General features: G+C 72.7%; 56 protein-coding genes (2 of these 56 only partly in view). 29 read left to right on the plus strand and 27 right to left on the minus strand.

Annotated elements, in window-relative coordinates; translation table 11 throughout:
• The 9 genes from ACZ7LK_RS07535 to ACZ7LK_RS07575 all read left to right on the plus strand — a co-directional run.
• Nucleotides 1-704: the 3' portion of a MerR family transcriptional regulator gene (locus ACZ7LK_RS07535; protein WP_392272391.1), read on the plus strand. The gene continues 127 nt to the left of window position 1, outside the view; only the last 704 of its 831 coding nucleotides appear in the window; the start codon falls outside the window, past its left edge; the stop codon is at nt 702-704.
• Between the two features lie 230 nt (nt 705-934).
• Nucleotides 935-2,155, plus strand: coding sequence for a M20 family metallopeptidase (locus ACZ7LK_RS07540; RefSeq protein WP_392272685.1), 1,221 nt, complete (start codon nt 935-937; stop codon nt 2,153-2,155).
• Nucleotides 2,156-2,411: 256 nt separating this feature from the next.
• Nucleotides 2,412-3,458 (plus strand): BMP family lipoprotein, encoded by a 1,047-nt coding sequence (locus ACZ7LK_RS07545; RefSeq protein ID WP_392272390.1) that lies wholly within the window; start codon nt 2,412-2,414, stop codon nt 3,456-3,458.
• A gap of 197 nt (nt 3,459-3,655) precedes the next feature.
• Entirely contained in the window at nt 3,656-5,248 is a 1,593-nt protein-coding gene (locus tag ACZ7LK_RS07550) for an ABC transporter ATP-binding protein (RefSeq protein WP_392272684.1), read from the plus strand.
• Nucleotides 5,245-6,354 carry an ABC transporter permease gene (locus tag ACZ7LK_RS07555; protein WP_392272389.1) on the plus strand — a complete coding sequence of 370 codons (1,110 nt, stop codon included), beginning with the start codon at nt 5,245-5,247 and terminating at the stop codon, nt 6,352-6,354. The genes ACZ7LK_RS07550 and ACZ7LK_RS07555 overlap by 4 nt, the downstream gene beginning before the upstream one ends.
• Nucleotides 6,351-7,622, plus strand: a complete 1,272-nt coding sequence (locus tag ACZ7LK_RS07560) for an ABC transporter permease (RefSeq protein ID WP_392272388.1) — start codon at nt 6,351-6,353, stop codon at nt 7,620-7,622. The genes ACZ7LK_RS07555 and ACZ7LK_RS07560 overlap by 4 nt, the downstream gene beginning before the upstream one ends.
• Nucleotides 7,619-8,011: a cytidine deaminase gene (locus ACZ7LK_RS07565; protein WP_392272387.1), complete on the plus strand. Its 393-nt coding sequence runs from the start codon at nt 7,619-7,621 to the stop codon at nt 8,009-8,011. The genes ACZ7LK_RS07560 and ACZ7LK_RS07565 overlap by 4 nt, the downstream gene beginning before the upstream one ends.
• Nucleotides 8,012-8,132: 121 nt before the next feature.
• Nucleotides 8,133-9,410, plus strand: coding sequence for a thymidine phosphorylase (locus ACZ7LK_RS07570; RefSeq protein ID WP_392272386.1), 1,278 nt, complete (start codon nt 8,133-8,135; stop codon nt 9,408-9,410).
• Between the two features lie 105 nt (nt 9,411-9,515).
• Complete coding sequence (locus tag ACZ7LK_RS07575; RefSeq protein WP_471139560.1) at nt 9,516-9,923, plus strand: STAS domain-containing protein; 408 nt, start codon at nt 9,516-9,518, stop codon at nt 9,921-9,923.
• Here the strand turns inward: ACZ7LK_RS07575 and ACZ7LK_RS07580 are convergent.
• From ACZ7LK_RS07580 to ACZ7LK_RS07590, 3 genes are all read right to left on the minus strand, one after another.
• Complete coding sequence (locus tag ACZ7LK_RS07580; protein WP_392272384.1) at nt 9,817-10,788, minus strand: sigma-70 family RNA polymerase sigma factor; 972 nt, start codon at nt 10,786-10,788, stop codon at nt 9,817-9,819. The two genes, ACZ7LK_RS07575 and ACZ7LK_RS07580, sit on opposite strands and share 107 nt — an antisense overlap.
• A 68-nt stretch (nt 10,789-10,856) precedes the next feature.
• Nucleotides 10,857-11,552, minus strand: coding sequence for a L,D-transpeptidase family protein (locus ACZ7LK_RS07585; protein WP_392272383.1), 696 nt, complete (start codon nt 11,550-11,552; stop codon nt 10,857-10,859).
• Between the two features lie 33 nt (nt 11,553-11,585).
• Nucleotides 11,586-12,875: an MFS transporter gene (locus tag ACZ7LK_RS07590; protein ID WP_469465285.1), complete on the minus strand. Its 1,290-nt coding sequence runs from the start codon at nt 12,873-12,875 to the stop codon at nt 11,586-11,588.
• A 62-nt stretch (nt 12,876-12,937) separates the two neighbouring features.
• Between ACZ7LK_RS07590 and ACZ7LK_RS07595 the strand changes: the two genes are divergently transcribed.
• Nucleotides 12,938-13,897, plus strand: coding sequence for a LysR family transcriptional regulator (locus ACZ7LK_RS07595; RefSeq protein WP_392272381.1), 960 nt, complete (start codon nt 12,938-12,940; stop codon nt 13,895-13,897).
• Between the two features lie 38 nt (nt 13,898-13,935).
• Here ACZ7LK_RS07595 and ACZ7LK_RS07600 read toward each other — a convergent pair whose 3' ends face one another.
• Nucleotides 13,936-14,706: an alpha/beta hydrolase gene (locus ACZ7LK_RS07600; RefSeq protein WP_392272380.1), complete on the minus strand. Its 771-nt coding sequence runs from the start codon at nt 14,704-14,706 to the stop codon at nt 13,936-13,938.
• Nucleotides 14,707-14,806: 100 nt separating this feature from the next.
• Here ACZ7LK_RS07600 and ACZ7LK_RS07605 point away from each other — a divergent pair, with 100 nt between their 5' ends.
• Nucleotides 14,807-15,961, plus strand: a complete 1,155-nt coding sequence (locus ACZ7LK_RS07605; protein ID WP_392272379.1) for an adenosine deaminase — start codon at nt 14,807-14,809, stop codon at nt 15,959-15,961.
• A 129-nt stretch (nt 15,962-16,090) separates the two neighbouring features.
• On the plus strand, nt 16,091-16,423 hold the full coding sequence (locus tag ACZ7LK_RS07610; protein WP_392272378.1) for a hypothetical protein: 333 nt from the start codon (nt 16,091-16,093) through the stop codon (nt 16,421-16,423).
• A 77-nt stretch (nt 16,424-16,500) separates the two neighbouring features.
• Here ACZ7LK_RS07610 and ACZ7LK_RS07615 read toward each other — a convergent pair whose 3' ends face one another.
• The 5 genes from ACZ7LK_RS07615 to afsQ1 form a co-directional block, all read right to left on the minus strand.
• Entirely contained in the window at nt 16,501-16,701 is a 201-nt protein-coding gene (locus ACZ7LK_RS07615) for a PspC domain-containing protein (protein ID WP_392272377.1), read from the minus strand.
• Between the two features lie 79 nt (nt 16,702-16,780).
• Entirely contained in the window at nt 16,781-17,392 is a 612-nt protein-coding gene (locus ACZ7LK_RS07620; protein ID WP_392272376.1) for a VanZ family protein, read from the minus strand.
• 126 nt (nt 17,393-17,518) lie between these two features.
• Nucleotides 17,519-18,136: a hypothetical protein gene (locus tag ACZ7LK_RS07625; protein ID WP_392272683.1), complete on the minus strand. Its 618-nt coding sequence runs from the start codon at nt 18,134-18,136 to the stop codon at nt 17,519-17,521.
• Nucleotides 18,123-19,616: an ATP-binding protein gene (locus ACZ7LK_RS07630; RefSeq protein ID WP_392272375.1), complete on the minus strand. Its 1,494-nt coding sequence runs from the start codon at nt 19,614-19,616 to the stop codon at nt 18,123-18,125. Before ACZ7LK_RS07630 ends, ACZ7LK_RS07625 begins: the two co-directional genes overlap by 14 nt.
• Nucleotides 19,613-20,290, minus strand: a complete 678-nt coding sequence (afsQ1, locus tag ACZ7LK_RS07635; RefSeq protein ID WP_179166385.1) for a two-component system response regulator AfsQ1 — start codon at nt 20,288-20,290, stop codon at nt 19,613-19,615. The genes ACZ7LK_RS07630 and afsQ1 overlap by 4 nt, the downstream gene beginning before the upstream one ends.
• Before the next feature lie 149 nt (nt 20,291-20,439).
• On the opposite strand from afsQ1, the gene ACZ7LK_RS07640 reads away from it, so the two are divergent.
• Nucleotides 20,440-21,177 (plus strand): SigE family RNA polymerase sigma factor, encoded by a 738-nt coding sequence (locus ACZ7LK_RS07640; protein WP_392272374.1) that lies wholly within the window; start codon nt 20,440-20,442, stop codon nt 21,175-21,177.
• 193 nt (nt 21,178-21,370) lie between these two features.
• On the opposite strand, the gene ACZ7LK_RS07645 is transcribed toward ACZ7LK_RS07640, so the two are convergent.
• Complete coding sequence (locus ACZ7LK_RS07645; RefSeq protein WP_471138937.1) at nt 21,371-22,087, minus strand: uridine kinase family protein; 717 nt, start codon at nt 22,085-22,087, stop codon at nt 21,371-21,373.
• A gap of 54 nt (nt 22,088-22,141) precedes the next feature.
• On the opposite strand from ACZ7LK_RS07645, the gene ACZ7LK_RS07650 reads away from it, so the two are divergent.
• On the plus strand, nt 22,142-22,504 hold the full coding sequence (locus ACZ7LK_RS07650; protein ID WP_392272372.1) for a hypothetical protein: 363 nt from the start codon (nt 22,142-22,144) through the stop codon (nt 22,502-22,504).
• A gap of 74 nt (nt 22,505-22,578) precedes the next feature.
• On the opposite strand, the gene ACZ7LK_RS07655 is transcribed toward ACZ7LK_RS07650, so the two are convergent.
• From ACZ7LK_RS07655 to deoC, 3 genes are read right to left on the minus strand one after another with little or no spacing between them, the layout of a single operon-like run.
• Nucleotides 22,579-23,478, minus strand: coding sequence for an aldehyde dehydrogenase family protein (locus tag ACZ7LK_RS07655; RefSeq protein ID WP_392272371.1), 900 nt, complete (start codon nt 23,476-23,478; stop codon nt 22,579-22,581).
• Entirely contained in the window at nt 23,471-24,904 is a 1,434-nt protein-coding gene (locus ACZ7LK_RS07660) for an aldehyde dehydrogenase family protein (protein ID WP_392272370.1), read from the minus strand. The genes ACZ7LK_RS07655 and ACZ7LK_RS07660 overlap by 8 nt, the downstream gene beginning before the upstream one ends.
• A gap of 5 nt (nt 24,905-24,909) precedes the next feature.
• The gene (deoC, locus tag ACZ7LK_RS07665; protein ID WP_392272369.1) at nt 24,910-25,854 is read right to left on the minus strand and encodes a deoxyribose-phosphate aldolase; all 945 of its coding nucleotides are present in this window, start codon (nt 25,852-25,854) and stop codon (nt 24,910-24,912) included.
• Nucleotides 25,855-26,106: 252 nt separating this feature from the next.
• On the opposite strand from deoC, the gene ACZ7LK_RS07670 reads away from it, so the two are divergent.
• From ACZ7LK_RS07670 to ACZ7LK_RS07680, 3 genes are all read left to right on the plus strand, one after another.
• Complete coding sequence (locus ACZ7LK_RS07670) at nt 26,107-27,372, plus strand: hypothetical protein (protein WP_471138942.1); 1,266 nt, start codon at nt 26,107-26,109, stop codon at nt 27,370-27,372.
• A gap of 161 nt (nt 27,373-27,533) precedes the next feature.
• A complete protein-coding gene (locus tag ACZ7LK_RS07675; protein ID WP_471138945.1) occupies nt 27,534-28,151 on the plus strand; it encodes a class F sortase in 618 nt (205 codons plus the stop codon).
• A gap of 30 nt (nt 28,152-28,181) precedes the next feature.
• Nucleotides 28,182-28,847, plus strand: a complete 666-nt coding sequence (locus ACZ7LK_RS07680) for a PH domain-containing protein (RefSeq protein ID WP_392272366.1) — start codon at nt 28,182-28,184, stop codon at nt 28,845-28,847.
• Between the two features lie 27 nt (nt 28,848-28,874).
• On the opposite strand, the gene ACZ7LK_RS07685 is transcribed toward ACZ7LK_RS07680, so the two are convergent.
• The 4 genes from ACZ7LK_RS07685 to ACZ7LK_RS07700 all read right to left on the minus strand — a co-directional run bounded on the left by ACZ7LK_RS07685 (nt 28,875) and on the right by ACZ7LK_RS07700 (nt 33,583).
• Nucleotides 28,875-30,068 (minus strand): hypothetical protein, encoded by a 1,194-nt coding sequence (locus ACZ7LK_RS07685; RefSeq protein WP_471138948.1) that lies wholly within the window; start codon nt 30,066-30,068, stop codon nt 28,875-28,877.
• A 133-nt stretch (nt 30,069-30,201) separates the two neighbouring features.
• The gene (locus ACZ7LK_RS07690; protein ID WP_392272364.1) at nt 30,202-31,842 is read right to left on the minus strand and encodes a phospho-sugar mutase; all 1,641 of its coding nucleotides are present in this window, start codon (nt 31,840-31,842) and stop codon (nt 30,202-30,204) included.
• 301 nt (nt 31,843-32,143) lie between these two features.
• Complete coding sequence (locus ACZ7LK_RS07695; RefSeq protein ID WP_392272363.1) at nt 32,144-32,968, minus strand: purine-nucleoside phosphorylase; 825 nt, start codon at nt 32,966-32,968, stop codon at nt 32,144-32,146.
• A gap of 177 nt (nt 32,969-33,145) precedes the next feature.
• Nucleotides 33,146-33,583, minus strand: a complete 438-nt coding sequence (locus ACZ7LK_RS07700; RefSeq protein WP_071965776.1) for a gamma-glutamylcyclotransferase family protein — start codon at nt 33,581-33,583, stop codon at nt 33,146-33,148.
• 139 nt (nt 33,584-33,722) lie between these two features.
• Between ACZ7LK_RS07700 and ACZ7LK_RS07705 the strand changes: the two genes are divergently transcribed.
• The gene (locus ACZ7LK_RS07705) at nt 33,723-35,162 is read left to right on the plus strand and encodes an NAD(P)H-quinone dehydrogenase (RefSeq protein WP_392272682.1); all 1,440 of its coding nucleotides are present in this window, start codon (nt 33,723-33,725) and stop codon (nt 35,160-35,162) included.
• A 177-nt stretch (nt 35,163-35,339) separates the two neighbouring features.
• Entirely contained in the window at nt 35,340-36,302 is a 963-nt protein-coding gene (locus ACZ7LK_RS07710; RefSeq protein ID WP_471138951.1) for a DeoR/GlpR family DNA-binding transcription regulator, read from the plus strand.
• Nucleotides 36,303-36,504: 202 nt separating this feature from the next.
• On the opposite strand, the gene ACZ7LK_RS07715 is transcribed toward ACZ7LK_RS07710, so the two are convergent.
• Nucleotides 36,505-37,050: a TetR/AcrR family transcriptional regulator gene (locus ACZ7LK_RS07715; RefSeq protein ID WP_469464963.1), complete on the minus strand. Its 546-nt coding sequence runs from the start codon at nt 37,048-37,050 to the stop codon at nt 36,505-36,507.
• Between the two features lie 189 nt (nt 37,051-37,239).
• On the minus strand, nt 37,240-38,994 hold the full coding sequence (locus ACZ7LK_RS07720) for an acetyl/propionyl/methylcrotonyl-CoA carboxylase subunit alpha (protein ID WP_471138954.1): 1,755 nt from the start codon (nt 38,992-38,994) through the stop codon (nt 37,240-37,242).
• A 357-nt stretch (nt 38,995-39,351) separates the two neighbouring features.
• Here ACZ7LK_RS07720 and ACZ7LK_RS07725 point away from each other — a divergent pair, with 357 nt between their 5' ends.
• Nucleotides 39,352-39,813, plus strand: coding sequence for a hypothetical protein (locus ACZ7LK_RS07725; protein ID WP_392272359.1), 462 nt, complete (start codon nt 39,352-39,354; stop codon nt 39,811-39,813).
• Nucleotides 39,814-39,823: 10 nt separating this feature from the next.
• On the opposite strand, the gene ACZ7LK_RS07730 is transcribed toward ACZ7LK_RS07725, so the two are convergent.
• From ACZ7LK_RS07730 to ACZ7LK_RS07740, 3 genes are read right to left on the minus strand one after another with little or no spacing between them, the layout of a single operon-like run.
• Nucleotides 39,824-40,432: a Maf family protein gene (locus ACZ7LK_RS07730; protein ID WP_392272358.1), complete on the minus strand. Its 609-nt coding sequence runs from the start codon at nt 40,430-40,432 to the stop codon at nt 39,824-39,826.
• 58 nt (nt 40,433-40,490) lie between these two features.
• Nucleotides 40,491-40,619: a morphogenic membrane protein MmpB gene (gene mmpB, locus ACZ7LK_RS07735; protein WP_471138957.1), complete on the minus strand. Its 129-nt coding sequence runs from the start codon at nt 40,617-40,619 to the stop codon at nt 40,491-40,493.
• A gap of 48 nt (nt 40,620-40,667) precedes the next feature.
• The gene (locus ACZ7LK_RS07740; RefSeq protein WP_471138959.1) at nt 40,668-41,330 is read right to left on the minus strand and encodes a TetR/AcrR family transcriptional regulator; all 663 of its coding nucleotides are present in this window, start codon (nt 41,328-41,330) and stop codon (nt 40,668-40,670) included.
• Nucleotides 41,331-41,398: 68 nt separating this feature from the next.
• Here ACZ7LK_RS07740 and ACZ7LK_RS07745 point away from each other — a divergent pair, with 68 nt between their 5' ends.
• Nucleotides 41,399-42,538 carry an SGNH/GDSL hydrolase family protein gene (locus tag ACZ7LK_RS07745; RefSeq protein ID WP_471138961.1) on the plus strand — a complete coding sequence of 380 codons (1,140 nt, stop codon included), beginning with the start codon at nt 41,399-41,401 and terminating at the stop codon, nt 42,536-42,538.
• A 3-nt stretch (nt 42,539-42,541) separates the two neighbouring features.
• Here ACZ7LK_RS07745 and ACZ7LK_RS07750 read toward each other — a convergent pair whose 3' ends face one another.
• Entirely contained in the window at nt 42,542-42,751 is a 210-nt protein-coding gene (locus ACZ7LK_RS07750; protein ID WP_392272354.1) for an acyl-CoA carboxylase epsilon subunit, read from the minus strand.
• Nucleotides 42,752-42,760: 9 nt separating this feature from the next.
• Nucleotides 42,761-44,368: an acyl-CoA carboxylase subunit beta gene (locus tag ACZ7LK_RS07755; protein ID WP_392272353.1), complete on the minus strand. Its 1,608-nt coding sequence runs from the start codon at nt 44,366-44,368 to the stop codon at nt 42,761-42,763.
• Between the two features lie 109 nt (nt 44,369-44,477).
• Between ACZ7LK_RS07755 and ACZ7LK_RS07760 the strand changes: the two genes are divergently transcribed.
• The 5 genes from ACZ7LK_RS07760 to hutH all read left to right on the plus strand — a co-directional run bounded on the left by ACZ7LK_RS07760 (nt 44,478) and on the right by hutH (nt 50,352).
• On the plus strand, nt 44,478-45,341 hold the full coding sequence (locus ACZ7LK_RS07760; protein WP_471138964.1) for a biotin--[acetyl-CoA-carboxylase] ligase: 864 nt from the start codon (nt 44,478-44,480) through the stop codon (nt 45,339-45,341).
• A gap of 128 nt (nt 45,342-45,469) precedes the next feature.
• Nucleotides 45,470-46,639 carry an adenylate/guanylate cyclase domain-containing protein gene (locus ACZ7LK_RS07765; protein ID WP_392272351.1) on the plus strand — a complete coding sequence of 390 codons (1,170 nt, stop codon included), beginning with the start codon at nt 45,470-45,472 and terminating at the stop codon, nt 46,637-46,639.
• 39 nt (nt 46,640-46,678) lie between these two features.
• Nucleotides 46,679-47,467, plus strand: a complete 789-nt coding sequence (locus ACZ7LK_RS07770; protein WP_392272350.1) for an enoyl-CoA hydratase/isomerase family protein — start codon at nt 46,679-46,681, stop codon at nt 47,465-47,467.
• 30 nt (nt 47,468-47,497) lie between these two features.
• Nucleotides 47,498-48,736, plus strand: coding sequence for a GGDEF domain-containing protein (locus ACZ7LK_RS07775; RefSeq protein WP_392272349.1), 1,239 nt, complete (start codon nt 47,498-47,500; stop codon nt 48,734-48,736).
• A 74-nt stretch (nt 48,737-48,810) separates the two neighbouring features.
• The gene (hutH, locus tag ACZ7LK_RS07780; RefSeq protein ID WP_392272681.1) at nt 48,811-50,352 is read left to right on the plus strand and encodes a histidine ammonia-lyase; all 1,542 of its coding nucleotides are present in this window, start codon (nt 48,811-48,813) and stop codon (nt 50,350-50,352) included.
• A gap of 47 nt (nt 50,353-50,399) precedes the next feature.
• On the opposite strand, the gene ACZ7LK_RS07785 is transcribed toward hutH, so the two are convergent.
• Nucleotides 50,400-50,684, minus strand: a complete 285-nt coding sequence (locus ACZ7LK_RS07785; RefSeq protein WP_392272348.1) for a hypothetical protein — start codon at nt 50,682-50,684, stop codon at nt 50,400-50,402.
• A 106-nt stretch (nt 50,685-50,790) separates the two neighbouring features.
• Here ACZ7LK_RS07785 and ACZ7LK_RS07790 point away from each other — a divergent pair, with 106 nt between their 5' ends.
• The 3 genes from ACZ7LK_RS07790 to ACZ7LK_RS07800 all read left to right on the plus strand — a co-directional run bounded on the left by ACZ7LK_RS07790 (nt 50,791) and on the right by ACZ7LK_RS07800 (nt 53,170).
• The gene (locus tag ACZ7LK_RS07790) at nt 50,791-51,135 is read left to right on the plus strand and encodes a hypothetical protein (protein WP_471138968.1); all 345 of its coding nucleotides are present in this window, start codon (nt 50,791-50,793) and stop codon (nt 51,133-51,135) included.
• Nucleotides 51,136-51,349: 214 nt separating this feature from the next.
• Nucleotides 51,350-52,615, plus strand: a complete 1,266-nt coding sequence (locus ACZ7LK_RS07795) for a L,D-transpeptidase (RefSeq protein WP_392272346.1) — start codon at nt 51,350-51,352, stop codon at nt 52,613-52,615.
• A gap of 189 nt (nt 52,616-52,804) precedes the next feature.
• A complete protein-coding gene (locus ACZ7LK_RS07800) occupies nt 52,805-53,170 on the plus strand; it encodes a DUF1330 domain-containing protein (protein WP_392272345.1) in 366 nt (121 codons plus the stop codon).
• Nucleotides 53,171-53,187: 17 nt separating this feature from the next.
• Here ACZ7LK_RS07800 and msrA read toward each other — a convergent pair whose 3' ends face one another.
• Nucleotides 53,188-53,859 carry a peptide-methionine (S)-S-oxide reductase MsrA gene (gene msrA / locus ACZ7LK_RS07805; protein ID WP_392272344.1) on the minus strand — a complete coding sequence of 224 codons (672 nt, stop codon included), beginning with the start codon at nt 53,857-53,859 and terminating at the stop codon, nt 53,188-53,190.
• A gap of 127 nt (nt 53,860-53,986) precedes the next feature.
• On the minus strand, nt 53,987-54,763 hold the 3' portion of the coding sequence (locus ACZ7LK_RS07810; RefSeq protein ID WP_392272343.1) for a hypothetical protein. Its footprint extends 333 nt past the window's final position; the window shows 777 of its 1,110 coding nt (coding positions 334-1,110); the start codon falls outside the window, past its right edge — the gene reads right to left on this strand; it ends in the stop codon at nt 53,987-53,989.

Consider the following 54,763-nt stretch of genomic DNA (forward strand, 5'->3'; position numbering starts at 1 on the left):
CCGCCCAGCTCGCCCGGCTGAACCGGGTCATCGCGCTCAAGGACCTCGGCTTCACGCTCGACCAGGTGCGGTCCGTCCTCGACGAGGAGGTCGGGGCCGAGGAACTGCGCGGGATGCTGCGGCTGCGGCAGGCCGAGCTGGAGTCGGCCGTGAGCGAGGCGGCCGCGCGGCTGGCGCGGGTCGGCGCGAGGCTCCGAGCCATCGAGAGCGAGGGACACATGTCCGCACAGGACGTCGTCGTCAAGAGCGTTCCGGGTGCCCGGATCGCCGAGCTGACCGGTACCGCCGCGGGCTTCGGCCCCGGGGAGATCGGCCCCGTCGTGGCGCCGCTGTACGAGGAGCTGTGCGCCCGGCTGGAGGCCGCCGGGGTCAGCGGCTTCGGACCGGGCGTCGCGTACTACGAGGACGCTCCGGCGGGCGGCGGGGCGGTCCTCGTCCACGCGGGGATGACGCTCCCGGCCGGCGTCGGCCCCGGGGACGTTCCCGGGGTGGAGATCGTCGACCTGCCGGGCCTCGACGAGGCGGCCACGGTCGTCCACCGGGGCCCGATGGACGCCGTACTGCCCACCGTCCAGACGCTGGCCACCTGGATCGACGCCAACGGGTACCGCTCGACGGGTCACCCCCGCGAGCTGTACCTCGAGTGCCCGGACGACACCGCGCGGTGGGTCACCGAGATCCAGGAGCCGGTCACCCGGGCCTGACCCCCCGGGCCTGACCCCCCGGGCCCGGGGGCTCCGATCACGAACGCGAACACCTGACCGAAGCCGATCGAGAAAGATCGACACAAGTCCAAAAACGCGTGAGCTTACCCACTTGACCTGGCCTTCAAGCCCGCTGTCCAGGGTTTCTTTCCCCTATCGGGCTGAAGTTTTGTAGATCACACGTTAGTTGAGGGCGAAACGCGCCTACCCTTTCATGGGTGAACAAGGTGATGTCCCGCGACCCCGAAACAGACGTTCCCGGCGATACGCCCCTCCTCGGCGCGCTGCCAGAGAGCCTGCGCGCCGAGCTGATCGCGTTCCGCCGGGATGTGCACATGCACCCCGAACTGGGCTTTCAGGAGTTCCGCACCACCGCGGCGATCAAGACGCGCCTCGAAGCGGCCGGACTCAGCCCACGGGTCCTCCCCGGGGGGACGGGGCTGATGTGCGACATCGGTACGTGGGACGGCGTCCGCCCCATGCTGGCGCTCCGCGCCGACATCGACGCGCTGCCCATCCCCGACACCAAGACGGACGTCCCCTACCGCTCCACCGTGCCGGACCGGGCCCACGCCTGCGGCCACGACGTCCACACCACCGTCGTCCTCGGGGCCGGCCTGGTGCTGGCCGGCCTGGCCCGGGAGGGCCTGCTGCCCCGCCCCGTGCGCCTGATCTTCCAGCCCGCCGAGGAGGTCATGCCCGGCGGCGCGATCACCGCCATCGACGCCGGGGTACTGGACGGCGTGGGCCGGATCATCGCCGTGCACTGCGACCCGCGCGTCGACGTGGGCCGCATCGGGCTGCGCACCGGGCCGATCACCTCCGCGTGCGACCGTCTGGAGGTCACTCTCGACGGGCCCGGCGGCCACACCGCCCGCCCGCACCTGACCACCGACATGGTCACCGCGGCCGCCCGGGTCGCCGTCGACGCGCCCGCGCTGCTCTCCCGCCGGATCGACACCCGGGCCGGGCTGGTCCTGACCTGGGGCCGCATCGAGGCGGGACACGCGCCCAACGTCATCCCCCAGCGCGCCGAACTGGGCGGCACGGTCCGGTGCCTGGACCTGGACGCCTGGCGCCAGGCCCCGGACCAGGTGTACGCGGCGATCGACGAGGTCGCCACGCTGCACGGCGCCAAGTGCCAGATCGAGTACGTGCGCGGGGTTCCGCCGGTCGTCAACGACGCGTCCGTCGCCCAGCTCCTCCACGACGCCATGGCGGCGCGGCGCGGGGCGTACGCGATCGAGGACACCGAGCAGAGCCTCGGCGGCGAGGACTTCTCCTGGTACATGGAGCACGTCCCCGGCGCGATGGCCCGCCTGGGTGTCCGCCGGCCGGGTGATACGGCCCGGCTCGACCTCCACCGGGGCAACTTCGACGTCGACGAGCGGGCCATCGAGGTAGGCGTCGAACTCTTCACCGCCGCCGCCCTGCTCGACGGCGCCACCTGAGCCCGCCGGACACCGGCCCACCGGCGCGACGGAGCGGCCCGCCCCGCCCGTCGACCGGCGGGCCGGCCCGTTCATTTCCGGTCACCACCCGGGAGGGCACCACTACGCCCGGTGGCGGTACCGTCAAGGTCATCCGCTGTTCGCGTCGATCTGATAACAGCTACCGAACGGGCCTTTACCTGACATCTACGCGCGTTACGATCGCCGCGAAACCAGCGCCGGAAGAGGCGCTTAGGTCAGGTTGAAGGAGCCTCCCTTGCGCCGGATCACCAGGATCGCAACTGTGGGTGTCGCGTCCGCGGCACTCGCGCTCAGTGTCACCGCCTGTGGCGGAAAGTCGTCGTCGGACGCCGGCGACAACCAGGAGCCGAAGGCGGCACTCGCCTACGACATCGGCGGCCGTGGCGACCAGTCGTTCAACGACGCCGCGTTCGCCGGCCTGGAGAAGGCCGAGAAGGACCTCGGCATCAAGGGCACCGAGGCCGAGCCCACCGAGGGTGAGGGCGACCCGGACAAGGTCCAGCGCCTGACCGAGCTGGCCCGCTCCGGCAACAACCCCGTCATCGGCGTCGGTTTCGCGTACGCGCCGGCCATCGCCGAGGTCGCGCCGAAGTTCCCGAAGACCACCTTCGGCCTCATCGACGACACCTCGAAGACCGGCAAGAACATCGCCAACCTGGTCTTCAACGAGGAGCAGGGCTCCTACCTGGCCGGCGTCGCCGCCGCCAAGGTGACCAAGTCCAACACCGTCGGCTTCATCGGCGGCGTCGAGACGCCCCTGATCAAGAAGTTCGAGGCGGGCTTCGTCCAGGGCGTCAAGGACACCAACAAGAACGTCAACGTCAAGGTCCAGTACCTGACGCAGCCGCCGGACTTCGGTGGCTTCTCGAAGCCGGACCTCGGCAAGGCCGCCGCGCAGGGCCAGATCGACGCGGGCGCCGACGTGATCTACGCCGCCGCCGGTCTCGCCGGCTCGGGCTCCATCGAGGCCGCCGCCAAGGCCAAGAAGTGGGCCATCGGCGTCGACTCCGACCAGTACAACCAGAAGGGCCTGGCGGCCTACAAGGAGTACATCCTCACCTCGGTGACCAAGGACGTCTCCGACTCCGTCTACAACCTGATCAAGTCGGTCAAGGACGGCAAGCCGCAGTCCGGTGAGGTCCGTTACGGCCTCGCCAAGGACGGCGTGGGCCTGGCCACCTCGAACCCGGCCTACACCAAGATGACCGACGTCACCGCCGCGGTGGAGAAGGCCAAGGCCGACATCGTCGCCGGCAAGGTCACGGTCAAGACCGCCCCGTAACCGCGCGGCCGGGATCAGGGTCCGCGGGTCCGGAGAGTGCGGCGAAAGCCGCCTCTCCGGACCCCGGCCGTGTTCCCCCCGGTTTTTCCCCTTCGTTGTCGCTACGCGCGTAGAGCCCCGCGCGGCGCGGTAACTTCGGCACCTGCCCACCAGCCCCCCGCTCCTCAAAGCTCCTTTCCCGCCAAGGAGAGTGCGTCATCAACGCGTCCAGCCCGTCAACGCCGCCGGCTGCCACTGCCGCCGCCGCCGTAGAACTGCGCGGCATCACCAAGCGCTTCCCCGGCGTCGTGGCCAACCACGACATCGACATCACCATCCGCAAGGGGACGGTCCACGCCCTCATCGGCGAGAACGGGGCCGGCAAGTCGACCCTGATGAAGATCCTCTACGGCATGCAGAAGCCGGACGAGGGCACCATCACCGTCGACGGCAAGCAGGTCTCCTTCTCCAGCCCCGCCGACGCCATCGCCATCGGCATCGGCATGGTCCACCAGCACTTCATGCTGGCCGACAACCTCACGGTGCTGGAGAACGTCGTCCTCGGCAGCGAGAAGCTGTACGGCATCGGGGCCAAGGCCCGTAAGAAGATCATGGAGATCTCGGACGCGTACGGGCTGAACATCCGCCCCGACGTCCTCGTCGAGCAGCTCGGTGTCGCCGACCGGCAGCGCGTGGAGATCCTCAAGGTCCTCTACCGGGGCGCCCGCACCCTCATCCTGGACGAGCCGACCGCCGTGCTCGTCCCGCAGGAGGTCGACGCGCTCTTCGCCAACCTGCGTGAGCTCAAGGCCGAGGGCCTGACCGTCATCTTCATCTCGCACAAGCTGGGCGAGGTGCTGTCCGTCGCCGACGACATCACCGTCATCCGGCGCGGCACCACCGTCGGCACCGCCGACCCGCGCACCGCCACCACCAAGCAGCTCGCCGAGCTGATGGTCGGTGCCGAGCTGCCGTCGCCCGAGACCCGCGAGTCGACGGTCACCGACGTGCCGATGCTGCGGGTCGAGGACCTCCGTCTGTCCGAGACCGACCCCGACGGCATCGTCCGCGAGGTCCTGGCGGGCATCGGCTTCACCATCCACAAGGGTGAGGTCATGGGCATCGCGGGCGTCGAGGGCAACGGCCAGACCGAGCTCATCGAGGCCCTGATCGGCCTCCGCGCGCTCGACGGCGGCGTCATCACCCTCGACGGCGCCGACATCTCCCACGCGCCGACCCGCAAGCGGCGCGAGGGCGGCATCGGGTACATCCCCGAGGACCGCCACCGCCACGGCCTGCTGCTGGAGTCCCCGCTCTGGGAGAACCGCATCCTCGGCCACGTCACCGAGCCGCCCAACAGCAAGCGCGGCCTGCTGGATCTGAAGGCCGCCCGCAAGGACACCGAGCGGATCGTGCGCGAGTACGACGTGCGCACCCCGGGCATCGAGGTCACCGCGGCCTCCCTGTCCGGCGGCAACCAGCAGAAGCTGATCGTCGGCCGCGAGATGAGCCACGACCCCAAGCTGCTGATCGCCGCCCACCCCACCCGTGGTGTGGACGTCGGCGCGCAGGCGCAGATCTGGGACCAGATCCGCGCGGCGCGGCGCGAGGGCCTGGCGGTGCTGCTGATCTCCGCCGACCTGGACGAGCTGATCGGGCTCTCCGACACCCTGCGGGTGATGTACCGCGGCCGGCTGGTCGCGGACGCGGACCCCGCCACCATCACCCCCGAGGAGCTGGGCTCGGCCATGACGGGCGCCGCGACCGGCCACCTCGAGCACGACGAGAACGCGAACGGTGAGGGCCGATGAAGAAGTTCGACAAGGACCGGCTGATCCTGGGCCTCGCCGGCCCGGCGCTCGCGCTGGTCGTGGCCTTCCTGCTCACCTCCGTGGTGCTGCTGGTCTCGGACCGCGACCCGTTCGAGCCGTACCGGATCATGTTCCAGAGCCTGGAGTTCACCGACATCCAGGTCCTGATCCTCAACCAGACCGGCACGTACTACCTCGCCGCGCTGGCGGTCGCCATCGGCTTCCGCATGAACCTGTTCAACATCGGTGTGGACGGCCAGTACCGCCTCGCGGTCATGCTCGCCGCGGTCGTCGGTGCCGCCGTCGAGCTGCCCGGCCCGCTGCACATCCTGCTGATCGTCGTGGTCGCGATGCTCGTCGGCGCCCTGTGGGCCGGCATCGCGGGTGTCCTGAAGACCACCCGCGGCGTCAGCGAGGTCGTCTCCACGATCATGCTGAACGCCATCGCCACCAGCCTGATCGCCTGGATGATCCTGCCCGCCAACCTGGGCGAGCAGCCGGCCGGCTCCAACGACCTCACCACCGGCGCCATCGCCGAGTCCGGCTGGATGCCCGGCCTGGACGTGGACGGCGGCACCGTCTACGGCTTCACCTTCGTCGCCTTCGCGCTCGGTGTCGTCTACTGGTTCGTCCTCAACCGCACCCGCTTCGGCTTCGACCTGCGCGCCACCGGCGCCAGCGGCTCCGCCGCCCAGGCGAGCGGTGTGGACGCCAAGAAGATGGTCCTCACCGCGATGCTGATCTCGGGCGCCGTCGCCGGTCTCGCCGGCATGCCGATGCTGCTCGGCCAGACCCACACGTACAGCCTGAGCTTCCCCGTGGGCGTCGGCTTCACGGGCATCACCATCGCCCTGCTCGGCCGCAACAGCCCGGTGGGCATCTTCTTCGCCGCGCTGCTGATCGCCTTCCTGGACAAGGCGTCCGCGTCCCTGGACCAGTACGGCTTCGAGAAGGAGATCGCCACGATCATGCAGGGCCTGATCGTGATCTCCGTCGTCGTGGCGTACGAACTCGTCCGGCAGTACGGGCTGCGCCGTCAGCAGCAGAAGGTCGGCGAAGAGCTTGCCGCCCAGGCCCGCAAGAACAAGGAGGAAGTGGCGGCATGAGCGAGTCCACGAGCACTGTCACGGCCGCGGCCGCGGCACCCAAGAAGGGCGGCGGACGCCGCCGGCTGTCCCTGCCCGTCGTGCTGCTGATGATCGCCGGCGGCCTGGCCCTGTTCTCGCTGGTCCGCGTGATCAGCGGCGCCAACGACCTCACCTCCGTGGGCCAGGTCTCCGGCGCCCTCCAGCTCGCCGTGCCCATCGGCCTGGCCGGTCTCGGCGGTCTGTGGTCGGAGCGGGCCGGCGTGGTCAACATCGGCCTCGAGGGCATGATGATCGTCGGCACCTGGTTCGGCGCCTGGGCGGGCTACCAGTGGGGGCCGTGGAGCGGCGTCCTGCTGGGCATCGCCGGCGGCGCGCTCGGCGGTCTGCTGCACGCGGTCATGACGGTCACCTTCAACGTCAACCACATCGTCTCCGGTGTCGCCATCACCATCCTGGCCACCGGCGTCACCCGCTACCTGTCGAACTTCACGTTCGCCGAGGCCCCCGGCGGCTCCTCCAAGCAGTCCCCGCGCATCGACCGGGTCACGGACATCACGATCCCCGGGCTGTCGGACGGACTGGCGGACCTCCAGGCCAAGCACTGGTTCTTCGTCTCCGACCTGGCCGGCGTCCTGGGCGGCCTGGTCACCAACCTGTCGCTGCTGACCGTCGTCGCGCTGCTGCTGATCCCCGCCACCTGGTGGATCCTGTGGCGCACCGGCTTCGGCCTGCGGCTGCGCTCCTGCGGTGAGAACCCGGTGGCCGCCGAGTCCCTGGGCGTCAACGTCTACAAGTACAAGTACATCGCCGTGATCGTCTCCGGTGCCCTCGCGGGCCTGGGCGGCGCCTTCCTCGCCATCGTCTCCACCGGTATCTACCAGGAGGGCCAGACCGGCGGCCGCGGCTACATCGGTCTCGCCGCGATGATCTTCGGCAACTGGATGCCGGGCGGCATGGCCCTCGGCGCCGGGCTCTTCGGCTTCACCGACAGCCTCAAGCTGCGCGGCGGTGCGGAGAACGTCCACGCGATGCTGCTGCTGCTGGCGATCCTGCTCGTGGCGATGACGATCTGGCAGCTCTACAAGAAGAAGTACGTGAGCGCGACCGTCGCCACGGTCGTCGCGGCGGGCCTCTTCGTCTGGTACGCCTTCACCGAGGCGCTGCCCAGCCAGTTCGTGGACGCCGCGCCGTACGTCACCACGCTGCTGGTGCTGGCCCTGTCCGCGCAGCGGCTCAGGATGCCCAAGGCGGACGGCATGCCGTACAAGAAGGGCCAGGGCAAGTGACGGACGCCGCCGCCTGGGAGGCCCTGCGTGACGCCGCCCGGAAGGCCATGTCCCACGCGTACGCGCCGTACTCCGGCTACCCGGTGGGCGCGGCGGCCCTCGTCGACGACGGCCGCACCGTCACCGGGTGCAACGTGGAGAACGCCTCGTACGGCATCGGCCTGTGCGCCGAGTGCGGGCTGGTCTCCCAGCTCCAGGCGACGGGCGGCGGCCGGCTGACGCACTTCGTGTGCGTGGACGGCGACGGCCGCGTGCTGGTGCCGTGCGGCCGCTGCCGGCAGCTGCTGTACGAGTTCGGCGGCGACGAGCTGCTGGTGGACACGCCCGAGGGCGTGCTGCCGCTCTCCGGGATGCTGCCGCAGGCGTTCGGGCCGCAACACCTCCGCTGAGGACGGGACGACCCTTCCGCGCTGTCCGCGGAGGGGTCGTCCTTCCTCCCCACCTCTTCTCTATGCGCGTAGAGTCCGCGTGTAGGACAGTCCCATCCCGCTGGAAGGAACCCTTCAGACCATGGACGCGATTTCCGTCATCCGCACCAAGCGGGACAAGGGCGAGCTGACCCCCGAGCAGATCGACTGGGTCATCGACGCCTACACGCGCGGCGAGGTCGCCGACGAGCAGATGTCGGCACTGGCGATGGCGATCCTGCTGAACGGCATGAACCGTACGGAGATCGCCCGCTGGACCGCCGCGATGATCGCGAGCGGCGAGCGGATGGACTTCTCGTCCCTCTCCCGCCCCACCGCCGACAAGCACTCCACCGGCGGCGTCGGCGACAAGATCACCCTGCCGCTCGCCCCGCTGGTCGCCGCGTGCGGCGCCGCCGTACCGCAGCTCTCCGGCCGCGGCCTCGGCCACACCGGTGGCACGCTCGACAAGCTGGAGTCCATCCCCGGCTGGCGGGCCCTGCTCTCCAACGAGGAGATGCTGGACGTCCTCGACTCCACGGGCGCGGTGATCTGCGCGGCCGGTGACGGTCTCGCCCCCGCCGACAAGAAGCTCTACGCGCTGCGCGACGTCACCGGCACGGTCGAGGCGATCCCGCTGATCGCCAGCTCCATCATGTCCAAGAAGATCGCCGAGGGCACCGGCTCGCTGGTGCTGGACGTCAAGGTCGGCTCCGGCGCCTTCATGAAGAACCTCGCCGACGCCCGTGAGCTGGCCTCCACCATGGTGGGCCTCGGCACCGACCACGGCGTGAAGACGGTCGCCCTCCTCACCGACATGTCGACCCCGCTGGGCCTCACCGCGGGCAACGCCCTGGAGGTCCGCGAGTCCGTCGAGGTCCTCGCCGGCGGCGGCCCCGCCGACGTCGTGGAGCTCACCGTCGCGCTCGCCCGCGAGATGCTCGACGCGGCCGGCATCAAGGACGCCGACCCGGCGAAGGCCCTCGCGGACGGCTCCGCGATGGACGTCTGGCGCCGCATGATCGCCGCCCAGGGCGGTGACCCGGACGCCACCCTCCCGGTCGCGCGCGAGCAGCACGTCGTCACCGCCCCCGCCTCGGGCGTCCTCACCCGCCTGGACGCGTACGGCGTCGGCGTCGCCGCCTGGCGCCTCGGCGCCGGCCGGGCCCGCAAGGAGGACCCGGTGCAGGCCGGCGCGGGCGTCGAACTGCACGCCAAGCCGGGCGACACGGTCACGGCCGGCCAGCCGCTGCTCACCCTCCACACCGACACCCCGGAGAAGTTCGACTACGCCCTGAAGTCCCTGGACGGCGCCTACGACATCGCCGCCGAGGGCTCCGCGTACGAGCCGACCCCGGTCGTCATCGAGCGCATCGCCTGACCCGCGCACACCCGGACGCGGACGGGGCCCGGTGGACCTCCACCGGGCCCCGTCCGGCACGTGGGCCGGCGATGAGTTCCGGCGGTGGCGGTGGTCTGCTTCCCCGTGGACACATCGGATCCGAAAGTCTTCCGCGTCACCGGCCGGATCGGGCCCGCCGACGTCCCCCGTCTGTGCGGGGAACTGGCGGCGCTGCTCGCGGAGGGGGAGGCGGAGGGGGAGGAGCCGGGCGGCCGGGACGTCGTCTGCGACGCCGGCGGGATCGTCCGGCCCGACCTCACCACCCTGGACGCCCTCGCCCGGCTGTCCCTTACCGCCCGGCGGCTCGGCCACCGGATGACCGTCAGCGGGGCCCGGCCCGATCTGCGGGCGCTGTGCCGGCTGGCCGGCCTGGACGCCCTGCTCCTCACGCCTCCAGCCGGTCCGGAAGACCGAACAGGGGGAACCAGCGCCCGGTGTCCAGGAAGAAGTCCATCCCCCCGACCTTCCCGTCCGAGACCTCCAGGACGATGAGCGCCCACGGGGTGTACCCCGCGCCGTCCTCCGCCGGGTGGTAGTGGGCGAAGGCCGGGGAGCCGTTCGCCACGGTGGGCACCAGCCGGGACCCGCGGCAGACGTCACCGACGCCGAGCATCCAGCCCACGATGTCCTCGTGCCCGCGCAGCCACAGGTCGTACGGCGGCATGGACATCGTCGCGTCCTCGTGGAGCAGCGCCGTCAGCGCCTCCATGTCGTACCCCTCGAAGGCGGCGACGTAGCGGTCCAGCAGCCGCCGCTGCTCCTCGTCGAGCGGGTCGGCGGTGTCCGTGTCGGCCGGGGCGTGTTCGGCGAGCGTCGCCCGCGCGCGCTGCAAGGCGCTGTTGACCGAGGCGACCGTCGTCCCGAGCAGTTCGGCGACCTCGCTCGCCCGCCACGCCAGCACCTCGCGCAGGATCAGCACCGCCCGCTGCTTGGGCGGCAGATGCTGGAGCGCGGCGACGAACGCCAGCCGGATCGTCTCCCGCGCGACCGCCGTCTCCGCCGGATCGGTGACGGACGGCAGGACCCGCCCGTCCGGCACCGGCTCCAGCCAGGTGATCTCCGGGCGGGCGTCGAGCCGTGCCCGGGCCACCGGTGTCGGCGCGGACAGGTCCATCGGCCGCGCCCGCCGGTTGCCCGCGCTCAGCGCGTCCAGGCACACGTTGGTGGCGATCCGGTACAGCCAGGACCGCACCGAGGACCGGCCCTCGAACTTAGCGAGGCTCCGCCACGCCCGGACCATGGTGTCCTGGACGGCGTCCTCCGCCTCGAAGGCCGATCCCAGCATGCGGTAGCAGTAGCCGGTCAGCTCCGTCCGGTACCGCTCCAGGTCCGCCTGGTCGTCCGCCACATCCGTCATCGCGTCCACCCCGCTCACGCTTCCCTCGACACACGACGGAAGCTACCGGAGGGGACTGACAACGGGGCTCACGTACCGGGCTTGCGCCCGTACACGAACACGTCGTCGCCGTTCCTCAGCATGCTCCAGTACGCCTTCGCGTCGGCCTCGCGCATGTTGACGCAGCCGCGCGAGCCGGGCGGGTTGTACATGGACTTGCCGACCGAGTGGAAGGCCTGCCCGCCGTCGAAGAACTGCGCGTAGGGCATCCGCACCTTGTAGAGCGTCGACCAGTGGTCGATGTTGCGGTGGTAGATCTTCCGCGCGCCCGTACGGGTCTCGTCGCCGTCCCGGCCGGTCCGCACCGGCACCGGCCCGTACGCCAGCCCGGCGCCGTCCTGGATCCAGGAAAGCTGCCTGGTCAGGTCCACGCACGCGATGCGCCCCTTGTTCGTCGGGCACTTCCCCGCCGCGTTGGGGTTCTTCCCCGCCGCCCGCTGCTGGAGGATCGTGTTCATCGTGCGCCAGGTGACCTCACCCGCGTACCCGACGGACGGGGTGATCCCGTGCCAGCGCTGGAACGTCTGCGTCGCCTTGCAGTCGGCCGGCGACTGCTTCCCGTCCACCGGCCTGCCCATGAACTTCTCGACCTGCTTCTGGTACGGCCCGGTCGCCGTCGTACAGGACGCCGCCTGCGCCGGCGCGGCACCGAGCGCGACGGTCAGCGGCACGACCAGTCCCGTGAGGCCGAGCGCGACCCCGGCACGTCTGCGAATCCCACCCACGTACACCACTCCCCCTGGAGCCCCTTGTGGTTGTTATGCCCTTAGGACGCTCGGGGAAGCGGAGCGGTTGTACCGCTCGCGGGATTTCCGGTCCTCCACTCGCGCGGCATGCGTTCCGTACAGGGTGAGGGAGACGACCCCGAGGACGGCCACCAGCCCCAGCAGGACCGTGCCCGCCCAGCCCCCGGCGTGGAACGCGACCGCGCCCAGGGTGCCGCCCGCGCTGCTGCCCAGGTAGTACGCCGACTGGTACAGCGCCGACGCCTGGGCCCGCCCCGTCCGCGCGGTACGGCTCACCGACGACGAGGCGACCGCGTGGCCCGCGAAGAACCCGGCCGTGATCAGCACCAGGCCGGCCAGCACCGAGACCAGGGCGTCCGACAGGGACAGCAGCAGCCCCGCCGCCGTCGTGGTCACCGCCAGGTACAGTGCCCCGCGCCGCCCCATCCGGCCCACGAGCCGGCCGGCCGCGGCCGACGACACCGTGCCGACCAGGTAGACCAGGAAGACCGAGCCGATCACGCCCTGCGGGAGCGAGAACGGCGCCTCGACGAGCCGGTACCCGATGACCGTGTACACGGCGCCGAACACCGTCATGAACAGCGCGCCGATCGCGTACAGCCGCATCAGCAGCGGGTCCGACAGATGCCGGCGCACCGTCCTCACCAGCGCGCGCGGGGCCGGCGAGCCGGGGGAGAAGTGCCGTGCCTCAGGGAGCAGCAGCCGGAACAGCACGGCGCACACCACGGCCAGCAGCCCCACCGCGGCGAGCGCGGCCCGCCAGCCCCAGACCTGGGCGACCCAGCCGGTGACGATCCGGCCGCTCATGCCGCCGATGCTGTTGCCCGCCACGAACAGGCCGATCGCGCCGACCAGCGCCTTGGGCCGCACTTCCTCCGCCAGGTACGCCATCGCCGACGCGGGCACCCCCGCGAGCGCGGCGCCCTGCACGGCGCGCAGCGCCACCAGCCACTCCAGGCTCGGCGCCAGCGGCACGAGCAGACCCAGGACGACGGCGACCGCGAGCGAGGCGGTCATCAGGGTGCGGCGGCCGAACCGCTCGGACAGGGCGCTCAGCGGCAGGACGCACAGGGCCAGCGCGCCGGTCGCGGCGGACACCGACCAGGAGGCGGCCGACGCGCTCACGCCGAAGCCGGCGGAGACGGCCGGGAGCAGGGCCTGCGTCGAGTAGAGGAGGGCGAAGGTGGCGACTCCGGCGGCGAAGAGCGCGAAGCTCATCCGGCGGTGGCCGGGCCGGCCGGGGGAAAGGCGGAGGTCGGCGACCGCGTCGGTGGCGGCCGCCTTGGTACTGGCGGAAGGCATGTCTCGACCGTAGGCACCCCGGTTTGATGCGTCCAATGCACGGAACGGCTTTAATCGTTCCCATGGCGCATAACCGCAGTTCACCGGAGTGGCTGTCACCGAACAGTAACGAAGAAGACATGGGCCTGCTGCTCGCGCCACGGCTCGCGTACTTCGCCGCGGTCGCCCGCCACGAGCACGTGACGCGCGCCGCCCAGGAGATCGGCGTCCCGCAGTCGACGCTGTCGCGGGCCATGGTGCGCCTGGAACAGGACCTCGGGGTCGCGCTGTTCGCCCGCAAGGGCCGCACCGTCTCGCTCACCCCGGCCGGGCGCACCTTCCTGGCCTCCGCCGAGCGGGCGCTGGCGGAGGTGGAGCGCTCGGCCGACGCGGTACGGGCGGACGCCGACCCCTCCGCGGGGCGGGTCGCCTTCGGGTTCCTGCACACCCTGGGCTCGGAGACCGTCCCCGGGCTGATCCGGGCCTTCCGGGTGGACCACCCCCGGGTCCGGTTCACGCTCGTCCAGAACTACGGGGAGGCCATGATCGAGCGCCTCCGCGCCGGCGACCTGGACCTGTGCCTGACGTCCCCGGTGCCGGACGCCCCCGACCTCGTGGCCCGCCGCCTGGACGAGCAGCGGCTGCGGCTCGTCGTCCCGGACGACCACCGGCTGGCGGGGCGCAGGCGGGTCCGCCTGGCGGAGGCGGCCGAGGAAACGTTCGTCACCCTGGAGCCCGGGTACGGGCTGCGCCGCATCACCGACGCCCTGTGCGCCGAGGCGGGCTTCACGCCCCGGATCGCCTTCGAGGGCGAGGAGGCCGAGACGCTGCGCGGCCTGGTCGCGGCGGGCCTGGGCGTCGCGCTGCTCCCGCCCCCGGCCGTCCCGCGCCCCGGCGTCGTCGAGCTCACGGTCACGGCACCCCGGGCCGCCCGCGAGATCGGTGTCGCCTGGCTGGACGGGCACCCGGACACCCCGCCGGTGGCCGCCTTCAAACGGTTCCTGCTGTCCCGCCGGGGCCGCCTCCTCAGCGAACCGGAGTAGACCGCCCCGCCGCCCCCGTACCGCCGGGCCCGCCGCGCCTACCGCCCGCGGGCTCCGCCGAAGCCGGAGGCCAGCGGCATCCGCAGGCCCAGCGGCGGCGGGGCGGCCAGGGCGTCGGCGACCGGGCGGGAGAAGGGGTGGCCGAACAGGGCGCCCAGGACGAAGTCCGCGGCCAGGGCGGTCACTTCCGCGTGGTGCTCCCGCAGCCCGTGCCCGTCCGAGTGGACCTCGAACCGGCAGGTGTCGCGGTTGGCCTTCTTGGCCCGCTCGGCCAGCCGGAAGGACAGCTCCGGGTCCGTACGCGCGTCGTTCGTGCCGTGCGCGATCAGCACGTGACGCCCGGCGAGCTGTTTCACCGGTTCGGGTGTCGCCGCCACGTCGTCCTCGGGCAGCCAAGGGGCGAGCGCCAGCACCGCGTTGACTGCCGTGTGGCCCGCCGCGCGCAGCGCCGCCCGGCCGCCCATCCCCCGCCCGGCCAGACAGACCGGGACGTCCCCGTAGCGGCGCACCGCCTCGGAGGCCGCCCACCGCGCGTCCTCCGCGAGCCGGGCGTCCGCCCCGTTCCAGCCCCGCCCCCGGTAGCGGACCACGTGCGCCACCAGGCCCTCCGCCCGGCCCGCGGCGGCCAGGCGGCGCGCCAGCGGGACGGCCGCCGCGTGGGCGAGCGCCGACGGGCCGCGCCCCGAGACCGGTTCCCCGTCCGGCAGGAGCAGCACCACGCCGCCCACCGCCGTGCCGGATGTTCCCACGGGCCTGCCCAGCCTGGGCGCCCGCGCCCCTCCCGTACCTACGAGTGCGTGGTGTGCCATGGCAGAACAGTCTCAGAAGCCGAGATGTACGCGCCCCGTACACGCGGTCACCGTTACGTATCGACGCGCCTTCTACGCGCGTAGGGGCTAGAGTTCGAAAATGACGAGCCAGACACCGCACATCCCGACCGCGGACCAGATCCGCCGCGCCCCCAAGGTGCTGCTCCACGACCACCTCGACGGCGGTCTGCGCCCCGGCACCGTCCTCGACCTGGCCGACGCGACCGGCTACACGGCGCTCCCCGAGCACGAGCCGGACAAGCTCGGTCTCTGGTTCCGGGAGGCCGCCGACTCCGGTTCGCTGGAGCGCTACCTGGAGACCTTCGCCCACACCTGCGCCGTCATGCAGACCCGCGAGGCCCTCGTCCGCGTCGCCGCCGAGTGCGCCGAGGACCTCGCCGAGGACGGTGTGGTGTACGCGGAGGTGCGGTACGCCCCCGAGCAGCACCTCGACAAGGGGCTCACCCTCGAAGAGGTCGTCGAGGCCGTCAACGAGGGCTTCCGCCTCGGTGAGCGGCGCGCCCGCGAGAGCGGCCGCCGCATCCGCGTCGGCGCCCTGCTGACCGCCATGCGGCACGCCGCCCGTGCCCTGGAGATCGCCGAACTGGCCAACCGTTACCGCGACAAGGGCGTCGCCGGCTTCGACATCGCGGGTGCCGAGGCCGGTTACCCGCCCACCCGCCACCTCGACGCCTTCGAGTACCTCAAGCGCGAGAACAACCACTTCACCATCCACGCGGGCGAGGCCTTCGGCCTGCCGTCCATCTGGCAGGCGCTCCAGTGGTGCGGCGCCGACCGGCTGGGCCACGGCGTGCGGATCATCGACGACATCCAGGTCGCCGAGGACGGCACCGTCACCCTCGGCCGGCTCGCCGCGTACGTACGCGACAAGCGCATCCCGCTGGAACTGTGCCCGACCTCCAACCTCCAGACCGGCGCCGCCCCGTCGTACGCCGAGCACCCCATCGGGCTGCTGCGCACCCTGCACTTCCGGGCCACGGTCAACACCGACAACCGGTTGATGTCGGGCACCAGCATGAGCCGCGAATTCGAGCTGCTGACCGGTACGTTCGGCTACACGCTCGACGACATGCAGTGGTTCACCGTCAATGCGATGAAATCAGCATTCATTCCTTTCGATGAACGACTGGCGATGATCAATGACGTCATCAAGCCGGGGTACGCCGAGTTGAAGTCCGAATGGCTGTTCCGGCAGACCGCTGCGACCAGCGATGTCTCGCCGAAAACCCCCTGAACACGCCCTTGTCCGGACGGCCGGGAATCCCATGACCCGGCCGCTCGGGGTGTTTGCGGGCGTCACGGGACGATGACTAAGTTGCAGAGCCGCTCATCTTTCCCCGAGTTCCCGCAAGGACGACATTCGATGAAGCAGTCCGCCGCCAAGACCCTCGGTGTCGCCGCTCTCGGCGCCGCGTTCGCCGCCACCGCCGCCGGCACCGCCTCCGCGGCCACCACGACGCCCACCAGCGCCGCGCTGGGCGCCGCCACCGCCACCGCGGTGCCGGTCCTCCAGTCCGCCGTCGAGCAGGCTCCGAACAACGCCACCGAACTGCTCGGCACCGGCCAGGAGCTGGCGGGCGCCGCCACCAAGAACGCCTCCGTCCAGGGCCTGCCCATCGACCCGGCCGCCGCCACCGGCCTCCTCGGCGGCCTGCCCATCGGCGGCTCCCTCCCGGTCGCCGGTCTCGGCGCCTGAGCCACCGGCAGCCGCGTACGCGCCTGGGGCGCCCGCCTTCACACAAGGCGGGCGCCCCAGGCGCGTACGCGTGACGATCACCAGGCCGGCTTGGCGGCCTTTTCCGACGGCAGCAGCATCCACAGCGCCAGGTACAGCAGGAACTGCGGTCCGGGCAGCAGGCACGACGCCACGAAGAGCACGCGCATCGTCGTCGCGGAGGTGCCGAAGCGCCGTGCCAGCGCTGCGCACACTCCGCCGATCACGCGTCCGTCACGGGGGCGGGCAAGTGCGGCCATGGTGGGCTCCTTCGCGGGAGGAAGTCGAATCTCATCGATGACTCCATCCTCGCCCCGAAGGCCCGGACAAAACGTCGGACTACGGGGCGACACCGACCCTGGGAATCCTCGGGGTCGCACCCTGAGAGACGTCCTCCCGCAGCAGCCCCATCCCGCGCCGGCCCCGGCCCCGGCCGCCACCGCCGGCCGCCCGCGGGCCCCCGTCCCGGCCCGGCCCCCGGTCCCGGCGCCGCAGCCGCCCCCGCCACGCGGGCACCACCGCGAGGTGCGCCAGCGCCACGCCCGTGGTGTTCAGCAGCAGGGCGTCCACGTCCACGACCCGGCCCGGCACCGCCGTCTGAAGCAGCTCGATGCCCAGCGACACCAGCGCGCCCGCCACGACCGTCCGGGCCAGCGACGCCCACGGGGAGACCGCCAGCCGGCCGCCCGCCATGGGCAGCAGCACACCCAGCGGGGCCAGCAGCAGCAGGCCCGCGCCGATCCGTCTCGCGGCCTCGGCCGGACCGAGCGCCAGATCGGCCTTGATCCCGGCCAGGGGTTCCAGATTGGCCGCCGTCACCCACATCACGTCCCGCGGCCGGAGCGTCAGCCACGCCACGAGCACCAGATGGGCGATGAGGAGGATGAGCCCCGCCGCGCGGAAGCGGATGACGGCACTGCCGTCCGTACCAAGACGCTGCACGCCCCCCAAGACGCGCCGACCGGCACGATCGGTTCCGCCCCCGGGACGGTCGACAACACCGCCTTCTTCGCCCGGGCCGCCCACCCGCCCGGGCCGGTGCCACCGGGCCTGTGCCACCGGGCCCGGGCAGCGGGCTCAGGAGGCCGGCCGGGTCGGGACCGCCGAGTCGGGGCGTTCCCTGAGCTGGGCCGTGCACGCGTAGCGCCGCACCGGGTAGGAACCCGGCCCGCCGAGCAGCGCCGAGCCGCCCTCCGCGGTCGCGCCGTTCTCCGCGTACGTGCACACGATCTGCGACAGTGCCGCCGCGGGCAGGTCCTCCGGCTGACGGCTCAGCCGCAGCGACCCCTCCGGATCGCCCTCCCGGCCCGCCGACACCGTCAGCGGACCCTCCACCGAGGTGGTGAACCCGGCCTCGCGCTCGCCCGCCGACGGCTCGGCCAGGAGCTGGTTCAGCAGCGCCCGGGCCACCGCGACCCGGCCGCCGCCCGGGTTCTTGTCGCCGGACTCCGGGACCGTACGGTCCACCGCCTCCAGGCCCGACGCGCACACCAGGTACACCCGGACCGGCACCGGCTGCTGCAACTGCGCCTGCGGAGCGACGTCCCCGCCCGACACGCTGCACGGCAGCCGCGACGGCGCGGCGCCCGCGTCGACCGGCACCGACGTCGTACGGATCCCGCAGCCGGCGAGCACGGCGGCCAGCACCGCGACCCCCGCCAGCGCCACCGGACCCCGCCGCTCACGCACCCCCATCACCGCCACCCTCCCGCTCCTCGCCGTCCGGCGCGCCGGTGGCGGAGGCGTCGCGCGGCAGCCGCAGCACGAACACCGCCCCGTCGCCGTCCGGCGAGTTGGCCGCCGTGATGTCCCCGCCGTGGATCAGGGCGTTCTCCATCGCGATCGACAGGCCCAGACCCGACCCCTCCGAACGCGGCCGCGACGCGCTCGCCTTGTAGAACCGGTCGAAGACGTGCGGCAGCACCTCCCCGGGGATGCCCGGCCCGTGGTCGCGCACCTCGATGAAGAGGTCGTCGTCCACCGTCCGCACCGACACCCGCACCGGCGACCCGCCGTGCTTGAGCGCGTTGCCGATCAGGTTGGCGAGGATCACGTCCAGCCGGCGCGGGTCCAGCCGCGCCATCGTCCCGCGCTCGGCGTCCAGCTCGACCGCGTCCAGCCAGGCCCGCGCGTCGATGCACGCGGTGACCTGGTCGACCACGTCCACGTCGTCCAGCACGAGCCGTGCCGTGCCCGCGTCGAAGCGGGTCACCTCCATCAGGTTCTCCACCAGCGTGTTCAGCCGCCGGGTCTCACTGACCACCAGGGCGACGGCCGGCGCGATCATCGGATCGAGGCCGTCCTCCTCTTCCTCCAGCACCTCCGTCACGGCGGTCAGCGCGGTCAGCGGCGTCCGCAGCTCGTGGGACATGTCCGCCACGAACCGGCGGCTGGACTCCTCCCGCGCGCTCATGTCCGCGACCTTCTTCTGGAGGCTCTCCGCCGCGCTGTTGAAGGTCCGGGACAGGTCGGCCAGCTCGTCCGTGCCCGACACCCGCAGCCGGGTGTCCAGCTCGCCCTCACCCAGCCGCCGCGCCGCCTCGCCGAGCCGGTGCACCGGCTTCAGTACGGTCGTCGCCGCCGCCTGCGCCAGCAGCGCCGAGACGATCAGCGCCAGCGCGGACGCGATCCCGAGCGACCACGCCAGTGAGTTCAGGTCCTGGCGCTCGGGTTCCAGCGACTTGAACATGTACCCGGTCGGCCCGCCGCCCACGATCCGCGTACCGCCGACCAGGTAGGGGGTGCCGTCCCGCGTCGTCCGCTGCCAGAACAGGTGGTACGGGAACCGGTTGCCGTCCGCCACCTCCTGGCGCTCGTTCACCGCGAGCCGCAGCGTCTCGGGCACGTCGTCCATCGTGAACCGGTCCGGGTCCGACACCCCCACGATCGGCTTGCCCTTGGCCCGCTCGCCCAGCAGCACCACGCCGTAGCCGACACCGCCCGACGACATCTCCTCGGCCGTGCGCCGCAGCTCCTCCTGCGTCGGCCGCAGCGGCAGCGTGGCGGCCCGCCGCTGCATCTCCTGGCGGAAGTCGTTCAGCGCCGAGTCCTGCGTCCGCTGGAGCACCGCCTCCCGGTTGAGCCAGTACGCGATGCCCGACGCGGAGGCGGCGGCCGTCAGCGCGACGAGGGCGAAGACCACGACGAGGCGCAGCCGCAGACTCGTCCGCCTCACGCAGGCACGTCCAGCCGGTAGCCCACACCCCGGACCGTGCGGATCAGGGTCGGCGAGGACGGCACGTCCTCCACCTTCGCCCGCAGCCGCTGGACGCACGCGTCCACCAGGCGCGAGTCGCCCAGGTAGTCGTGCTCCCACACCAGCCGCAGCAACTGCTGCCGGGACAGCGCCTGACCGGGGCGGCGGGACAGCTCCAGCAGCAGCCGCAGCTCCGTCGGCGTGAGCTGGAGGTCCTCGCCGTTCTTCGTCACGGTCATCGCCGACCGGTCGATCACCAGCGATCCGAAGGTCGCCGAGTCCGTCGACTCACGCTCGCCGCGCCGCAGCACCGCCCGGATCCGCGCGTCCAGCACCCGCCCCTGCACCGGCTTGACGACGTAGTCGTCCGCACCGGACTCCAGGCCCACGACCACGTCGATGTCGTCGCTGCGCGCGGTCAGCAGGATGATCGGCAACTGGTCGGTACGCCGGATCCGGCGGCACACCTCGAAACCGTCGATGCCGGGCAGCATCACGTCCAGCACGATCAGGTCCGGCCGCTGCTCGCGCAGCAGTTTCAGGCCGTCCTCGCCCGTCGCCGCGGTGGCCACTTTGTGGCCCTGGCGGGAGAGCGAGAGTTCGAGGGCCGTGCGGATGGAATCGTCGTCCTCGATCAGCAACAGGAAAGGCACGCCGTCATTCTGTCCCATGGGGGCCGGACAGTTCGACCGCCCGGGCCTGTGACAGGTCTGTGACAGTCGGCGGACACCGCTATGAAGTGGCCCCGGCAGAGTCATTGGCACACGGACCGAAACGGACTCCAACCGACGGGGGGCGCGAGATGAACGCACTGCACAGCACCACCTCCAGCGCAGTTGTCACGCGTCTCCACGACGTCACGCGGAGCACGGAGAAGTCCGGTGCCGTGAACGGGCGGGGGTGCGTTCGCAGCGCCGGGCGTCAGCACAAGGCGCCGTACATGGTCGCCGTGACTGACGGGGGAACGGCGTACGGGGAGGCAACGGGGGAGCGGACGAACCTCACGGAGGCTGCGAATGCCGAAGCGGCGTTCACCGCCTACGTGACGGAGCGCCGCGCCTCCCTGTACGCCACCGCCTACCACCTCACCGGTGACCGGTTCGAGGCGGAGGACCTGCTCCAGAGCGCGCTGTTCTCGACGTACCGCGCCTGGGAGCGCATCAGCGACAAGGCGGCGGTCGGCGGCTACCTGCGCCGCACCATGACGAACCTGCACATCAGCGCCTGGCGGCGGCGGAAGATCGACGAGTACCCGACCGAGGAACTCCCGGAGTCCGCCGGCGACACCGACGCGATGCGCGGCACGGAACTGCGCGCGGTGCTGTGGCAGGCGCTCGCCCGGCTGCCCGAACTCCAGCGCACCATGCTGGTGCTGCGCTACTACGAGGGCCGTACGGATCCGGAGATCGCGGAGATCCTGGACATCAGTGTCGGCACGGTGAAGTCGAGCATCTGGCGGTCGCTCCGCCGGCTGCGCGAGGACGAGGTCCTCAGCTTCGGCCGTGACGAGGAGGAGTCCTTCGGCCAGCTCGTGGCCTGAAGGCAGGGGGGCCGGTCGCGGTTTCGGGGGAGACGGCGGACGGCGACCGGAGAACGGGGGACACGGGGGAACCGGGGGGGACAACGGGGTAACGGGGAAATGAGAAGGCGCGTGGCCGGACAGGACGGGGGGTCCTGTCCGGCCACGCGCTGTTCCCGTGTCCGGGCCGGTGCGTGAGGGGCGGGCGGTACCGCTACGCCGGTTCGGGCGCCCTGGCGGGGGTCGCCGGCCCGCGGTGACGGCCCGCCGCGGCGGCGGCGAGACGGCCCAGCGCCTCGGCCTTGTCGCAGGGGTGGGCGCCCAGCGCGGCCTGGCGGGTGACGATCGAGCGTTCGGCCCGCATCAGGCGCCAGCCCCGGCGCAGCAGGAACGGCACGGACTTGCGGCCCTCGCGCAGGTCCCGCAGCAGCCGGCGGCGGAACGTGGTGGACGGCCGGCCGCGCAGGCACAGGGCGTCCGCCAGCACACCGAGCCCGTGGCAGCGCGCCACGATGTCCGCCGCGAAGATGCCCTCGGCCACGAACAGCGGGGTCCGCTCGATGTCGAGCACCTCCCGGCCGGCGCGCGAGCTGCTGGCGATGTCGTACACCGGGACGGCGGTGCGCCCGGTGGCGCACAGTTCGGTGATGGCGGCGACCGCCGCGTCCGCGTCCCAGGACAGCGGGGAGTCCCAGTCGACGTCCGTGCTTCCGGGGACGAGCGGGAGCGTCGGGTCGTCGGCCTCCTTGTAGAAGTCGTCGAGGCGCAGCACCGGCAGGCCGGTGCGGGCCGCGAGGGAGGACTTGCCGGAGCCGGAGGGGCCCGCGAGCAGCACGACGCGGGTCGGGATCGGTTGGGAACTCACGGGACACCAGTCTGAACCATTGACCCGGTAGGGGGACCCCGCCAGGGACCCGTTGGTATCCAGCATCACATCTCAAATACGGTGCGTACCCGACACGTTACGCAGGTGGCAGGAGCTTCCATGACACGTCATACCTTGCTGAAGGCCGGGGTCGCCGTCTCGGCGCTGGGCGCCGCCCTCGGTGTCACCGGTGGCGCGGCGCACGCGGTGGTGCAGCCGCCGCAGGTGCCGCAGCTACCGAAGACGGACCCGCAGGCGGCCCTCCAGGGGACGATGGGCGCCGTTCCGCACGTGACGGGGGTCGCCAAGAACCTGAAGGTCAACCCGCTGGCGCAGACGGGCGTGGACCCGCTGAACAACGGTGTGGGCACGCAGGTCGGCGACTTCAAGCCGGTGGACACCACCTCGGCGACCGGCTCCCTGACGAGCCTGCCCGGGCTGCCGGTCGCGGGCCCCCTGCTCGGCGGGGTCATCCCGGGCTGACGCTCCCGCGGCCACGAGAACGGCTCCGCTTCCCCCGGACGGAGGGGAGGCGGAGCCGTTCGGTCACACGGGGATCAGTACGACGATCCCGAGGCGCCCAGGGAGCCCGTGGGGTGCCAGACCGTCTTGGTCTCCAGGAACGCGGTCAGGCGGTGCGTGCCCGGGTCGGCCGTGAAGTCCTCGCCGTCCGCGCCCCCGGGGCGCAGCACGCGCTTGAGGTTGTCCGCGGCGGCGATCTCCAGCTCGCGGGCCAGCTCGGCTCCGGCGCCCGTCAGGTCGATGGCGTTGACGTCCTGGTGCGCGGCGAGCGGGGCGGCGATCTCGGCCGCCCGGCCGGACAGGACGTTGACGACGCCGCCCGGCAGGTCGGAGGTGGCCAGCACCTCGCCCAGGGACAGCGCCGGCAGCGGGGCCTTCTCGGAGGCGATGACGACCGCCGTGTTGCCGGTGGCGATCACCGGGGCGACGACGGACACCAGGCCCAGGAAGGACGACTCCCGCGGGGCGACGACCGCGACGACGCCGGTCGGCTCCGGGGTCGACAGGTTGAAGTACGGGCCCGCCACCGGGTTCGCCCCGCCCACGATCTGGCCGATCTTGTCCGTCCAGCCCGCGTACCAGACCCAGCGGTCCACGGCCGCCTCGACGACCTCGGCCGCCTTGGACTTGGACAGCCCCTCGGCGTGCGCCACCTCGTGCACGAACTGGCTCTTGCGGCCCTCCAGCATCTCGGCGACGCGGTACAGGACCTGTCCGCGGTTGTACGCCGTGGCGCCCGACCAGCCGCCGAACGCCTTGCGCGCCGCCACGACCGCGTCCCGCGCGTCCTTGCGGGAGGAGAGCGGCGCGTTGGCCAGCCACTTGCCCTTGTGGTCCTGCACTTCGTACACCCGGCCGCTCTCGCTGCGGGGGAACTTGCCCCCGACGTACAGCTTGTAGGTCTTGAGCACGCTCAGTCGGGAAGACTCAGACATCGAGGTACGCCTCCAGGCCGTGGCGGCCGCCCTCGCGGCCGAAGCCCGACTCCTTGTAGCCGCCGAAGGGCGAGGTCGGGTCGAACTTGTTGAACGTGTTGGCCCACACCACACCCGCGCGGAGCTTGTTCGCCACCGCCAGGATGCGGGAGCCCTTCTCCGTCCAGATACCGGCGGACAGACCGTACTGGCTGTTGTTGGCCTTGGCGACGGCCTCGTCGGGGGTACGGAAGGTCAGCACCGACAGGACCGGGCCGAAGATCTCGTCGCGGGCGATGGTGTGCGCCTGGGTGACGTTGGTGAACAGCGTCGGGGCGAACCAGAAGCCGGACGACGGCAGCTCGCAGGCGGGGGACCAGCGCTCGGCGCCCTCGGCCTCGCCGGTCTCGGCGAGCGCCTTGATCCGGGCCAGCTGCTCGGCGGAGTTGATCGCGCCGATGTCGGTGTTCTTGTCCAGCGGGTCGCCGAGGCGCAGCGTCGACAGCCGGCGCTTGAGGGCGTCCAGCAGCTCGTCCTGGATCGACTCCTGGACCAGCAGCCGGGAGCCCGCGCAGCAGACCTGGCCCTGGTTGAAGAAGATGCCGGTGACGATGCCCTCGACGGCCTGGTCGATGGGCGCGTCGTCGAAGACGATGTTGGCGCCCTTGCCGCCCAGCTCCAGGGTGACCTTCTTCTGCGTGCCCGCCACCTGGCGGGCGATGGCCTTGCCGACCGCGGTGGAGCCGGTGAAGGCCACCTTGTTCACGTCCGGGTGCTCGACGAGCGCGGCGCCGGCGTCCCCGTAGCCCGGGAGGATGTTCACGACACCCTTGGGCAGGCCCGCCTGGCGGCAGATGTCCGCGAAGAACAGGGCGGACAGCGGGGTGGTCTCGGCGGGCTTGAGGACCACCGTGTTGCCGGTGGCGAGGGCCGGGGCGATCTTCCACGCGAGCATCAGCAGCGGGAAGTTCCACGGGATGACCTGGCCGGCCACGCCCAGCGGGCGCGGGTTCGCGCCGTAGCCGGCGTGGTCGAGCTTGTCGGCCCAGCCCGCGTAGTAGAAGAAGTGCGCGGCGACCAGCGGGAGGTCCGCGTCGCGGGTCTCCTTGATCGGCTTGCCGTTGTCCAGGGTCTCCAGGACGGCCAGCTCGCGGCTGCGCTCCTGGATGATCCGGGCGATGCGGAAGAGGTACTTGGCGCGCTCGGCGCCCGGCAGCGCCGACCACTTCTCGAACGCCTTGCGGGCGGCCTTCACGGCCCGGTCCACGTCCTCGGCACCCGCCTGGGCGACCTCGGAGAGCACCTCCTCGGAGGCGGGGGAGATGGTCTTGAAGACCTTGCCGTCCGCGGCCTCGGTGAACTCGCCGTCGATGAACAGGCCGTAGGACGGCGCGATGTCGACGACCGAGCGGGACTCGGGGGCGGGTGCGTACTCGAACTTGGTCATGGTGATCAGTCCACCGTCACGTAGTCGGGACCGGAGTAACGTCCGGTGGCCAGCTTCTGACGCTGCATGAGCAGGTCGTTGAGCAGGCTCGACGCGCCGAACCGGAACCAGTGGTTGTCCAGCCAGTCCTCGCCTGCGGTCTCGTTGACCAGGACCAGGAACTTGATGGCGTCCTTGGTGGTCCGGATGCCGCCCGCGGGCTTCACCCCGACCTGTACCCCGGTCTGGGCGCGGAAGTCGCGCACCGCCTCCAGCATCAGGAGGGTGTTCGCGGGGGTGGCGTTGACGCCGACCTTGCCGGTCGAGGTCTTGATGAAGTCCGCGCCCGCGATCATGCCGAGCCAGGAGGCGCGGCGGATGTTGTCGTACGTGGAGAGCTCGCCGGTCTCGAAGATGACCTTCAGGCGGGCGTCGCCCGAGGCCTCCCTGACGGCCACGATCTCCTCGTACACCTTCAGGTAGTCGCCCGCGAGGAAGGCCCCGCGGTCGATCACCATGTCGATCTCGTCCGCCCCGGCGGCGACGGCGTCGCGGGTGTCCGCGAGCTTGACGTCGAGGGCGGCGCGGCCGGCCGGGAAGGCGGTCGCCACGGAGGCGACCTTCACGTCCGACCCCGCGAGGGCGGCCTTGGCGGTGGCCACCATGTCGGGGTAGACGCACACCGCCGCGGTACGCGGGGTGGTGCGGTCGGTCGGGTCGGGGTTGACGGCCTTGGCGGCGAGCGCCCGGACCTTGCCCGGGGTGTCCGCGCCTTCGAGCGTCGTCAGGTCGATCATCGAGATGGCCAGGTCGATGGCGTACGCCTTGGCCGTCGTCTTGATCGAACGGGTACCGAGAGACGCGGCGCGCGCTTCGAGGCCGACGGCGTCGACGCCGGGCAGCCCGTGGAGGAAGCGGCGCAGCGTGCTGTCGGACGCGGTCACGTCGGCGAATGCAGATGCGGTGGGCATGGTCACCACTGGAGCATATCTACGCGCGTAGCGTCCTGTACAGCCCCGCGCCGGAGGTCTGTGCGAAAGCCCAGGTGGTCACGGGTGGGTGAGCCCTGTCACGTGCCTGTGACATGGAGCGAACGGCTCCCGCACACAAGATCCATAACTTTGTTCGTGCAGCCCGCCAGTCCTCACCGGCCCCGCCGAACGAGCAGGCGGCATGCGGCTCTTCCTCCTCATTCACCCCCTTCACCGCGTCACGGAGTCGTCATGCGTTTCGCCCTTCGCACCGCCATCACCACCGCCGTCCTGGCCGGTGCCGCGCTCGGCTCCGTGGCCACGGCCACCGCCGCCCCCGCCCCCGCCGAGGACACCCGGCCGGCCACGGCCGGCGCCCCGCAGCCCGTCGCCGCGAAGCCCGCCGCCCCGCAGCCCGTCGCCGCGAAGCCCGCCGCCCCGCAGCCCGGCGCCAAGCCCGCCGCTCCGCAGCCGGTGGAGCCGGCGGGCGCCGGGACCGGGGCGGACGCCGCCGGGTCCGGCGCTCCGGCGGCCGGGACGGACCCGGCCGGGAGCACCGGGCGCGAGCAGGTCGGCACCGTCGCGCTCGTCGAGGGCATGTCCGCGCGGGTCTACCGCGAGGACGGCGCGCTGAAGGCCGACGTCCTGAAGGACGGCCGGACGCTGTTCACCCTGAAGGCGGGCGAGAAGCGGACCTACAACCGCGTCGAGGTCCTCCTGAAGGCGGACGGCCGGGTGATCCCCCGCCAGGTCGACGAGGACATGGGGGAGCTGATCCGCACGGGCACCCTCCACAACGGCTCGTACCTCAAGGTCTACCGGGTCGGCCCGGGCCACCACCGCGCCGACACCTTCGTCGACGGCACCTCGGTCGGGGTCCTGGACGCCGACGGCCGCTCGGTGGCCGGCCAGAACGACACCCAGTACCTCGTCCTCGACGCCGACGGCTCGACGTACGACTGGCTCGGGCACGAGAACGTCGTCACGGCCGCCCGGCCCGGTGTCTACGAACTGCCCGGCGGACAGCTCATCAAGATCACCAAGGCGGCCGGGCGGTACGCGGTCTCCGCGTGCGACAAGGGCGGCTGCCCCAAGGGCGTCGTGTTCACCGACGGGACCGGCCGGGCCGTCCTGCACGCGGGCTCGGCGGTCGTCGTCCTCGACCGCGACGGCACCTTCTCCCACTACCTCGTCGGCGCCTCCGCCCAGGGCAAGGCCGTGTACGTCGGTGCCGACGTCCCCGGCACGACGACCACCACCGGCGGCACCGGCACCGGCACGGACGAGGCCGGGGACGGGAAGACGGGCGCCGGCGCCACGCCCGCCGCCGCCACCACCGCGCCCGGCACCACCTCCCAGACGTCCGTCGTGCCCCTGGGCGGTGTCGCGGCGGGCGCCGAGACGGCCGGCGACGACGGCAACGCCGTCCTCGTCGCCTCCGGAGCGGGAGCCGCCGCGCTCTTCGCCGCCGGCCTGGGCTTCGTCGCCCTGCGCCGCCGGGCCGCCGGGCGGGGCTGACCCGCGGCCCCCGCGCCGCACGCACCCCATCGACCCGAGCCATCCGCCGACGACCTCGTACGACCTGTCACCGACCCGAGCAGGCCACTGTCCATCCCCGAGGCGGGCCGCCGCGCACACCCCACGCGGCGGCCCGCCGCACCCGTTCCCAGGAGCCCCCCGTGAGACACCGGCTCGCCGCCGTCCTCCTCGGCCTGACCGTCCCGGCCGCGCTCGCCGGCTGCGGCGCCGGGGCGGACGGCCCCGCGGCCACCCCGTCCGCCCCCTCCGCGCCGCCCGCCCACGTCCGGCCCGCGACCGCGCCCCCGGGGGCCGCAGCCGCCCCGATGCCCCGGTCCGAGCCGGTCCGGGTCGAGGTCCCCGCCGCGGGCGTCGACACCGGGCCCGTACTGCGCCTGGGCCTCGCCGCCGACGGCACCGTCGAGGTGCCCTCCGTCGCCCAGGCGGACAGGATCGGCTGGTACGACAAGGGCGTCACGCCCGGCGAGACCGGTCCGGCCGTGCTGATCGGCCACTTCGACACCGCCGAGGGCCCGGCCGTGCTCAAGGACGTCGCCAGGATCCGCACCGGCGACACGATCACCGTCCGGCGAGCCGACGGCACCACCGCCGTGTTCCGTGTGACGGAACTGGAGCAGGTGGACAAGGAGGCCTTCCCGACGCGGAAGGTCTACGGCGACACCGACCGCCCCGAACTGCGGCTGATCACCTGCGGCGGGGAGCTCGTGGACGGCCACCGGCCGGACAACATCATCGTGTACGCCGATCTGGTCGTGTGACGCCCCGGGCCGTGAGGCAGAATCGGCCGCATGACGACCCCCCAGCCGACCGAGTACGCCGACCGGTCCTTCCGCTCGACCATGGGGATCCTGGGCGGTCTGCTGCTGCTCGGCTTCGCCGCCTGGATCGGCGGTGACGCGCTGGCGACCGGCGAGGGCCGGGTGCGCTGGATCGCGGCCGCCGGGCTGCTGCTGGCCGTGCCGCTGATCGTCGCCTTCACCTTCCGGCCCGTGGTGTACGCCAACGACGACCGCCTGCGCGTCCGCAACCCGTTCCGGACGATCAGCGTGCCCTGGGCGGCGGTCGCGGACGTCCGCGCGGGCTATTCCAGCGAGGTCGTCACCCGGGACGGCACCGTCTACCAGCTATGGGCGGTGCCCGTCTCGCTGCGCGAGCGCAAGCGGGCCGCCAGGCGCCAGGACCGCCCCGGCACCGGGCTCGGGGGCGGCCTGCTCAGTGGCGGGCTACGGGCCGGTTCCGGCGCCGGCGACGCACCCCGCGCCGACCGGGACGGCACCGCCGGGGCGAGCGGGACGGCCCGGGCCGACGCGACCATCGCCGATCTGCGCGACCTGGCCGAGCGGTCCGCGTCGCGACCGACCGCCCAGGGCGATCCGCACGTCCGCTGGGCCTACGAGATCATCGCGCCCGCGCTCGCCGGACTGCTCCTCCTCGTGGTCGCCCTGGCCGCCTGAGCCTCACGGCGGGAGTCACGGCGGGCCTCACGGCGGGCCCGGCCACACCAGCAGCATGTAGGCGCCCAGCCACGCCGACGACAGCACCGCGGCCCCCAGTACCAGGCACGCCACGATCGCCCGGGCCCGGCCCACCGCCACGGCGAGCGGCAACAGCAGCGGGAAGCCCGGCAGCAGGAAACGGGCACGCGGGAAGTAGACCCCGCCGCTGCCCAGCACCACCACCAGCAGCGCTCCGCAGAACACCAGGAGCGGCAGCGGCTGCCGGTCCGCCACGCACAGCGCGTACAGCGCCACCGAGGCCACCAGCACCGCCGACACGGCCACCAGGAAAAGCTGGGGCGTGCGGTCGTACGCCAGCAGCTCGCGCATCTCGCGCAGCGTGCCCGCGCCGCCGTCCCAGGTGTTGCGCCACAGCCGCTGCACGGCGAAGTACCCGTCCCAGCGGCCCAGCCGGACGCCCACCCACGCCACGTACCCCAGCCAGCCCAGCGGGGCGGTCAGCGCGGCGAGGAACGGGGGCCACGCGCGCGTGCGGGCCGCCACCGCCAGCCCGGTCACCGTCACGGCGGCGGCGAGCGCGATCCCGGTCGGGCGGGTCAGTCCGGCCAGCACCGTGAGGGCGGCCGCCGCGTACCAGCGGCCGGTCAGCACCGCGTACAGCGCCCAGGCGGCGAGCGCCGTGAACAGCGACTCGGTGTACCCCATCCAGGCGACGACCCCGACCGGCGAGGCGCCCCACAGGACGGCGAGCACGGTACCGGCGCGGCGTCCGCCGAGCCGCTCGCCGACCGCGAACACGCCCCACGCGGCGGCCAGCGAGCACACCACCGCCAGGACCAGCGCCACCGAGGCGCGCGAGCCGGGCGTGACCCCGGCGACCGCCTTGACCACCCCGGGGTAGAGCGGGAAGAACGCCAGGTTGTTGGCGTCGTAGGCGGTGCCCAGGTGGTCCTGGTACCCGTGGTCGGCGATGCCCAGGTACCAGCGGGAGTCCCACGAGGTGGCGAGCGCCGGCCACACCCCGTGCCCCTTCAGGTGCGCCCACCGGGCCAGGACCAGCAGCCCGAGGAGCCGGACCGTCAGGTACCCGAGCAGCGCGGGCGCCGCGTACCGCAGTGAGCGGGCGGTCCGCGCCCGGACGCCGCCCCCCTCCGGCGGGGAGGGGGGCCGGCGCGACGCGGGGACGGTCGGGCGCGGGGTGATCACCGACGACGGCACGATGGCGCTCCAGGGGCTCGGCTTCGGTACCGGGGGTCACCCTGCTCGGTGACCCCCGGCCCCACCGGGCCCCTGCGTCAAGTGCCGTACGGGTTCCACCCGAACGGGTGCCGCCCAGGGGTGACGGGGGCGGTCAGATACCGGCCGCCGCCGCCAGGTCCCGCTTGATCGCGGCCAGGAGCTCGTCGCCCTTCGCCCGCGCTCCCGGCAGCTCGCCGGCCCCGGCGACCGGGACGACGACCTCCAGGTAGCACTTCAGCTTGGGCTCGGTGCCGCTGGGGCGGACGATGACGCGCGCCTGGAAGGCGCCGTCCAGGTGGTACCGGAGGCCGTCGGTGGGGGGCAGCCGGTCGGTGCCCTTCGTCAGGTCCTCGGCGGACGTCACCGTCAGCCCGGCGAGCGCCGCCGGCGGCTGCTCGCGCAGCCGGCGCATGGCGTTCGCGATGACGCTCAGGTCCTCCACGCGGACCGAGAGCTGGTCCGTGGCGTGCAGCCCGTGCTCCACGGCCAGGTCGTCCAGCAGGTCGGTGAGGGTGCGGCCCTCCTCCTTGAGCACCGAGGCCAGCTCGGCGACCAGCAGCGCCGCCGTGATGCCGTCCTTGTCCCGCACGCCCCCGGGGTCGACGCAGTAGCCCAGCGCCTCCTCGTAGCCGTAGGCCAGGCCCTCGACGCGGGCGATCCACTTGAAGCCGGTCAGGGTCTCCTCGTACGGCAGGCCGGCCGCCCCGGCGATGCGGCCGAGGAGGCTGGAGGACACGATCGACTCGGCGAAGGTGCCGGTCACGCCCTTGCGGACCAGGTGGGCGGCGAGCAGCGCGCCGACCTCGTCGCCGCGCAGCATCCGCCAGTCGCCCTCGTGCGGGACGGCGACGGCGCAGCGGTCGGCGTCCGGGTCGTTGGCGATGACGATGTCCGGCCGGACCTCCCGCGCCCGGGCGAACGCGAGGTCCATCGCGCCCGGCTCCTCGGGGTTGGGGAAGGCGACGGTCGGGAAGGCCGGGTCCGGCTCCGCCTGCTCCGCCACCAGCGCCGGCGCCGGGAAACCGGCCCGCTCCCAGGCCGCCAGGACGACGTCCTTGCCGACGCCGTGCATGGCCGTGTAGACGACGTTCGCGGTCCGGGGGGAGCCGGGGGACAGGACGGCGTCCGTACGCTCCAGGTAGGCCTGGAGGACCTCGTCCCCGAGCGTTTCCCAGCCGCCCTCGGCACGCGGGACGTCGTCGAGGCTCGCGATCGCCGCGATCTCGGCGGCGATGCCGGTGTCGGCGGGCGGCACGATCTGCGAACCGTCGCCCAGGTACACCTTGTAGCCGTTGTCCCGCGGCGGGTTGTGGCTCGCGGTCACCTCGACGCCGGCGACGGCACCCAGGTGCCTTATGGCGTACGCCAGGACGGGCGTCGGCAGCGGACGCGGCAGGACGGCGGCGCGGAGGCCGGCGCCGACCATGACGGCGGCGGTGTCCCGGGCGAAGTCGGCCGACTTGTAGCGGGCGTCGAAGCCGATCACGACCAGGCCGTCGGTGTGCCCCTCGGCCTTGAGGTACGCGGCCAGCCCGGCGGCGGCCCGGATGACGACGGAACGGTTCATCCGCATCGGCCCGGCGCCCAGCTCGCCGCGCAGCCCGGCCGTGCCGAACTGGAGCGTGCCGCCGAACCGGGCGGCGAGCTCGTCGAGGTCCCCGCCCTCGATGAGCGCGGCGAGCTCGTCGCGCGTCTCGGGATCCGGATCCTCGGCGAGCCACGCCTTCGCCTGCGCGATGAGGTTCTGCTGCACGGTGTCTGCCTCTCTGGATGTCTGGTCTGCGGTACGTGCCGTACCCCGGCGGGGGGCCTCCGTCCCGGTTCCCGGCCCTTTGCCGACCGGTGCCGCGTCGGGGTGCCCCGTACGGGCCTGGTCGCGGGCCCGCGCCGGTGGCGGGGGCCCCGCCACCCTCACGCCGGTGGCGGAGGCCCCGCCACCCTCACGCCGGTGGGTGCGCTGTGCGGGGCGCGGGCACGCCTCGCCCGGCGGGCGACCGGGAGGCCCGGGCCCGCCGGCGGGCCGGCGTTCGCGGGAGCGGGGCTCCCGGGGCGGGTCAGATGCGGGACAGGACCCGGGTCAGGAGCTCACCCATGCGCGCGGCGGAGTCGCGGCCCGCCTGGAGGACCTCCTCGTGGTTCAGCGGCTCGCCCGAGAGCCCCGCCGCCAGGTTGGTGACCAGGGAGATGCCGAGGACCTCCGCGCCCGCCTCACGGGCCGCGATGGCCTCCAGGACGGTCGACATGCCGACCAGGTCGCCGCCGAGGACGCGGACCATGTTGATCTCGGCCGGGGTCTCGTAGTGCGGGCCGGGGAACTGCACGTACACGCCCTCTTCGAGGGTCTCGTCGACCTCCTTGCACAGCGCGCGCAGGCGCGGCGAGTAGAGGTCGGTGAGGTCCACGAAGTTGGCGCCGACGATGGGCGAGGCGGCCGTCAGGTTGAGGTGGTCGCTGATGAGGACCGGCTGGCCGGGGCGCATGCCCTCGCGGAGGCCGCCGCAGCCGTTGGTCAGCACGACGGTCTTGCAGCCGGCGGCGACGGCGGTGCGCACACCGTGGGCGACGGCGGCGACGCCACGGCCCTCGTAGTAGTGCGTACGGCCCAGGAAGACCAGCGCGCGCTTGTCGCCGATGCTGTACGAGCGGATCTTGCCGCCGTGGCCCTCGACGGCCGGGGGCGGGAAGCCGGGCAGCTCCGTGACCGGGAACTCGGCGTCCGGGGCGCCGAGCGCGTCGACGGCCGGCGCCCAGCCGGAGCCCATCACCAGGGCGACGTCGTGGGTCTCGGCACCGGTCAGCTCGCGCAGGCGCGCGGCGGCGTCGGCGGCGGCGGCGTAGGGGTCGCCCTGGAGGTGGTCCGGGGTGGCAGTTGCGTTCACAGAGTCTCTCGCCTCGCGAAGTAACAGTCGCCCCGGACCTCGCGAGGACCGGGGGTCCGGGGGCCGGCCCCGGAAGAAAGCAGTACGCACAAGAGCGTAGCCCGAAGTTGCCTACGCGCGTAGATGACGATGCCCACGGACCTCGGATCGTTGTCTTGTCGTTTCCGACAAGACGGCTCAGCAGGGCCGCTTGCGCAGCTCCATCACGTAGTCGTGGGGCGCGCCGGCCGATTCGGCCGCGTCGGCGATCTCGCCCAGGTAGCGGGCGGACGGCAGGCCGCCCTCGTACCCGTTGAGCACGTACACCCAGGCGGGTTCCTCGCCGTCCAGGGTGTGGACCCGCACCCGCATGCGCCGGTAGATGTCGAGGCCGACACCCTCCCAGCGGTCCATGGAGTCCTCGTCCATCGGGGCGATGTCGTACAGGGCGACGAACACCTGGGAACGCGGCGCCTCCACGATGGTGGCCAGCGCGCCCTCCCAGCCCATCTGCTCGCCGCCGAACGTCAGCCGCCAGCCGTTGAGCCAGCCCGTACCGCGCAGCGGGGAATGCGGGGCGCGGCGGGTCATCAGCCGCGCGTCGAGGTTGCCGGCGTACGCGGCGTAGAGCGACATGGGATCGAGGGTACGGGAGGGCCGGGGGTGAGCGCTGTTTCCCGATGGAGGGCCCCGGCGGGAAGCCGCCCGGACCGTGCGGGACAATGGGGGGCGTACTTGCATCCCTGCCGTGACGAGAGCGCGAGGCGTGACCCCAGTGACCCGGATCGTGATCATCGGTGGCGGACCCGGCGGATACGAGGCGGCCCTGGTGGGCGCCCAGCTCGGCGCGGAGGTGACCGTCGTCGACACCGACGGCCTCGGCGGAGCGTCCGTCCTGACCGACTGCGTGCCGTCCAAGACCCTGATCGCCACGGCCGAGGTGATGACCACCTTCGACTCCTCGCACGAGGAGCTCGGCATCATCGTCGCGGACGACACCCCGCACATCGAGCAGGCCGCCCGGATCGTGGGCGTCGACCTCGGCAAGGTCAACCGACGGGTGAAGCGGCTCGCGCTCGCCCAGTCGCACGACATCACCGCGTCGGTGACCCGCGCGGGCGCGCGGGTGCTGCGCGGCCGGGGCCGGCTCGACGGCCGCCAGGCCGTGGACGGCTCCCGCCAGGTGGTCGTGACCGCCGCCGACGGCAGCGAGGAGACGCTCACCGCCGACGCCGTGCTGATCGCCACCGGCGGTCACCCGCGCGAGATCCCCGACGCCCTCCCGGACGGCGAGCGCATCCTCAACTGGACGCAGGTCTACGACCTGGACGAGCTCCCCGAGGAGCTCATCGTGGTCGGTTCGGGTGTCACCGGTGCCGAGTTCGCCGGCGCCTACCAGGCGCTGGGCTCCCGGGTCACGCTGGTCTCGTCGCGCGACCGGGTGCTGCCCGGCGAGGACCCGGACGCGGCGGCCGTGCTGGAGGACGTCTTCCGGCGCCGGGGGATGAACGTGATGGCGCGCTCGCGGGCGCAGTCCGCCAAGCGGGTGGGCGACCGGGTCGAGGTGACGCTCGCCGACGGACGGGTCATCTCCGGCACGCACTGCCTGATGGCCGTCGGCGCCATCCCGAACACCGCCGGGATGGGGCTGGAGGAGGCCGGCGTACGGCTCAAGGACTCCGGCCACATCTGGACCGACAAGGTCTCCCGCACCTCGGCGCCGGGCGTGTACGCGGCCGGTGACGTCACGGGCGTCTTCGCCCTGGCGTCGGTCGCCGCCATGCAGGGCCGCATCGCGATGTACCACTTCCTCGGGGACGCGGTCACGCCGCTGAACCTGAAGACCGTGTCGTCGAACGTCTTCACCGACCCGGAGATCGCCACGGTCGGTTACACCCAGGCGGACGTCGACGCGGGCAAGATCGACGCGCGCAGCGTGAAGCTGCCGCTGCTGCGCAACCCGCGCGCCAAGATGCAGGGCATCCGGGACGGCTTCGTCAAGATCTTCTGTCGTCCGGGCACCGGCATCGTGGTGGGCGGCTGTGTCGTCGCACCGCGCGCCAGCGAGCTCATCCACCCCATCTCGATCGCGGTCGACAACAACCTGACGGTCGAACAGATCGCAAACGCCTTCACGGTGTACCCGTCCCTGTCGGGCTCGATCGCCGAGGTGGCACGACAGTTGCACACCCGGAAGACGACCGCCGAGGCGTAGCCCGTCGCCGGGGGAGGACAACACCCGGCAACCCCCGGCAAGTCGGGACATCGATCAATCAAGGAACGTTCCCGGACGGGCCCGCCTATACCACTTGGCGGGCCCGTCTGTTCGCAACTTCGCGTAATAGGCGCATACCGCTGCAAAGAAACGGTCGCTGGCGTTACTGTCAGTTTCGTGTTCGCTGCAGAACGTCGTCAGTTGATCCTTGAAATGGTGCGTGCCAACGGGGCGGTATCGCTCCGGGAGCTCGCCCGCGTCGTCCAGACCTCCGAAGTGACCGTACGGCGTGACGTGCGGGCACTGGAGGCAGAAGGACTCCTCGACCGCCGGCACGGCGGTGCGGTGCTGCCGGGCGGTTTTACGCGAGAATCCGGCTTCCCGCAGAAATCCCATCTCGCGACCGCCGAGAAGACGGCCATCGCCGACGTGGCCGCCGGACTCGTCGACGAGGGCGAGGCCATCGTGGTCGGGGCGGGCACGACCACCCAGGAGCTGGCCCGCCGGCTGGCCCGCGTGCCCGGGCTGACCGTCGTCACCAACTCGCTGCTCGTCGCCCAGGCGCTCGCCCACGCCAACCGGGTGGAGGTCGTCATGACCGGCGGCACCCTGCGCGGCTCCAACTACGCGCTGGTGGGCAGCGGGGCCGAGCAGTCCCTCCAGGGGCTGCGCGTCTCACGGGCGTTCCTGTCCGGGAGCGGCCTCACCGCCGAGCGGGGCCTGTCCACGTCGAACATGCTCTCCGCGAGCGTCGACCGGGCGCTGGTGCAGGCGGCGGCGGAGGTCGTCGTGCTGGCCGACCACACCAAGCTCGGTACGGACACCATGTTCCAGACGGTGCCGACGGACCTGATCACCCGGCTGGTCACCGACGAGCCGCCGGTCCACGACGACCGGGCGGGCACCGAGCTCCAGGCGCTCGCGGACCAGGGCGTCCAGATCACCGTGGCCGGCCCGGCACCCGGCGCTTCCGGGACGGAGGGCGCCGCGCCGCCCGGCCGTCAGGGCCGCAGGGACGTTCCGCTGCCGGGCCAGCGGGGCGGGCGCCACCCGGGCGGACCGCAGTTGCGCAGCGCCTCCCTGGCGGACGGCCAGCCCCCGGAGCGCGGGGCGCGGGTGGCGGACCTGCGCCGCCGCTGACGCCCCGGCCCGGTACCGGGCCGCCCCGCCGGCGCGCGCCGTACGGCACGGCCGGGCGCCGCGGCCCACGGCGCCACCCGGCGCCACGGAACCCCCGGCGCCACGGGGCACTGGAGCCGCGCGGGCCACCGGCGCCACGGAACCCCCCCGGCGCCACGGCTCCACCGGAGCCGCGCGGGTCACCGGGGCGGGGCGCACGGGGTCACGCCCTGAGGCCTCGCAGTGTCAGCGTCAGGAGCCGGTCGGCCAGCTCGGGGTCGTCCGGGGACTGCTCGGCGGCCAGGGCGATCGCGTTGGTGAGCTGCATCAGGTCGCCGATCGACACGTCCGCCCGTACCGCTCCGGCCTCCTGGGCGCGCACCAGCAGCCGCTCGCCCGCCGTGCGCAGGGGCGTGCTGCACTGGGAGAGCGCCGAAGTCGCGTCGTGCGAGGCCGACATGAGCGCGCGGGCGAGGCCCCGGTACTCACCCGCGTGCGTGACGATGGCGCGCAGCCACTCCACGAGCGCCGCGCACGGCCGCTCGGAGCCGGCCAGGTCGTGCGACCGCTCCAGCAGGGCCTGGAGCGCCTCCTGGAAGACGGCGTTCATCAGCGCGTGCCGGTTGGGGAAGTGCCGGTACAGGGTGCCGATCCCGACCCCGGCGCGGCGCGCCACGTCCTCCAGCGACGCGTCGGTGCCGTGCTCCGCGAAGGCCGCCCGCGCCTCGCCCAGCAGCCGCTCGTAGTTGCGGCGGGCGTCGGCACGCATGGGGCGCGGCGCGCCCGGCGCCCGGTCCGCCGCCGTCCCGTCCGTCGCCGTGCTCGTCGCCATCGCGCCGTCCTCCCTCGCGGCCCCGCCGCTGTCCCCGGCCCCGTGCCTGCTTCTTCCAGGATGCCATCGTGCACATGGCGAGGGGCCCGCCGGGCATGTGCCGGCGGGCCCCTCGGGTGTGGCGTGTCAGTCCTTGATCTCGCAGATCGCGGCGCCGGACGTCACCGACGCGCCGACCTCCGCCGACAGGCCCTTGACGGTGCCCGAGCGGTGCGCGTTGAGCGGCTGCTCCATCTTCATCGCTTCCAGCACGACGATGAGGTCGCCCTCGTTGACCTGCTGGCCCTCCTCGACCGCGACCTTGACGATCGTGCCCTGCATCGGAGAGGCGAGGGTGTCGCCGGAGGCGGCCGAGCCGGCCTTCTTGGTGGCCCGGCGCTTGGGCTTGGCGCCCGCGGCGAGGCCTGTGCGGGCCAGGCTCATGCCCAGCGAGGACGGCAGCGAGACCTCCAGGCGCTTGCCGCCGACCTCGACGACGACGGTCTCACGGCCGGGCTCCTCGTCCGCGTCGGCCTCGGCCGGGGCGGCGAACGGCTTGATCTCGTTGACGAACTCGGTCTCGATCCAGCGGGTGTGGACGCGGAACGGGTCCGAGGTGAACGCCGGGTCGACGACGACCGCGCGGTGGAAGGGGATGGCCGTGGCCATGCCCTCGACCTGGAACTCCTCCAGCGCCCGGGCGGCCCGCTGGAGGGCCTGCTCACGGGTGGCGCCCGTGATGACGAGCTTGGCGAGCAGGGAGTCCCACGCGGGGCCGATGACGCTGCCGGACTCCACGCCCGCGTCCAGGCGCACACCCGGGCCGCTGGGCGGCGCGAAGGTGGTGACGGTGCCGGGGGCGGGCAGGAAGTTGCGGCCCGGGTCCTCGCCGTTGATGCGGAACTCGAACGAGTGGCCGCGCACCGGCGGGTCGTCGTAGCCGAGCTCCTCGCCGTCGGCGATGCGGAACATCTCCCGTACGAGGTCGATGCCGGTGACCTCCTCGGTCACCGGGTGCTCGACCTGGAGACGGGTGTTGACCTCCAGGAAGGAGATCGTGCCGTCCATGCCGACGAGGAACTCCACGGTGCCGGCGCCGACGTAGCCGGCCTCCTTCAGGATGGCCTTGGACGCCCGGTACAGCTCGGCGTTCTGTGCCTCGGAGAGGAACGGGGCCGGGGCCTCCTCCACCAGCTTCTGGTGGCGGCGCTGGAGCGAGCAGTCACGCGTCGACACGACGACGACGTTGCCGTGCTTGTCGGCCAGGCACTGGGTCTCCACGTGCCGCGGCTTGTCGAGGTAGCGCTCGACGAAGCACTCGCCGCGGCCGAAGGCGGCGACGGCCTCGCGCACGGCGGAGTCGTACAGCTCCGGCACCTCTTCGAGGGTGCGGGCGACCTTCAGGCCGCGGCCGCCACCGCCGAAGGCGGCCTTGATGGCGATCGGCAGGCCGTACTGCTCGGCGAACGCGACGACCTCCTCGGCGCCGGACACCGGGTCGGGCGTGCCCGCGACCAGCGGCGCACCGGCGCGCTGGGCGATGTGACGGGCGGCGACCTTGTCACCCAGATCGCGGATCGCCTGGGGCGGCGGGCCGATCCAGGTCAGACCCGCGTCGATGACGGCCTGGGCGAACTCCGCGTTCTCGGAGAGGAATCCGTAACCAGGATGGATGGCGTCCGCACCGGAGTCGGCGGCGGCCTGGAGCACCTTGGCCATGTCCAGGTAGCTGGCGGCCGGGGTGTCACCGCCCAGGGCGAACGCCTCGTCGGCCGCACGGACGTGCAGGGCGTCCCGGTCCGGATCGGCGTAGACGGCTACGCTTGCGATCCCGGCGTCCCGGCAGGCACGGGCGACACGGACAGCGATTTCGCCACGGTTGGCGATGAGCACCTTGCGCACGATGGCTCCCTCCTTGAAACAAGCTGAGTTTAGGGACTGCCGACACGGCCTTTCGACCCATCCCCAATGGTGAGCTTGCCCACACGGAGCGTGATTCGAGGCGTAGTGGAGTCGTGAAATCCCTTGTCGCACCACGTTACGCAGGGCTTCTTGACGGAACAGTAACCCTGGGGTGTGGTCTAGGTCTCTGTCTTCCCGGCCAGCGCGGTATCCCGTTTCTTTGTGGAGTCCCTACGAATGGCCGAATGATTCTTTGCCGCCCGGTCAGAACCCTTGTCCCTACGTTTACCAGTCAGTAGCCTGCGCGCTGTCGTTCGTACGGACTCGTCGGGGCAGGTAACAGGCAGGGGAGCGCCCATGGTGGCCCGCAGACCGATAGCGCTGGCGGCCGGGATCGTGCTGGTCCTGGAGGCGGTGGGGCTGGTGCTGTTGCACATGGTGCTCGCCGAGGTCATGGGCGGTCAGCGGATGTCGCTGGACGGTCTCGACCCGGACCTGATGGTCACGGCGATCTGGGTGATGGGCGCGGTGTTCGGGGCGTACGTGGCGCTGTGCGGGGTGCTGTTGGTGCTCCTCGGGGTGCGCGACCGCACCCCGGGCCGGGCCGTGCGGATCGTGCTGATCTCCTGTGCGATCACGCACGGGGTGCTGGGCGCGGTGGCCGTGGGGCTGGTCGGCTGGGCCGCGTTCGCCTGCCTGATGGTCGTGCTCGCCCTGGTGGTGGCGTCGCTGGTGCTCTACGCGCCGCAGGACGAGCCGGCCGTGCCGCCGGAGGACGCCGCACCGCCCGCGCGGGAGGGCGGCGTCGCACCGGCGTGAGCGGGGCGGGTCAGCCCCACAGGTCGGTGATGGCGACGCCCAGCTCGGCCAGCAGGCGGCGCAGCAGCGGCAGGGACAGGCCGATGACGTTGCCGGGGTCGCCGTCGATGCCGTCGATGAAGGGCGCCGAGCGGCCGTCGAGGGTGAACGCGCCCGCCACGTGGAGGGGTTCGCCGCTGGCGACGTACGCCGCGATCTCCTCGTCCGTGGGGTCGCCGAACCGGACCAGGGTGGAGGCGGTCGCGGAGGCGTACCGCTTGGCGGTGGTGTCGTAGACGCAGTGGCCGGTCTGGAGGATGCCGGCGCGGCCGCGCATGGCCTTCCAGCGGGCGGTGGCCTCCTCGGCGTCGGCGGGCTTGCCCAGGGCCTGCTTGTCCAGTTCCAGCACCGAGTCGCAGCCGATCACCAGCGCGCCGCTCGCCTCGGGCTTGGCGGCCACGTGGGCGGCCTTGGCCTCGGCGAGGGCGAGTGCCAGTTCGGCCGGGGTGGGGGCGGTGAATTTGTCCTCGTCGACCCCGCTGACGATCACCTCGGGGCTGAGCCCGGCCTGGCGCAGCAGATTGAGGCGGGCGGGGGACTGGGAGGCCAGGACGAGGCGGCGGCGCCGAGCATCGGTCATGGGCGCCATCGTACGGAAAACGCCCCGGCGGCCGGGGTTCCGGCCCGGGGTGCCGGGGTCAGCGCAGGCCCACCGCGAACATCGCCAGCACCATCGCGAGGGCCAGCAGGATCCCCGCGCGGCGCAGCTTCGCCTGCATGTCGCGCATCTCTTCGGGGGGTTCGTTCTCGGGGTCGGACCACAGCATGCTCCGATCCTGCTGCCGGGGACCCGCCCGGCGCCTGAGTACGCGTACTCAAGCGCCGGGGGTGCCCGGGGCGGGCCGGCGCGGGGCGAAAACCCCCGCGCGGGTCGCGGCCAGCGCGGCGGCGGCCGCCCGCTCGCCGTCGGCCGCCGTGAGCGGCTCGTGGCTGACCGCGAAGCGGTAGTAGAGCGGTGCCGAGACGGCGCGGACGACCTCGACGGGGTCGGTGCCGGGCGGGGCCTCGCCGCGGTCGACGGCCCGTGCGACGGCGGCGGCCCATGCGCCGAGGCGGGTCTCGTAGAAGCCGCGCAGGGAGGTGGCGCACTCCTCGTCGCAGGCCGCCGCCGCGATGACGGCCCGGAAGACGGGGCCCATGCGCGGGTCGGTGAGGGTCCCGGTCACCAGACCGGCGTTGGCGCGCAGGTCCTCCTCCAGCGAACCGGTGTCCGAGGCGGGGACGGACCGTTCGGCCATGTCGCGCAGCAGGTCGGCGACCAGCCCGGTGGGGGAGCCCCAGCGCCGGTAGACGGTGGTCTTGCCGACGCCCGCGTCGCCGGCGATCCGGTCCATGTTCAGCGCGTGGAAACCCTCGGTGGCCAGGGCCTCCTCGGTGGCGCGGAGCACGGCGGTACGGACCTTGGCGGTGCGGCCGCCGGGGCGGACGGTGCCGGGTGAGGTGCCGGGCGCGGATTCCAAATGGGACTCCCGTTTCATTTAGCGGTTCGACGGTGCTACGGTCGGGGAGCCAGCTTAACGGAACGCCAGTCCCATGAGGAGTGCCGATGTACTGGACCGCCGCCTGGACCGCCTCCCCCCAGCTTCCCTCCACCGGCTTCACCCCCAACTGGTCGCAGGAGGGCTTCTCCGGCCACACCGTCCGTCAGGTCGTGCGCGTCACGGCCGCCGGCGACCGGCTCCGGATCCGCCTGTCGAACGCGTACGGCACCTCACCGCTGGCCGTCACGGGCGCCACCGTCGCCCTCGCCGGCACCGGCGCGGCCGTCCGGCCGGGCACCACGCGGCGGGTCACCTTCGGCGGGGAGCCGTCCGTGGACATACCCGCGCACGCCCAGGCCGAGAGCGACGCCGTCCCGCTGGCCGTGGGGCGCCTGGACCGGGTGACCGTCACCCTGCACCTGGCCGGCACCACCGGCCCCGCCACCTTCCACGCCCAGGGCTTCACCGACACGTACCGCGCCGAGGGCGACCACCGCGAGGACACCACCGGCGAGCCGTTCACCGGGGCCATCACGCAGTCCTGGTACTACCTGACCGGCGTCGACGTGCGCACCGCGGCGGCGCCCGGGGGCGTCGTCCTGTTCGGAGACTCCCTCACGGACGGCTTCGGCTCCACCCCGAACGCGGACCGCCGCTGGTCCGACGCCCTGGCCGAGCGCGTCGGCCACCCGGTGCTCAACGCCGGGATCGGCGGCAACCTGCTGCTCGCCGACTCCGCCTGGTACGGCGAGCGCTCCGCGGCCCGGTTCCACCGAGACGCCCTCGACCTGCCCGGCGTCCGTACCGTCGTCCTGCTCCAGGGGCTCAACGACATCGGCTTCAGCGAGGCCCGCGACCAGCCGACCTACCTGCCCGCCCCGGTGCGGACGGCCGCCGACCTGATCGGGGGGTACCGCACCCTCGTACGGGCCGCCCACGCCCGGGGCGTGCGGATCGTCGGCGCGACCGTGCCGCCGTTCAAGGGCACCACCCACTGGGGCCCGCGGGCCGCGAAGGTCAGCGCCGAGGTCAACGACTGGATGCGCGAGTCCGGCGAGTTCGACGCGGTCCTCGACGTGCGGCGGCTGCTGGCCGACCCCGCCGACCCGGACCGGCTGAACCCCGCGTACGCGTACGACGACGGCCTCCACCCGGAGGACGCGGGGTACCGCGTCATGGCGGAGGCCGTCGTGGCCCTGCTGTGACCGTCACACGGGCCAGTACGACCGCGTCCAGGACCGGGGGCCCGGCTCCGGGCGGCGGCTCCGGGCGATCCTCGCCGGGTCCGACCAGCCCTCGGGGACGGGCACCGGGCCGCCGGAGGCCGCCGCGGCGGACGCGGCGGCACGCGCCCGCACCACCGCGAGTGCGGCGGCCAGCTCCTCGGGGGTCGGGTTGCCCCGCAGAACCTTGATCATGGGGGCTCCTTAGAGGGGGATGTTGCCGTGCTTCTTCGGGGGCAGGTTTTCCCGCTTCGTCCGGAGCTGACGCAGGCCCTTGATGATCTGCGTACGCGTCTCGGACGGCATGACCACCGCGTCGATGTAGCCGCGCTCGGCCGCCGTGTACGGGTTGAGCAGGGCGTCCTCGTACTCCTGGATCAGCCGCGCGCGGGTCGCCTCGACGTCCTCGGCCGCGGCCTCGGCGATCGTGCGGCGGTGCAGGATGTTCACCGCGCCCTGCGCGCCCATCACCGCGATCTGCGCGGTCGGCCAGGCCAGGTTGAGGTCGGCGCCGAGGTGCTTGGAGCCCATGACGTCGTACGCGCCGCCGAACGCCTTGCGCGTGATCACCGTGATCAGCGGGACGGTCGCCTCGGCGTACGCGTAGATCAGCTTGGCGCCGCGCCGGATGATGCCCTCGTGCTCCTGGCCCACGCCCGGCAGGAAGCCCGGTACGTCCACGAAGGTGAGGACCGGGACGTTGAACGCGTCGCAGGTGCGCACGAACCGGGCGGCCTTCTCGGAGGCGTCGATGTCCAGGCAGCCGGCGAACTGCATCGGCTGGTTGGCCACGATGCCGACCGGGTAGCCCTCCACCCGCCCGAAGCCGGTGACGATGTTCGGCGCGAACATCGCCTGCGTCTCCAGGAACTCGCCCTCGTCCAGGACGTGCTCGATGACGGTGTGCATGTCGTACGGCTGGTTCGCCGAGTCCGGGATGAGGACGTCCAGCTCGCGGTCCTCGTCGCTCAGCGCGAGATCCGCCTCCTCCGGGAAGGCGGGCGCCTCGGACAGGTTGTTCGAGGGCAGGTAGGACAGCAGCGACTTGACGTACTCGATCGCGTCCTTCTCGTCCCCGGCCATGTGGTGCGCCACGCCCGAGGTGGAGTTGTGCGTCCGGGCGCCGCCCAGCTCCTCGAAGCCCACGTCCTCGCCGGTCACCGTCTTGATGACGTCGGGACCGGTGATGAACATGTGCGAGGTCTGGTCGACCATCACCGTGAAGTCGGTGATGGCGGGCGAGTAGACCGCCCCGCCCGCGCACGGGCCCACGACCAGGCTGATCTGCGGGATCACGCCCGAGGCATGGGTGTTGCGGCGGAAGATCTCGCCGTACATGCCGAGGGCCATGACGCCCTCCTGGATGCGGGCGCCACCGGAGTCGTTGATGCCGATCACCGGGCAGCCCGTCTTCAGGGCGAAGTCCATCACCTTGATGATCTTCTGCCCGAACACCTCGCCGAGGGCTCCGCCGAAGACGGTGAAGTCCTGGGAGAACACCGCCACCGGGCGGCCGTCGACCGTGCCGTACCCGGTGACCACACCGTCTCCGTACGGACGGTTCTTCTCCAGACCGAAACTGGTGGAACGGTGCCGGGCGAACTCGTCCAGCTCGACGAAGGAATCCTCGTCCAGCAGCAGGGCGATGCGCTCCCGGGCCGTCAACTTGCCCTTCGCGTGCTGCTTCTCGACGGCGCGCTCGGAGCCCGCGTGCGTCGCCTCGTCGATACGGCGCTGCAGATCCGCGAGCTTGCCCGCGGTCGTATGGATGTCGATCTTCTGGGGCTCTTGGGGCTTGGCCGGCTCGGACATCGGGATGCGGCTCCCTGCCTGGTCACGGGTTCGTTGGCTACTGACCCGTAGCGTATCGGCGGCGATACCGTTCGGCAGTGCGGTGTTTACCACACCTACGCTGGCTTGCATGACGCCCTCACATGGTCCATCGAGTCCGTGGTCGGACCTCGAGCGACCGCCCCTGAACGCCCCCTCCCTCCGCCGCGCCCTGCTCCGGCCCGGCGGACTGTGGACCTCGCTCGACATCGTCCGCGCCACCGGCTCCACCAACTCCGACCTCGCCACCCGCGCCGCCGGCCTGCCCGAGGGCGCGGTCCTGGTGGCCGAGGAGCAGACGGCGGGGCGGGGTCGGCTCGACCGCACCTGGTCCGCCCCCGCGCGCTCCGGCCTGTTCTTCTCCGTCCTCCTCAAGCCCGGCGTCCCGATCGGCCGCCTCGCCTGGCTCCCCCTGCTCACCGGCGTCGCCGCCGCCACCGGCCTGGCCCGCGCCGCCGGTGCGGACATGGCACTGAAATGGCCCAACGACCTGATGGTCACGGTGGCCGGCGACGCGGGCAAGGAGGAACGGAAGGCCGGCGGCATCCTCGCCGAGCGCGCCGGGGACGACGGCGTCGTCGTCGGCATCGGACTGAACGTCACGCTCCGCGAGGACGAGCTGCCCGTCCCCACCGCCGGTTCCCTCCTCCTCGCCGACGCGGTCTCCACCGACCGCGACCCCCTGCTGCGCGCCGTCCTGCGCTCCCTGGAGCACTGGTACGGCCGGTGGACCGCCGCCGACGGCGACCCGGCGGCCTCCGGGCTCCAGGAGGCGTACGCGGCCGGCTGCGCCACCCTCGGCCGCACCGTCCGCGCCGAACTCCCGGGCGGGCGGGCCCTCACCGGCGAGGCGGTCGCCATCGACGGCGACGGCCGCCTGGTGGTGGCGCCGCCCGGCGCGGAACGGGAGGCGGTGGGCGCGGGCGACGTCGTGCACCTGCGCCCGGTGGGCTGAAAGCGGGCGGCGGGCCCCAACGCGCTCGGCCGCCGGGACGTGAGCCAGGGCACACCTGCCGTATCGTGGACGACGATCCAGCTACAGATCGGCAGGACAGTGCGCAGGGAACGGGCAGGAGGCGGCCGGTGACCGTCGACGACGCGAACTCGGACGGGTCCGGGTCCGGGCCGAGCGGGGCGGAGTACCCCACCCCCCACCATGTCGTCGACCACACGGCGGAGCCGACCGACGACCCCCTGGCCATCCGGCTGGAACAGCTCATCCTCGGCGCCGACCGCCGCTACACGCCCTTCCAGGCGGCCCGCACCGCCGGTGTCTCCATGGACCTGGCCTCCCGCTTCTGGCGGGCCATGGGCTTCGCCGACATCGGGCAGGCCAAGGCGCTGACGGAGGCGGACGTGCTGGCGCTGCGGCGGCTGGCCGGTCTGGTCGAGGCGGGCCTGCTGAGCGAGCCGATGGCGGTGCAGGTGGCCCGGTCCACCGGCCAGACCACCGCCCGGCTGGCCGAATGGCAGATCGATTCCTTCCTGGAGGGCCTGACCGAGCCGCCCGAGCCCGGTATGACCCGCACCGAAGTGACGTATCCCCTGGTGGAGCTGTTGCTGCCGGAGCTCCAGGAGTTCCTGGTGTACGTGTGGCGGCGGCAGCTCGCCGCGGCGACCGGGCGGGTGGTGCAGGCCGCCGACGACGAGGAGATGGTGGACCGGCGCCTCGCGGTCGGCTTCGCGGACCTCGTCGGGTTCACCCGGCTCACCCGCCGGCTGGAGGAGGAGGAGCTCGGCGAGCTGGTCGAGGCGTTCGAGACGACCTCGGCCGACCTGGTGGCCGCGCACGGCGGGCGGCTGATCAAGACCCTCGGCGACGAGGTGCTGTACGCCGCCGACGACGCCGGTACGGCCGCCGAGATCGCGCTGCGGCTCATCGAGACCCTCACCCACGACGAGACGATGCCCGCCCTGCGCGTCGGCATCGCCTTCGGCACCGTCACGACCCGCATGGGCGACGTCTTCGGTACGACGGTGAATCTGGCGAGCCGGCTCACCTCGATAGCGCCCAAGGACGCGGTCCTGGTCGACGGGGCGTTCGCCGAGGAGCTGGCGCGCACCGGCGAGGCTCCGGAGTCGGAGGCGCGGGCGGCCGAGGAGGCGGCGCGCGCCGAGAAGGAGGGCGAGGCGCCGGCGGGCTCGTCGAAGTACCGGTTCGCGCTCCAGCCCATGTGGCAGCGGCCGGTGCGCGGGCTCGGGGTGATCGAGCCCTGGCTGCTGACGCGGCGGGAGCCTAAGATCCCCGGATAGCGGTCGCTAACGTTCGTTAACCGGGAGGGTGTGTCACGCATGTCCGAGCAGCGCTTCGGTGAGTTCGTCGCCGTTCGTCACCACGACCACGTCGCCGAGCTGGTGCTCGACCGGCCCAAGGCCATGAACGCCGTCTCCACGGAGATGGCCCGTTCCCTCGGGGCCGCCTGCGAGGCGCTCGCCGCCGACCCGTCGGTACGGGTCACCGTGCTGACCTCCTCCAACGACAAGGCGTTCTGCGTCGGCGCCGACCTCAAGGAGCGCAACTCCTTCACGGACGCCGAGCTGGTGCGCCAGCGCCCGGTGGCGCGCGGCGCCTACACCGGGGTGCTGGAGCTGCCGATGCCGACGGTCGCCGCCGTGCACGGCTTCGCCCTGGGCGGCGGGTTCGAGCTGGCGCTCGCCTGCGACCTGATCGTCGCCGACCCGACCGCGGTCGTCGGGCTGCCCGAGGTGTCGGTGGGCGTGATCCCCGGTGGCGGGGGTACGCAGCTCCTGCCGCGCCGGGTCGGGGCGGCCAGGGCGGCGGAGCTGGTGTTCACGGCCCGGCGCGTGGCGGCGGCCGAGGCGGTGTCCCTGGGGCTGGTGGACCAGCTCGTGGACGACGCACGGGACGGCGCCCTGGAGCTGGCCGCCCGGATCGCCGCGAACTCGCCGGTCGGGCTGCGGGCCGCCAAGCGGGCCATGCGGCTGGGGCAGGGGCTGGACCTGCGGGCGGGCCTGGAGGTCGAGGACGCCGCGTGGCGGTCGGTGGCCTTCTCCGGGGACCGGGCCGAGGGCGTGGCCGCGTTCAACGAGAAGCGGAAGCCGGAGTGGCCCGGGGAGTGAAAAGTTGTGGATGCTCCCTAAGCTTGAGGAATGGGTGAGGATGTCCGGCTACGCGCTGTAGTGGCGCTCGCGCAGGCCATGGCGTCGGCGCACACGCCGCGCGAGACGTGGCGGGCGGCCGCGCTGGGGGCGCGTGACGCGCTCGGCGGGACGTTCGCCGCGCTCTCGATGTGGGAGCGCGATCTCGGCCGGCTCAAGGTGCTGGTGAACGCGGGCGAGCGCGCGCCGGGCGAGGAGGAGTTCCCCGACGCCGAGACCTACCCGGTGCACCAGTTCTCCGAGATCACCGAGTTCCTGCACGAGCGGTGGGCGGGCGGCGGGGAGCCGAATGCCTGGGTCGAGACGGCCGAGGGCCCGGAGGCGGCCGGTGACCCGGCGTACACGGCGCTGCGCGGGCGGGTGGCGGCGCTGCGGCGGCGCGGGCGGGGCTGCTGCGTGGTGGCGCCGATAGTGATGCACGGGCGGGCCTGGGGCGAGCTGTACGTGGCCCGGCGGGCCGGGGCGCCGGTGTTCGACCGGCGGGACGCGGACTTCGCGACCGTCCTCGCCTCGGTCGTCGCGGCCGGGATCGCGCAGACCGAGCGGCTGGAGGAGGTGCGCAAGCTGGCCTTCACGGACCCGCTCACCGGGCTCGCCAACCGCCGGGCGGTCGACATGCGGCTGGACGAGGCGGTCGAGCGCTCACTGGCCGACGGGACGGTGGTCTCGCTGGTGGTGTGCGACCTGAACGGCCTCAAGCGCGTCAACGACACCCATGGGCACGCGGTGGGGGACCGGCTGCTGGAGCGGTTCGGTTCGGTGCTGTCGTACTGCGGGGCGATGCTGCCGGGCGCGCTGGCGGCGCGGCTGGGCGGTGACGAGTTCTGCCTGGTGTCGGTGGGGCCGGAGGCGGACGAGGTGGTGGCCGCGGCGGACGAGCTGTGCGCACGGGCCGGTGATCTGGAGCTGGGCGAGGGCGTGGCGTGCGGGGTGGCGTCGACCGGGGATCCGATCGGGCCGGTGCGGTCCGCGCGCCGGCTGTTCCGGTTGGCCGACGCGGCCCAGTACCGGGCCAAGGCCGCCCGGTCGCCCAAGCCGGTGGTGGCGGGCCGCGACGGTACGGTCATCGCCCTGGCGGACCACCCCCCGGTGGCGGCCCGGGACCGCCGCAGCTTCCGGGACGCCCCCGCGCCGCCGAACCTGCTCCCCGGACCCGCCGACGTCCCCGCTGCGGAGGCTCCCCCCGAATCCCGCGGGGAGCCGCCCGCGCCGGCCGGCCCGGCGGCCTGACGGGGCGTAAGGGGCTCCTGGCGGCCGAGGTAGTGACACGTTGGGATTCAGTCCGTACGCTGCTGAATATGGATATGCACACAGTCGTGGTGGGGACGTCCGGCACCACCGCTCAGGACGTCATCGCCGTGGCCCGCGGCAACGCCCGTGTCGAGCTCTCCCCGGAGGCGCTCGCCGCGCTCGCCAAGGCCCGTGAGATCGTCGACGCCCTCGCCGCCAAGCCCGAGCCCGTCTACGGCGTGTCGACCGGCTTCGGGGCGCTCGCCACCCGGCACATCAGCCCCGAGCTGCGCGCCCAGCTCCAGCGCAACATCGTGCGCTCGCACGCCGCCGGCATGGGCGCGCCCGTCGAGCGCGAGGTCGTGCGGGCCCTGATGTTCCTGCGGCTGAAGACCGTCTGCTCCGGCCACACGGGCGTCCGCCCCCAGGTCGCCCAGGCCATGGCGGACCTGCTCAACGCCGGGATCACCCCGGTCGTGCACGAGTACGGCTCCCTCGGCTGCTCCGGCGACCTCGCGCCGCTCAGCCACTGCGCGCTCGCCCTGATGGGCGAGGGTGACGCCGAGGGCCCCGACGGCCGCGTCCGCCCCGCCGGCGAGCTGCTCGCCGAGCACGGCCTCGAGCCCGTCGAACTGCGCGAGAAGGAGGGCCTCGCCCTCCTCAACGGCACCGACGGCATGCTCGGCATGCTGGTCATGGCCCTCGCGGACCTCGACAAGCTCTACAAGAGCGCCGACATCACCGCCGCCCTGTCGCTGGAGGCCCTCCTCGGCACGCAGAAGGTGCTCGCCCCCGAGCTGCACGCCATCCGCCCGCACCCCGGCCAGGGCGCCGCCGCCGCGAACATGCTCGCCGTGCTCCAGGGCTCCGGCCTCACCGGCCACTTCCAGCAGGACGAGGCCCCGCGCGTCCAGGACGCCTACTCCGTGCGCTGCGCCCCCCAGGTCGCCGGCGCGGGCCGCGACACCATGGCGCACGCCCGGCTCGTCGCCGAGCGCGAGCTCGCCTCGGCCGTGGACAACCCGGTCGTCCTGCCCGACGGCCGCGTCGAGTCCAACGGCAACTTCCACGGCGCGCCGGTCGCCTACGTCCTGGACTTCCTGGCCATCGCCGCCGCCGACCTCGGCTCCATCGCCGAGCGGCGCACCGACCGGCTGCTGGACAAGAACCGCTCGCACGGCCTGCCGCCCTTCCTCGCCGACGACGCGGGCGTCGACTCGGGCCTGATGATCGCCCAGTACACCCAGGCCGCCCTGGTCAGCGAGCTGAAGCGGCTGGCCGTCCCGGCGTCCGCCGACTCCATCCCGTCCTCCGCCATGCAGGAGGACCACGTCTCCATGGGCTGGTCGGCCGCGCGCAAGCTGCGCACCGCCGTCGGCAACCTGGGCCGGATCATCGCCGTCGAGCTGTACGCCGCCACCCGGGCCATCGAGCTGCGCGAGGGGCTCACCCCGGCGCCCGCCTCCCGCGCCGCCATCGAGGCGCTGCGCGCGGCCGGCGTTCAGGGCCCCGGGCCGGATCGTTTCCTCGCCCCCGACCTGGACGCCGCCGACGCGTTCGTCCGCGAGGGCAAGCTCGTCGAGGCCGTCGAGAAGGTCACCGGCCCGCTGGCCTGACCAGGGGCCCGGTCAGGGCATGACACCCACGCGCGGGGCGCACGCCGTCACAGGACGGTGTGCGCCCCGCGTCGTACGGCGAAGGCCACCAGGCCCGTGCCCATCCCCAGGAAGGCCGTGCCCGCGATCAGGTACGGGGTGGTGTCCACGCCGCCGGTGTCGGCGAGCGCGAGGTCCTGGCCCTCGGCGGCCGGTACGACGGACGTTCTCGTTCCGTGCCGCTCCGCCGGTGGTGTTTCGACGGTGGCGTTGGCCGAAGGGACGAACCACAGCGCACAGAGCAGAGTCCCGGCGGCGGTGGCGGTCAGCAGCGGTCGACGTGCGACGGACACAGATTCAGATCCCCTTGCGGAACCGAGAATTGGTGGTTGCGCCGATGCTAATGAACACAGCGGGTCGCAGGAAAGTCGCGGGCCCCGGCGGCTTACGCTCCGTCATATGAGCCCTGCTGAGACATCACGGTATGTGCGCCTTCGGGTGGAACTGCTGCTGGAAGTGACCGACGACGATCAACTCACCGGAGCCGCGCTGGAGCGCGTGGAGGCCGACGAATTCATGCCGGACGAGGAGCGTACACACGCCCGGTCCGCGGTACGAGAAGACGAAGCGGAAGCTCTCGCATACCTCGTGGAGCCGGTGGACCTGATCGACCGGGTGCCGGGCGTCGAGCTCGCCCAGGCGTCGTGGACCAGCGAACAGGTCGACCACGACCCCGACGCGGAGATGTGGGACCTGGACGAGGAGGATGATGAGGACGACCACTTCGACGAGGTACGGCCGTAACGTGTGACCTCCGTCACGCCCCGGGTCCCGGACCGCCGTCGCGCGGGCGGGCCCGGGCGCCCGCCCGGCAGGCGTCCGTATACCTCAGGGGGGATCGGGAACCGGCGGCCCGTCTCACGCGTCGATCAGTGGTGTTCCCCACATCCATGCCTGATGTGGAACCGGACGGGTTGTTATGGGTGTTGTTGAGACAGTTGGCAGGGGTTCGGCGACGATGGAGAAGCGTGTGATGACGGACAGCAAGCGGCGCAAAGGCCTGACGGCCGCGTCCGCACTGCTCGGCGGCGTACTGGTGCTCACCGGCTGCAGCGGCGGTGAGGACAAGGGTGACGCCTCCGACGGCTCGAAGACGTCACAGTCCCAGGTCGACGCGGCGGCGGCCAAGGACGCCTCCCAGGCCCGAATAACGATCACCCCGAAGAACGGCGCGCAGAACGCGGGCATCAACGACGACGCCAAGGTGACCGTCAGCGAGGGCACGCTCACGCAGGTGACCATGACCTCCCCGGACGGCAAGACCATCAAGGGCGAGATGGCCGCCGACGGCAAGAGCTGGACCCCCGGCGAGCAGCTCGAGCGGGCCACCACCTACAAGATCGCCGTCACCGCCAAGGACTCCGAGGGCCGGGAGGCCCATGAGAACTCCTCCTTCACCACCGTGTCGAAGGAGAACAGCTTCATCGGGAACTACACCCCCGAGGGAGGCTCCACGGTCGGCGTCGGCATGCCCGTCTCCATCAACTTCAACAAGCCGATCACGGACAAGAAGGCCGTCCAGTCCGGCATCACCGTGTCCTCCAGCAGCGGCCAGGAGGTCGTCGGCCACTGGTTCAACAGCCAGCGCCTGGACTTCCGCCCCGAGAACTACTGGGCCGAGGGCTCCAAGGTCACGCTGAAGCTCGACCTCGACGGCGTCGAGGGCTCCGACGGCGTCTTCGGCGTCCAGCAGAAGACCGTCACCTTCACCATCGGCCGCAACCAGGTCTCCACCGTCGACGCCGCCGCCAAGACCATGACGGTCACCCAGGACGGCAAGACGGTCAAGACCATCCCGATCTCCGCCGGCGCGCCCGAGAACCCGACCTACAACGGCCAGATGGTCATCTCCGAGAAGTTCAAGGAGACCCGGATGGACGGCTCGACGGTCGGCTTCACCAAGAAGGACGGCAAGGGCGAGTACGACATCAAGGACGTGCCGCACGCCATGCGGCTGTCCACCTCGGGCACCTTCATCCACGGCAACTACTGGGGCTCCGACAGCATCTTCGGCAACGTCAACACCAGCCACGGCTGCGTGGGCCTGAACGACGCCAAGGGCGCGGGCGACCCGAGCCAGCCCGCTGCGTGGTTCTACGACAACTCGATCGTCGGTGACGTGGTCGTCGTCAAGAACTCCAAGGACAAGACCATCGCCCCCGACAACGGCCTCAACGGCTGGAACATGAGCTGGGCGGAGTGGAAGGCCGGCTCGGCCGTCTGACCCCCTCGCACACCGAAGGCGGCGGTCCTCCCCACGGAGGCCCGCCGCCTTCGGCGTACCCGGTCCCCCCGCGCCCCGGCGACCTCGTCACCGCTCCGCCGCCGCGACCGTCCGATGACCTCCGAGGTCATCGACCCCGGGGACGTACACCCGGAGGATGGGGTCATCCGCACCGACGAGGAGGACCCCGTGCCCGCCTACGCCATAGCCAACCTGCGACCCGTCGCCGTGCTCGACGACGAGGTCCTCACCTACATGGAGCGCATCCAGGACACCCTCGACCCCTTCGGCGGCCGCTTCCTGGTGCACGGCGCCCCGGCCAGGGAGGTCCGCGAGGGGGAGTGGAGCTCCGCCCTCGTCATCATCGGCTTCCCCTCCCTGGACCACGCGCGCGACTGGTACGACTCCGAGCCCTACCAGCGGCTCCTCCCCCTCCGCACCCGGCACATGGAGGGCGACGTCCTCCTCATCGACGGCGTCGGCCCCGGCTACGACCCCGCCGCCACGGCCGCGCTCCTCCGCGCGGCCGGGGCCGGGCCGGGCGACACCCCCTAGGGGGCCCTCCGGGCGTCTCAGGCGTCCGGCGCGGGCGCCTTGGCCACGCCGATGGGGCAGCTCACGCCCGTACCGCCGATGCCGCAGTAGCCGCCGGGGTTCTTGTCCAGGTACTGCTGGTGGTAGGGCTCGGCGGGGTAGAAGACGCGGTCGGCGGCGGGGAGGATCTCCGTGGTGATCGTGCCGTACCCCGAGCCGGTGAGGACCTGCTGGTAGGCGGTACGGGAGGACTCGGCCCGGGCCGCCTGGGCGGGGGAGTGGGTGTAGACCGCCGAACGGTACTGGGTGCCCACGTCGTTGCCCTGGCGGAAGCCCTGGGTGGGGTCGTGGGACTCCCAGAAGAGCTTGAGGAGCGCGGCGTAGGACACCACGGACGGGTCGAAGACCACGCGGACGACCTCCGTGTGGCCCGTCATGCCGGAGCAGACCTCCTCGTAGGAGGGGTTGCGGGTGTAGCCGCCCTGGTAGCCGACGAGCGTCGTCCACACGCCCTCGGTCTGCCAGAACTTCCGCTCCGCGCCCCAGAAGCAGCCGAGGGCGAAGTCCGCCACCTCCAGGCCGGCCGGGTAGGGACCCAGGAGCGGGTTGCCGAGCACGGTGTGGCGCGAGGGCACGGTGAACCCGGGCTCCGGACGGCCGCGCAGGGCCTCGTCGGGGGTGGGGAGGACGGGGGTACGGCCGAACAGCATGACTGGGTCTCCTTCTGCGGCGACGCCGGGGCGGCACCCGAACAACGTCCCGGTGCCGGCCCGCATTCCACGGCCACCCCGTTCCGGCCGGTCCACGGGCGGGCCGGAACGGGGCGGCACCGGCGGGTCAGTGGGGGAGCGTCGCCGGGCTGCCGCCGTTCGCCTCGTAGCCCGCGACCGCCAGCGCGCGGTACACCGCGTACTGCGCCGCCGGGTCCTCGCTCAGCGTCCACGGCAGCGCGCCGATGTGACCGTCCACGTGGACGAGCTGGTGCATGGCCTCCGACCAGCGCTCCGCCCCCACCAGGAAGTGGATCAGGAGATGGCGGACGTGGGCGAGCATCGGGTCGTCCGGGCGGGCGGAGTGCACCGCGTACAACGCGCCCTCCATGGCCTTCGACACCACCTCGGTGCCGTAGAAGTCCCGCACCATCGCCACCTCCGGCAGGTGCTCGAAGACCGCGAACAGCGGCAGCGCCGCCAGCAGTGACCCCTGGGGGGCACGGGCCGCGGCCGCCGTCGCGAACCGGTCGGCGTCCTTCCGGGAGCCGTGCCACTTCTCGCACCAGTAGTGCAGGGCCGCCAGGTGCGCGCCCATGTGCCGCGGCGCCCGGTCGATGATCTTCGCCCACACCTGGTCGAACCGCTCGTGGGGGTACCCCAGGCCCCGCGCGACGGCCAGCTCGACGATGTACGGCACCGGGTCGCCGGGCGCGAGCAGCGCGGCCTCCTCGCAGACCGTGCGCGCCTCCTCCAGGATGATCCGGAAGTCGTCGGCGCCCGCGGACGACGACCGCCACGCCTGCTGCACCAGGAACTCGGCGTACACCTGCGCCCCGCCCGGGTCCTTCGGCTTCTCGGCACGCCAGGCCCGCAGCCACGCCGCGCCGGTTCCCGGCTGCCG

The organism is Streptomyces sp. NPDC039423 (assembly GCF_055598725.1).

Bases quoted from the DNA above. Each gene is read 5' to 3' on its own strand.
- ACZ7LK_RS07730 (WP_392272358.1), bottom strand. From the start codon at position 40,432: ATGACCGATGCTCGGCGCCGCCGCCTCGTCCTGGCCTCCCAGTCCCCC.
- ACZ7LK_RS07600 (WP_392272380.1), bottom strand. From the start codon at position 14,706: ATGGCACACCACGCACTCGTAGGTACGGGAGGGGCGCGGGCGCCCAGG.
- ACZ7LK_RS07555 (WP_392272389.1), top strand. From the start codon at position 5,245: ATGAAGAAGTTCGACAAGGACCGGCTGATCCTGGGCCTCGCCGGCCCG.
- ACZ7LK_RS07795 (WP_392272346.1), top strand. From the start codon at position 51,350: ATGGAGAAGCGTGTGATGACGGACAGCAAGCGGCGCAAAGGCCTGACG.
- ACZ7LK_RS07775 (WP_392272349.1), top strand. From the start codon at position 47,498: ATGGGTGAGGATGTCCGGCTACGCGCTGTAGTGGCGCTCGCGCAGGCC.
- hutH (WP_392272681.1), top strand. From the start codon at position 48,811: ATGCACACAGTCGTGGTGGGGACGTCCGGCACCACCGCTCAGGACGTC.
- ACZ7LK_RS07610 (WP_392272378.1), top strand. From the start codon at position 16,091: ATGAAGCAGTCCGCCGCCAAGACCCTCGGTGTCGCCGCTCTCGGCGCC.
- ACZ7LK_RS07590 (WP_469465285.1), bottom strand. From the start codon at position 12,875: ATGCCTTCCGCCAGTACCAAGGCGGCCGCCACCGACGCGGTCGCCGAC.
- ACZ7LK_RS07790 (WP_471138968.1), top strand. From the start codon at position 50,791: ATGAGCCCTGCTGAGACATCACGGTATGTGCGCCTTCGGGTGGAACTG.
- msrA (WP_392272344.1), bottom strand. From the start codon at position 53,859: ATGCTGTTCGGCCGTACCCCCGTCCTCCCCACCCCCGACGAGGCCCTG.
- ACZ7LK_RS07615 (WP_392272377.1), bottom strand. From the start codon at position 16,701: ATGGCCGCACTTGCCCGCCCCCGTGACGGACGCGTGATCGGCGGAGTG.
- ACZ7LK_RS07660 (WP_392272370.1), bottom strand. From the start codon at position 24,904: ATGACCAAGTTCGAGTACGCACCCGCCCCCGAGTCCCGCTCGGTCGTC.
- ACZ7LK_RS07755 (WP_392272353.1), bottom strand. From the start codon at position 44,368: ATGTCCGAGCCGGCCAAGCCCCAAGAGCCCCAGAAGATCGACATCCAT.
- ACZ7LK_RS07650 (WP_392272372.1), top strand. From the start codon at position 22,142: ATGACACGTCATACCTTGCTGAAGGCCGGGGTCGCCGTCTCGGCGCTG.
- ACZ7LK_RS07700 (WP_071965776.1), bottom strand. From the start codon at position 33,583: ATGTCGCTCTACGCCGCGTACGCCGGCAACCTCGACGCGCGGCTGATG.
- ACZ7LK_RS07645 (WP_471138937.1), bottom strand. From the start codon at position 22,087: ATGCTGGATACCAACGGGTCCCTGGCGGGGTCCCCCTACCGGGTCAAT.
- ACZ7LK_RS07595 (WP_392272381.1), top strand. From the start codon at position 12,938: ATGGCGCATAACCGCAGTTCACCGGAGTGGCTGTCACCGAACAGTAAC.
- ACZ7LK_RS07655 (WP_392272371.1), bottom strand. From the start codon at position 23,478: ATGTCTGAGTCTTCCCGACTGAGCGTGCTCAAGACCTACAAGCTGTAC.
- ACZ7LK_RS07680 (WP_392272366.1), top strand. From the start codon at position 28,182: ATGACGACCCCCCAGCCGACCGAGTACGCCGACCGGTCCTTCCGCTCG.
- deoC (WP_392272369.1), bottom strand. From the start codon at position 25,854: ATGCCCACCGCATCTGCATTCGCCGACGTGACCGCGTCCGACAGCACG.
- ACZ7LK_RS07625 (WP_392272683.1), bottom strand. From the start codon at position 18,136: ATGGGGGTGCGTGAGCGGCGGGGTCCGGTGGCGCTGGCGGGGGTCGCG.
- ACZ7LK_RS07670 (WP_471138942.1), top strand. From the start codon at position 26,107: ATGCGTTTCGCCCTTCGCACCGCCATCACCACCGCCGTCCTGGCCGGT.
- ACZ7LK_RS07640 (WP_392272374.1), top strand. From the start codon at position 20,440: ATGAACGCACTGCACAGCACCACCTCCAGCGCAGTTGTCACGCGTCTC.
- mmpB (WP_471138957.1), bottom strand. From the start codon at position 40,619: ATGCTGTGGTCCGACCCCGAGAACGAACCCCCCGAAGAGATGCGCGAC.
- ACZ7LK_RS07560 (WP_392272388.1), top strand. From the start codon at position 6,351: ATGAGCGAGTCCACGAGCACTGTCACGGCCGCGGCCGCGGCACCCAAG.
- ACZ7LK_RS07605 (WP_392272379.1), top strand. From the start codon at position 14,807: ATGACGAGCCAGACACCGCACATCCCGACCGCGGACCAGATCCGCCGC.
- ACZ7LK_RS07715 (WP_469464963.1), bottom strand. From the start codon at position 37,050: ATGCGTGCCGACGCCCGCCGCAACTACGAGCGGCTGCTGGGCGAGGCG.
- ACZ7LK_RS07570 (WP_392272386.1), top strand. From the start codon at position 8,133: ATGGACGCGATTTCCGTCATCCGCACCAAGCGGGACAAGGGCGAGCTG.
- ACZ7LK_RS07750 (WP_392272354.1), bottom strand. From the start codon at position 42,751: ATGATCAAGGTTCTGCGGGGCAACCCGACCCCCGAGGAGCTGGCCGCC.
- ACZ7LK_RS07760 (WP_471138964.1), top strand. From the start codon at position 44,478: ATGACGCCCTCACATGGTCCATCGAGTCCGTGGTCGGACCTCGAGCGA.
- ACZ7LK_RS07725 (WP_392272359.1), top strand. From the start codon at position 39,352: ATGGTGGCCCGCAGACCGATAGCGCTGGCGGCCGGGATCGTGCTGGTC.
- ACZ7LK_RS07740 (WP_471138959.1), bottom strand. From the start codon at position 41,330: ATGAAACGGGAGTCCCATTTGGAATCCGCGCCCGGCACCTCACCCGGC.
- ACZ7LK_RS07770 (WP_392272350.1), top strand. From the start codon at position 46,679: ATGTCCGAGCAGCGCTTCGGTGAGTTCGTCGCCGTTCGTCACCACGAC.
- ACZ7LK_RS07745 (WP_471138961.1), top strand. From the start codon at position 41,399: ATGTACTGGACCGCCGCCTGGACCGCCTCCCCCCAGCTTCCCTCCACC.
- ACZ7LK_RS07580 (WP_392272384.1), bottom strand. From the start codon at position 10,788: ATGACGGATGTGGCGGACGACCAGGCGGACCTGGAGCGGTACCGGACG.
- ACZ7LK_RS07540 (WP_392272685.1), top strand. From the start codon at position 935: ATGTCCCGCGACCCCGAAACAGACGTTCCCGGCGATACGCCCCTCCTC.